Origin of the sequence: Butyrivibrio sp. WCD2001 (assembly GCF_000424485.1) — a bacterium.
Classification (GTDB): Bacteria; Bacillota; Clostridia; order Lachnospirales; family Lachnospiraceae; genus Butyrivibrio.
This window is the reverse complement of record NZ_KE384200.1, coordinates 427,269-484,939: the sequence shown is the minus strand read 5'-3', so window position 1 is coordinate 484,939 and position 57,671 is coordinate 427,269. Positions and strand designations below refer to the sequence as shown.

Below are 57,671 nucleotides of genomic sequence, written 5' to 3'. Positions count from 1 at the left end.
CTTATTCATATAATTTCCCCTCGCCTGCCTTAGTGATAGACTCGACATACTAGGACAACTTGTATGCATACGCTATATGTCTTTCCAATAATAGTATTATATCCCAATTCGCTCTTTTCGTACATATGTTCACTAGTTTTTCTATACGCCGACTTTTTACCTTGATTTCGTTAAAGTAGTAGGAATCAAGGTATCCCACTGCAATGAAGCTGCGGGTGAGAGTCCCTCTTCCGCAGCGGAAGCTTAAATTATTCGAAGTGCGGAAGATGGGGTGAGGTGGATAAAGAAAAAGGTCCGGGGGACCTTTTTCCCACCGAACCGACCGACGAAGCAGCTATGCTGCGAGGAGACCTTGAACCCTGGGTTCAAGGGGCTCCTCGGCACGATACGAAAAAGGGATTAGCATTTCTGCTAATCCCTTTTTGTATCGTGCGGAAGATGGGACTTGAACCCACACGATGTAGCCATCACAAGATCCTTAGTCTTGCTCGTCTGCCAATTCCGACACTTCCGCATTTCAAGTATTAAACTGTGTTCTGTGGTTTGACCCCACTCGAACAATAATATAGTAAAAGCTTCTTGTAGTCAAGCAACTTTTTCTATAAATGCAGGAAAAGGGACTTGAACCCTCATGATATTGCTATCACACGGACCTGAACCGTGCGCGTCTGCCAATTCCGCCATTCCTGCAAGCGACAATAGATATTGTAGCTATTTGACGATGTTTTGTCAACAGCATTTATCACTTAAACAGAATATCCGCTGCCTTGTAAAGATCATTGAAAACCTTATACTTCTGGGTATATTGAATAAGAACTGCAATTAGAATAAGCACACCTGCAAGGCACACGAAAAGCATAGGTGCGGAAGGATACGACAAGAGTCCGACCACCGCTATTGTAATCGAAACAATCACTGCTGCGATGATGATAATCCGCCTCAGCAGTTCCTGCTGCATTGCCTCAATCAGAAGCGTTATCTCCTTTTTCTCAGCGAGTATCTCCTCGTCCGATAAAAGGTCCATATCAAGCTTCTCAATACGTTTAATTCTGTCCCTGATTCTCTTTTCCATACCAATCCCCTTAGTCCACTTGCCGCACCAAAGCGCATTCAAAAAACTCAGCACTTCCTACTCGGCAAAGATTTTGATAATCATGGAATTAACTTTGTTACTTGCCTCGATACCCCGCTCAGAATAAGCATCTGCGGAATCAGACAGGCTCTCCCCACAGACATCTACTGACAATATACCACTTCCGAACCGCTCCTTCAAATAAATAAGCGATTTTTCAAGCTCGGAGATTGTCATATTCCCCTGATCCCAGTTGGTTGCAAGCTCGTCCTCATCAAGTACATCCTTATCTATCGATAGATAAATCATCGATGAGACCGTGTCCGGAAGCTCATTTACACTTTTCAGAAAATGCACTCTTGCCCCGGATGTCAGCCGCGGGTTTGATGCATTTTCACCGTCATCCCCGAATAGCTCCGGATTCTCCTCCATAACCTCAGCGCACAGCGAGGGATCTGCACCTATTATGAAAACCTGCCCCAGTTCCTTTCTATCCTTAAGCGCATTAAGCACCCAGCTTCCGCAGGATAAAACCTCGCCGTAGGAAGTCCACTTCATATCGGGATGGTGGTCAAAAAAGATGAGATCAAATTCAGGCGAAGAGTTACTACCTTCAATGCCGGATTTTTCACACAAGACATCCATCAGAAGCTTAGACATATAATGATAATTCCCATTGTCAAAAAAGCTTATTACAGGTTCGCGCGAAGAAGATGCATCCAAAGCCTTCACCTTTTCCCTGATCTCTTTGTAAGCGTAGTCGTCGCATATGCAGTTGGTGCCGCTTATATCTTTTAATGAGCAAAAAAGAGAACGAGCGCCCTCTTTTTTATAAAAGTCAAAGCCCTCGTTCTCGTAGATTCCCGTAAAATCGTATACCGTCACATTCATGTTATTTTGCCAGCATGTCCTTTAAGTGAAGGAGTGCGTCCTCCTTAATAATGCATTTAGCGGTTTCCTCAACGTGTGTCTGCTCGGGTGAGTTCATCATAAGCTCCTCGGCGTACTCAAGTCCGCACCTGCGAAGATCATATACTGCGTTCTCTCCGTCGGGCTCAAGCACCAGTGTTACGAAGTACTCATCGTTTTCCTTGTAGAGCTTGGATGCTGTGATTGGAAGACTGTAGGATACCTTCGCGAATCTGGCTGCGGAATTGATGTCCTTGAATCTCGCCATATATTTCTCAGTGTTGACAATGGGCTTAGCCATCGCTTCAATCTGAGGATCCTGCTCCTCATCCTGATCATATATCTGTTCAATGAGCTCTGATACATGTCCGATCATCTCATTGAGTGCCTGTCCCTTATCAAAACCGGTCTTAGCCTTGATGGAGTCGACCCTCTCCTGAGTCATCTCTCTCAAAATAGCCTCTGCCGATCCACGGATCCTGTCTGCGGATTTCTGGATGTCCTCGTTGGACATCTTAATTGCAAAAATGCGCACACTTCCGTCCATCATCATGTTCTTGCTCATCATGAGCACTTCTGTTTCGGGATTATACCCAAGCTGCTCGCCAACTTCCCTGTTCAGCTGCGCCATAAACGGAACGGTCTTCTTCTCTCCGTTCATGATTGCTTCCGGGGTGAGGCCGATTTCACGAAGTTCCGACGCAGCGATACTGCATTCTACTGTCGTATTGTTCATTTTAACGATTACCATATAGCCTCATCTCCTTTCCCTTTGAAAAATGAATTGCTATGTTTAGTGATTGTATCACATGATGTTAGCACTGTCTAGTGTCGAGTGCTAATTGTCGCAAAATTCATCTTCTTCTACCTTTATTGTACTACATATTTCGGCTCAAAGCACCTATTTTATTACATAATTTCCAAACGAATATTTAAATAATTGATGTACGAAATTTCCATATTCGTCCCCCAAGGGGAAGGCTTATTAATAAAACAGCCCGCCAGATATCCGGCGGGCGTATTATTACAATCCTTATCTCTTGAGTTGTCTGAGTTCGTCCAGGAGGGTGTCCGATACGGTGATGACACGGCTGTTGGCCTGGAAGCCACGCTGTGTGATGATCATATCGGTGAACTCTGTTGACAGATCGACGTTACTCATCTCCAATGTTCCGGAAGTCATGTAACCACCGTCGTCGTTGACCCACATCAGCTGTGCAGGTCCTGAGTTGCCAGTTACGGAGTAGAGGTTTTCACCCTCTTTGTTAAGACCTGTTACATTTGCAAACTCTGCAACTGCGATTTTTCCTGCAACTCTGTTTTGTCCGTTGCTGTAAAGTCTTGTGATGGTACCGTCTCTTGCGATAGCTACACCGTTCATATCGCCTTCGGGATAGCCCTCGCCGTTTCCTTCTCTGTCGCCTCTGTAGGTTGCAAGTGCGGAACTGGACGCACCGTTAAGCGGTGCATAATTTGTTGTTCCTGAGAAATCAAGAGTGAACCCGCCTGCTGCTGCCGCTTCGCCTTCAAATTGAAGCTGAATTTGTCCGTTTGCATTTCCGTCAGCACCGGTAAATTTTCCGGTTTCAGGATCATAAGTAAGGGCTACCGACAAATTCTCGGGTACGCCGCCCTCTATCATCTGATGATTTTCATCCATAATGCCCGTGATGTTTGCGCGATAGGTTGAGTCGTTGTCATCACCCGCATTATCGAATTTCATTCTTACTGTATAAGTTTTGCCATCTGCTCCGTAGAACTCGAGGTCTACGGTTCTACCCTTATTGGGATCAAGGAGGTCATCGGTTCTGCTGATGTTTCCTGTAACTCTCGCATAGGAAGTAGCTTCGCCGTCCATTTTTATAAGGTTCCCATCCTCGCCGATAGGTAGAATCTGCAGTCTGTCTGTTGCTCCTGCTGCCAGGTCCTCCGCTGTCTTGGCATCATCAGCTGCCTGTATACCTCTTACATAGTAGCCGTCGGCTCTGGTTACGAGATAGCCCTGCGCATCAACTGTGAAGGAGCCGTCTCTTGAGTAGTTCATCTCGCCCTTATGATTTTCAATTACGAAAAATGAATCGCCGGTAATACTAAGGTCAAATACGCTGTCTGTCTGCTGTATTGAGCCCTGCTTTGCGATGTTGGTCATAATGGCCGAGTATTTCGCACCAAGACCTACCTGCTTGGCGTTTGTTCCGCCTCTTACTTGAGTAGGACCGTTTGCTCTTCTCGCATTCTGGTATAAAAGATCTCCAAAGGTGGTTTTCTGAGCCTTGTAGGATGTTGTATTTACGTTAGCTACGTTGTTACCGATAACATCCATCTGAATCTGGTGTGTTTTAAGTCCGGCAACTCCGGACCACAATGATCTCATCATAATCTCACCGCTTTCGTGTAAACATAAAAGTGCAGTCTTATACCTACATCTTTTATTTCGGTAAGCAGCAGCAAATTCTTTAGAACAAAAATAGCACCGTAAAAAACAACTTTCACAGTGCTACTTTATTGATCATATTTAATCAGAAATCCTTCGAGCTTCCGTTCTTTATCTGAAGTTCCTGGTTCTTAATGCTGACCCTGGTTCCGGGTGCTACGGAAGATGTGAGGAATGCATTGGATCCCACTACGGAGTCGTGTCCGATTACCGTCTCACCGCCAAGGATAGATGCTCCGGCGTAGATAGTAACGTTGTCCTCAATCGTGGGATGTCTCTTGGCTCCCTTAAGGGCCTGTCCACCCTTTGTAGAAAGCGCGCCGATGGTGACACCCTGATATACCTTAACATGCTCACCGATGATGGTTGTCTCACCGATAACTATGCCTGTTCCGTGATCTATCATAAAGTACTTGCCGATGGTTGCTCCGGGATGAATATCGATTCCGGTCTTCGAATGAGCGTACTCTGTCATGATTCTCGGAATAAGCGGCACCTTCAGCAAATAGAGCTCATGAGCCATACGATTTATCGCAGTTGCGAGAAGTCCCGGATAGGACAGTATAATCTCCTCCTTGCTAAACGCTGCGGGATCACCGTCAAAAGTCGCCTGCAGATCGGTGTCTATAAGCGCCCTGATGTCCGGAATCTTTTTGAAAAATTCATGCGTAATGCATCTTGCTCCACAGGTTAGAGTTTCATCGGACGCATTTTCATAATCACCGCCGTGCCTGTAAGCTATTGCCACCTGCTTCTGCAGATTGTAAATCGCATCCTCTATGATAACCGCAACCCTGTTGTAGTCGTTATAGCTTCTATAAATCTTATCTCTGAAATATCCGGGATAAATGACACGCAGCAGCTTTTTCACAATATCAATGACCACGTCCCTGTCGGGCTGGCTGAAAATGTCCATCTGATCAACATCTCTGCCCTTGTTGTAGTCATCAAGAATAAGCTCTACAATCCCCTCTATCTCGGTTCTCAGATTCTGACGCTCTCCAATATCCATCTCTCCTACCTGCTCTCCCCGGTCAGCCTAATCCGTCTGCCGGTATTTATAATTTGTAACAGAATAACCCATTTAGGATTATTAGTCCATCATTTTGTCTTTACTTCTTTTGTTTCCGACTTCTTCCCGTAAATTCTTTCGTCATGGGCCACTCTGTAAGGAACTATATAATAGTAATACTTCTTTTTGCGCGAAACCTTTCTGTCAGTGTACTCAAGCTTAAGCTGGCTCGTAATCGTGCCGACTTTCTTAAAGCCGCTCTTTTTCTTATCGGACCTGTAAATCTCATAGCCGGTGGCTCCGATTGCCTTGTTATAGGCCATGACCACTTTTCCCTTAAAACCGGCAATAGCCACAAAGGACGTTTTCTGCGGGGCGTAGTCCGATATCTTCGCGCCCAGGGATTTAAGCGTCTTCTTATAGGAAGAAAGGTCGTCCGTCGAGATATACATATTGACTTTCTTGGTAGTGCTTACCGTCTTGGTGTAGTCGGAATCATCCGTTGTATTTGCGAAAAGCTGTACCCAGTAGTGCACTCCCTTTACCTTAGCATGACCGATGGCACATACATTGTAATTGGGATTTAGCATGTTTCTGCGGTGGCCCTGACCTGCGTACTTTTCATTCACTTCCTGAAAGGCCTCAAAAGCTGCCTTCGCGGTCTTGTAACCATAGGCGATATTTTCACCGGCATAGATATAGTTGTAGTCGCTCTCATCCAGCGCACTGAAACACATCCTGCCGTTTGGCCTCTCGTGATTGAACTTAAGCGCAATCTCCGCTGCTCTTAGCATCGCGATTTTTTCAAGCTTATAATCATAGGCAAGTTTATTAAGGTCATAGGTATAAACCTGCTTGGTGTTGGTCTCATTCCAGAGCCAGGTGTCCTTACCTGTTCTGAAGTCATTTATCATCTTCTGCATGTTTCTTGCAGATTTCTGAGCATACTTTATATTGATTCCGACCTTGGAAACCGGGAACCTTGTCGCAGTCTTAGGCGCGGATTCCTCTGAAAGAATCTCACCGTTGTAGCCCTTAAGCATATAGGTGTAGATGCCGCCTTCTTTCATCGCATCCTTATCAAGATATGAAAGCGTATCCCCCGGCAAATCAGCCTGAAGCTCCCAGGGGGCAGAGGACTTCTGCCTTCTGAAAACATAATAGCCCAGAGCATTATCCGCCTGTTTCCAGCTCACCAAAAGGCCCTTGTATTCGTTGCTGACATCGGTAATAACCGGCTTTGCAACTACGAGCTCTACGGTCTTCTTAACTTCCTCCTTCGCACTTACAGATAGTGCTCCGCCACACGGAGCAGCAGGTGACAGCAAAAGAGCTGCCGCCAGAAGGATGGACAGAATTTTCTTGTGGGTAAAAAGTTTTGAGTTTTTCATACCGGACTCCCTCATGTATATATGATTATTTTCCATTATAAAACGAAGGGGATGGATTTTCTATAAGCCCCCTGATCTCATCCTCGGTTCGCTTAACTTCGTACCAGAAATCGGAAGCACTCATTCGCATAGCACCGGCGCCGTAGATTATGACCTGCTCGATGGCATCGGAGGTGGCGACGGTCACGCGATTTTTCTTGCTGTACTCATGAGCTGTGCGCTCGATATACTGATCGGCGGTCTCGGCTTCCTTGGTGAATACCACATCGAGATTGTGATATTTAAGCACGTGCTCTGTTCCGCCGGGAACTCTATAGGCATCAAATACCAAAATCACCGTCTCTCTCCTGTAGCCCTGGAAATTCGAGAGAATATCCATCAGCTTATCGCGCGCGGACTTCATATCTGATTCCGCCAGGCTTCTAAGCTCATCGTTTGCATAGATGATATTGTAGCCATCGACGAGAAGGTAGGCATCATCCGGTGAAAATTCCTTCTGCGCGCAGTATTTCTTCTCCGGTGCTTTGTTTGCAGCCTTTCGCCTTCTCTCTTCGTCGGCCTTGGCATCGTAGCGCGGCTTAACGGGGCCATAGGTGCGCTCAAAAATATTATCAAGCTCCTGAATTGTGGCATTGTACTGCCTGGTGCGTTCCTCGTAGGTCAGCTCTTTTTCTCTTCTGATCTCCTCTGATTTAAAGCTCTGCAGCTTATCGCCAAGGCTCGTAAGATCTGTCTCTACTGAATTCTTCCCGACATCTGTCGACCAGCCGGTATCGACATGCATATGGTTTCTTACTTCGTTCCAAGGAATAACGGTCCCCGCACCATGTGAGCAAAAAACGCTGCCTGTAGGCTGTGCTATATCGCGCTCGGGATCGTAGTCCTTTTCGGCGATAACTTCTTCAGCGTTGTGACAAGGCTCGAAACCGCGAAGTGAGAGGCTGATTCTACCCGCGCCATGTGTATAGGAGATAATCTCTCTAGCATAATCTGAAAGCTCAGAAGCGGGCACGGAGCCTGTAACACTTGATGTTCCGTCGGGAAGCATCTCCGGAGGGTTTGTCGTTCCGTTCATTTTCTGAATATCACTTAGCAGCCTTCCGATGTTTTCAGAAGGAAGCTCAGCTGTAAAATCATAGACCGGCTCAAGCAAAATGCTCTCTGCCATCATAAGTCCCTGCCTAACGGCGCGCATGGTCGCTTCTCTAAAGTCTCCTCCCTCGGTGTGCTTTAGGTGGGATCTTCCGCCGATCACAGTGATTTTCATGTCTGTGATCTCAGAACCCGTGAGGACTCCGCGAATCCTGAATTCTTCTAAGTGGGACAAAATGAGGTTCTGCCAGTTAATCGCAAGATCATCCACCGGACAATCAGCGTCAAAGGAAAGTCCGCTTCCGGGCTCTCCGGGTGTAAGAAGCAGATGAACCTCTGCGTAGTGCCGCAGCGGCTCAAAGTGTCCAACACCCTCGACAGGTGCCTTGATTGTCTCCTTATAGACGATGCTCTCATCGCCAAAATCTATATCAAGTCCAAAGCGCTCCATGCATCTGTGCTTTAGGATTTCCATCTGAACTTCGCCCATAACCCTGACGGAGAGGTCGCCTGTTTCTTCATCCTTTTTTACTGATAAGAGCGGCTCCTCTTCGGACAACTCGAGAAGCTGTTTGTAGGCAGCAAAAGCATCTGCGCCTTCCGGAAGGATGATTCTGGACGACAGAATCGGCGAGAGCACCTCGGTCACTTCTCCTGTGAGGGCGCCAAGTCCCTGCCCGGCATAGGACGTATCAAGGCCTGTTACGGCCACAATTCGGCCTGCCTCTGCCTCCTGAAGGAGTTCATACATTTCGCCCGAATAGATGCGAATCTGATCGATTTTGGCTGAGATGGTTTCTCCTGCCTTCGCCCCTCCCGCTGCGGGCATGGTAAGGACATCACGCACATGAAAAGCTCCGCCCATGACCTTAAGCCAGGTGAGCCTTGTGCCGTTTGTATCTCTAGAAATCTTGTAGACTCTTCCAGCAAATTCCTGCGGATAATCAGGAGCTTTTGCAAAGTCGTCAAGAAGAGCTATCAGTTCCTTAACGCCCTCCATTTTCAGCGCACTTCCAAAGAGGCAAGGGAAAAGCTTCCTTGAAAAGATTAGGCTGCGAATGTCGTCCTCTGTGACTTCTCGACCTTCTTCCAGATAGGCATTTAGAAGGGCTTCGTCGCAGACAGCGAGGGATTCCTGGAAGGCATCACTACCTAAATCCATCTCCGAAAAATCCACCACGTTGTCCGAAAGCCTCTTTTTAATGTCTTCGAGGATGCGGTCCTTGTCAGACTGAGGCTGGTCCATTTTATTTACAAAAATATAGATTGGAACTTTGTAATGAGAAAGAAGCTTCCACAGTGTATGAACCTGGGAAGTTACGCCATCGGCGCCGCTAATGATAAGAATCGCGGCATCGAGCACCTTCATGGTGCGCTCGGTCTCGGGGGCAAAATCGGCATGCCCGGGAGTATCGAGAAGCGTCACATGCGTATTTTCAGACAGATCAAGCTCCGCCTGCTTAGAAAAAATGGTGATGCCCCTTGATCTCTCCAGAGAGTATGAGTCAAAAAAGGTATCACCATGATCCACGCGGCCGGATTTCCTGACCGCCCCTGTGAGGTACAAAAGTGCCTCCGACAGGGTAGTCTTACCGGCGTCAACGTGGGCATATATTCCAATGTTTAAGTGTTTTTTTCCTGTAGTTTCCATAACCACAATAATAGCACAGTTTTGATATAAGCGGTATTTCCTATTGCTATCAGTTCATCATATAGGAGAACCCGATAACTCCTGCAACGCCGATTACTGTTGCAATAATAGCCGGAAGCGTAAATACAGGCGCGCTATCAGCCTGCTCGGAACCGTTCTTTTTGAAAATCGAATCAAACTCCTCTAAATTTCCTTCATTCCTGGCAATTCCCCTCATAACAATCTTTGCAACAAATGCAAAAGCTATCGCAAGGAAAAAGAATACGATGGTGGGAACCAGCATGCTCTGTCTCTGCGATTCAGCAACTGCCGAAAGATCCTGCCCCATCGTATTAGCAGCAAGCATTGCGGCATAAACCAGGAGCATGTTAAAGGAGTTGATAAGGAAATGCATGATCATGGATGTAATAATGCTTCCGCTTGCAACATTTACTAAAGCAAAGATAACTCCAAGCACAAACGCATAGCAGAACTGGTTAAAATTCAAATGAATGAGTCCGAAGAAAAGCGCGGAAATCAGCGCAGCCTTCACAATAGTAGACACTCTTTTGTAAGTTCCGAAAAGCAGTCCTCTGAAAGCAAACTCTTCAATAAAAGGCGGAAGCAGCGAAACAACCAGAATTGCAAAACCTGCCGAGCCGGATAACATACTATTCGCACTCTGAGCAACCGTGTTGGGTACAAAGAGCTGTGAAAAGAAATTAGCAAATACCCAAATCGGTGTGATAACGATATTTAAAACTATTGTCAGAAGTACGGTCGATATCTTGATCTTATGAAGGCCCATGGCTTCCGTAAAAGACTGACCACTTTTAAATACATAAACAAGGACCGGAATAAGAAGTGCCGCTTCGCAGAGTACGGAGCCCCAAATTCCCACTTTAACACCCTTCATAGCGATGAACGTTCCGCCAACGCTAACTATGATATTAAGAAGAAGTACTACAAGAAAAACAATCCCCATATTTTTAGATTCTTGCTGTTTTGTCATATTCATCCCTCCAAATGCTTTTATCATAGTTCAGATAATAACGTATAAGGAAATGACTTACAAGAATTATTCTGGGAAATAGCATATCCTATTTTATCTTATAGAAACGAATAGGGATTAAAAAATTGTTGATGTGAATAAATATCCGATAATCGTGTAGTACTCTACTTGCGAAAAAAAAGACTTTGGAATCTCTTCCAAAGTCTTAAGTAGTCGGAGTGGCGGGACTCGAACTCGCGGCCTCTACCTCCCTAAGATAGCGCGCTAACCAACTGCGCTACACCCCGGCGACAAATGGTATCTTATCACGTCACGGGGAGAAAAGCAACTACTATTTTTAATTTTTATAATTTTTTTAATCTTACAAAGTGGAATTAACTATTACAAGTCACCTTTTTTTAATCATCACACCATATTTGTGGTTTCCTATTATTTACGGTTCTTTACTATTTTTTATTGTTCTTTACTATTTTTTACTATTCTTTTCTTTTTTTACTATTCTTTTCTCTTTTTTACTATTCTTTTCTATTTTTTTCTATTCTTTTCTATTTTTTACTATTGGTCAATTAATTTTACGCTTTTCTCTAAATGAGTGTCATAGCATGTAAAACACAAAAAAATCCACCCTGTAGAGTCTCCTACAAGGTGGAAATAGCCTTTGATGCATGGAATGTACTTTTTAATCTACCTTAGGCAGCTTTGCAAAACTTGCCTCAAGCTCTGCGTCGGTCGGGATGTAGTCGGACATCTCGCCGTCGTTGAACTTCTGGTATGCCACCATATCGAAATAGCCGGTTCCGGTAAGGCCGAAAAGAATTGTCTTCTCCTCGCCTGTTTCCTTGCACTTAAGAGCCTCATCGATAGCGGCCCTGATAGCATGGCTGCTCTCCGGTGCAGGAAGGATACCTTCAACTCTTGCAAACTGTTCTGCAGCCTCGAATACGGAGGTCTGCTCTACGGATATTGCCTCCATGTAACCGTCATGATAGAGCTGTGACAAAACGGGGCTCATGCCGTGATAGCGAAGTCCACCGGCGTGGTTTGCGGAAGGAATGAAGTTGCTTCCGAGTGTGTACATCTTGGCAAGAGGACATACCATTCCTGTGTCGCAGAAATCGTAAGCAAATTTTCCTCTTGTAAAGCTCGGGCAGCTTGCGGGCTCAACAGCAACTATTCTGTAGTCCTGCTCTCCTCTGAGCTTCTCTCCCATGAAGGGTGAGATGAGACCACCGAGGTTTGATCCGCCTCCTGCACAGCCGATGACAACGTCGGGCTTGATGCCGTATTTATCAAGGGCAGCTTTTGCCTCAAGGCCGATGACAGACTGATGTAAGAGCACCTGGTTCAGGACGCTTCCAAGAACATATCTGTAGCCTTCGGTTTTGGTCGCTACCTCTACAGCCTCTGAAATTGCGCATCCAAGGCTTCCTGTGGTTCCGGGATGCTCCGCATTTATTTTTCTTCCGATCTCGGTATCCATTGAAGGTGAAGGTGTTACGCTTGCGCCGTAGGTGCGCATAACTTCGCGTCTGAAGGGTTTCTGCTCATAGGATACTTTTACCATGTAGACCTTGCAGTCGATGCCAAGGTATGCAGATGCCATGGAAAGAGCTGTTCCCCACTGACCTGCGCCGGTCTCGGTGGTCACGCCCTTAAGGCCCTGCTGTTTTGCATAATATGCCTGAACAATCGCGGAATTGAGCTTGTGGCTTCCGCTGGTATTGTTACCCTCGAATTTGTAGTAGATCTTAGCAGGTGTATCGAGCGCCTTCTCAAGACAGTAAGCCCTAACCAGGGGTGACGGTCTGTACATCTTATAGAAGTCCTGGATCTCCTGCGGAATATCGATATAAGCTGTAGTATCGTCAAGCTCCTGCTTTATAAGCTCATCACAGAATACCGGGCGAAGCTCATCAAAACTCATAGGCTTAAGGGTTCCGGGATTAAGGAGCGGAGCCGGCTTATTTTTCATATCAGCTCTGACGTTATACCACTGCTTCGGTATTTCATCCTCACTAAGATAGATTTTATAAGGGATTTTTGCTTCATTACTCATGACTGTTTCTCCTTTGTCGATTCTTCAACACTTTAAACCATTAAAGCACAGTCGGAGATGTACAGTCAAGAGTGGAATTTCCTATGAAACCAAAAGATTCCGAAGGAATATGTTATTCTCCCGGAATCTTCTTATTTTCTTCTAAATCTATTAGTACAACATATCAAAATGTATATTCGCATTATTTTGAAAAAGATAATGCCTCCTTAAGCAAAGCATCTATCTCCTCTTCAGAATATCCAAAAATCACGGAAATATCATGAGCTATCTCATCATCGGTCATTCCTTTACTATGATCATTTTGGATAACATTAATAGCTGTTTCTTTTTTCACCTTTTCTGTCACTTGCGCTGTAAGCTCTTTATCATGAATCCTCTGTCTATCCCATTCCTTCATATATGCTCTGGTTACCTCTGATTTCTTCTTAACGGAACTAACAATCTCATCGAGCCTTACAAGGTCGTTATCGGGCTCCGAATCGATTTCACCTTCTATAATATATTTTACCAACTCTGAGACAGATTTGCTATGCAGTTTATCTCCGGGAATGTTGTTTCTCCCGCCTCCGTAGAAGAAGTAATTTATCCTTCCGTCATCGACTAAAGATATGTAATAAGTAGTAACTGATGAGAGCGCTAAACACGCAATTAGCGCAAGCAAAAAAAGACTCCGGAGGGGAGTTCCCTCCGGAGCCATATTACATCTAGCATGCATATATGTGATTTGTCACGAAACAACCATATCTTATTTGAAGAATTGCTTGTAAGCCTGCTACGATATAATTATTTGTAATTACTTGCCAACCTTGCGATAGATTGTAAAGTTATATGTTGCATATTGATCATTCAGTTTGTCAAGTACCGTAACCTTTACAATAGTAGGAGCATAAAGGCTGTATCCATTATTTGTGGTTGTTTCTTCTACAGGATTACCGGCTGCATTTGTATCCCAATAATTTGTCTTTCCTGTAGCTGTATTGGCCTTTCCACGTGACTTAGAAGAATTTGAATAAGTTGCGTCATAGCCAATTGTACTGAGCTTTATCTTCTTGTTATTCTTCACGGTTGTGTACTTGAAATTCACATTTGATTCAGTAATACCATTAATTGTATCCACTGTATCACCGTCACCATTTAAGTCAACTTCATGATTCTGTACTCTGCTACCACTTGCGGATCTCTCATAATAGTAATCCTGATACTCATTCTTCTGTACTGTATTTGTCTCAGCAAACAAAGTGCCTACTTCAATCTTCTTAATAACATAGTTCTTAGTTGTCTTAAAGGAAAGCTTTCCACTCTTTGCTGTAGATACATCCCACTCTGTATCGGTTTCAAGTCTGCCATAGTTCAAATTCTTACTATTGCTATAATCAGTAAGAAGGGACTTTCCTGCGTATGTTGCCTTACTGAATACATCAGTTGTAGCTACTGAATAAACAGTAGTCTCAACATGTCCTGTAACTGTTCCTGTTGAATTCGTAATATCGAAGCTGAGCTTTGTCTTACCACTCTTATTGGGAGTAAGCTTAATCCAGCATGTTGCACTTGAATCAGTACGAGATGCGTACTCAGCAACCTTTGTCCTGTCATATCCCTCTGTCTTATTGTTTCCAAGGATAATCTTCTGTCCTGTACTTGTATAGAAATATTCTGTTCCATCAGCATCTACTTCTACTGAAATATTGTCATTTGATACTGTAACGGTATCCTTCTTATTAAATCGCTCAGCTTTTACTATCTTTTTCTTGGAAGATTTAACGTTTGTAATTCCAACATCGCCATTTACCAGCGGTACTGATAAATAAGTAATCTCACCGGTCTTAACCCTTATCCCCTTAGCAAAGGTATGCGTTATGTCCTTATTGACTACATCTTTTTCCCTCGCACCGGTAGCGCCTGTTGTTCTATTCTTGTATGTAGTTACAGTTGCAATTATTCTATATGTTTTGCCGTCATCTGTTGAATAGTTGCCAACATTAGCTCTATTGTATTCAAAGTTCCCTTTAGAATAATAATCTTTCGTTCGAACAACACCATTTTCAATTACAGGTGCCCAAAACTCATACTCGAAATACTGCTGCGAATACTGATCAGAAAGCCATCCTTCAGCTACTCCCTGTGCAGCCATCTTCATTCTTGCTACATCCTCCGCATCAATGTTATTCGTTTCATCTTCTACTCCATCAAAAACATACTCTTTTTTATCAATATCAACGCCTTCGGATCCATCACCCTGCTTATCTAATTCCACAGCAGCGAGAGGCTTTTTCTTACTTGCAGCTATTGCTGTTGTAGGGGTGCAAAGAGTTACAGACAGTGCAACCGCGAGTGCAGCCGCACCAATTCTAGAGAGTTTCATCATATAAATTACCTCCACTCATAAAAAATTTTGTTTACGGTTTTTCGTAACCGAGGTTTCGTGACATTTTCCATTCTAACATCTTGAATTAATTAGTCAATCCGCTCAACCATGCATTTTCATGACATTTTATGAAGTTTATAAAATGTTTATAATTACGTTTATATGAAAAATTCAGTAATGACATAGCTTTTCAACTCGCCAATCATAATCATATAATAAGAGCACATTACAATAATTTATAATTATTATATTTATATGACTATTACATTGTTTACAATAAAAAAAGATGGTCACATTTAAGGCAAACATGACCATCTATAAACGCATATTTTCATTTCTTTACAGTCCCTGCATCATATCAATGATAATGCGGAGTTCGTTTAGAGTTACTGTCTCATCTCCTACAGTAAGTTCATCCTCCTCGTCGTATTTCTCTGAGAGGTAATCAAGGAACTCCCACATGTTCTCATAGCTGTCAGGATCTTCGATTATAAACGTCTCACCGCTTACGGTGATTGTGCCATCGTCCGCAAGGTCCTTTCTGATGACCTCCATTATTTCTTCGGCGCGATCGGGTGAGATGGCATCCGGGATACCTGCCAGAGGTGTGTTCTCATCGCCAATGAATGTGGTTAAATCTCCTTCTGCTAAGGTAGTCTCCGGAACATTCTGATCTTTCCAGGTGTTTCCGACTTTCTTGAAGGAAAATAGCACCTCAGCATCCTCACCGATCTCAGGATCGGGATCCAGCGTTATTCCGACATCCATATTTTTCTTGTTCATCCCCCCGCAGGCTGTAAGAGTAAGCACCGCCGTAAGGACAAGTAATCCACTTAAAATTCTCCTCATACCAGACTCCTTTTTGACTTTCCTTAGTATTAGTCTGTCCTTTAGACCTAAACCTATTGTAAAACACAAAAATAAAGCCACATTTATGCGAATGTTAATGGCTTCTTAAAAGTTTATAAAAAGAGTCTGAAGTTTGAATTTTTATTTAAAAATATTTGTTTTGATAATTAATATTCGAATTTGTGATACAATATAGAGGCAACAATTTTCCAAAGGAAAGGAGAGATTAGTATGAAATTAGTTTCAAAAATCAGAAGGGTTGTCTTTTCACCCCTCGCACTTATAATGGCAGCTGTCATCATATTGTCCGGTGTTCCGGTAAACCATGTAAGTGCAGCATCTTCCGTAACTGTTAAGCTCGGAAGCAACAAATCAGTAAGCCTTAAGAAGGGCACCAAGAAGCAGATCATTGCAAAGAAGGGCAGCAAGACTTTAGGCAAGAAGGCTGTTAAGTATTCTTCAAGCAAGAGTTCAGTAGCAAGCGTAAGTGCAACCGGACTTATCACAGCTAAGAAGGCCGGCACAGCTAAGATCACTGTTAAGAAGGGTTCAAAGAAGTCTGTTATCACAGTTAAGGTTACAAGTAAATCGGATGATGATGATGACGATGACGACGATGATGATGACGACAAGAAGATTACCGGCATCTATCTCACAGAATCCGAGATCAGACTTAAGGTTGGCTTCTCAAAAGAGCTTTCCTGCAAGACAGCTCCCAACAACAAAGTAACCAAGGCTAGCTGGGATGTTGAAGATGAGTCCGTTGCAGTTTATGAGAACGGCAAGGTTGTAGCTAAGAGCGTAGGCGAGACAATTATTTATGCTCGCGCATACGGCAAGGTAACTGCCTGCAAGGTTATCGTATACGAATAAAAATAACTGAATAAGATAAAGGCGCACCTAATCGGTGCACATATGAAAAGCCGCCAAGCAAGGCGGCTTTTCTTTTTATATAGATGGGTTTGTCACTCGATATGATTTATCATAGATGCCAGATACCCGGCACCGAAACCGTTATCAATATTGACTACGCTGACTCCGCTGGCACAGGAATTGAGCATAGAAAGAAGCGCCGAAACTCCGTTAAAGGAAGCTCCGTATCCAACACTGGTTGGCACTCCGATTACCGGGCAGTCAGCAAGTCCGCCGATGACGCTTGCGAGTGCGCCTTCCATTCCGGCTATCGCAATGATGACTCTTGCGCTCATGATTTCATCCATGTGGCCAAGGAGTCTGTGAAGTCCCGCAACACCTACATCGTAGAGTCGTACAACTTCGTTTCCGTAAACCTCTGCTGTCTTAGCGGCTTCCTCTGCCACCGGGATATCGCTTGTGCCGCCGGTCGCAACCACAATCTTTCCCTTTCCGTCTTTTTCAGGAAGCTCTCCCACTATTCCGATATGGCTAAGAGGATCATATTCAAAATCTTCTATATTAATCTTAAGAAGGGTTGCTGCCTCCTCCTTCATTCTTGTTATGAGGACGGTCTTTTGCCCATGCTCTCTCAATTTGTTCGTGATATCAAGCACCTGCTGCGGAGTTTTCCCGGCGCCGTATATTACCTCAGCTGCGCCTTGTCTTAAGCCCCTGTGAAAATCGGGCTTTGCAAATCCCATATCCTCATAGGGTGCTTCTTTCAGTTTTAAAAGTGCTTCGTCAACTTTAGTTTCTCCTGATGCCACCTTCTGCAGAAGTTTTTCCATCTCTTTTTTATCCATTACTGATCTTTCCTCTCAAAATATTCCTAGTGTAGTAAAATGCCGGGAACAAAAATACGTCCGCAAGAATCCATGCCAGGGGGCTGGCAAGACAGATTCCCGTATATCCTATCACCGGTACAAGAAATAGTGATGCCGCTGCTCTTGCAATCATCTCGCACACTCCGGCAAGGATTGCCAGCATGCTGAATCCCATGCCCTGTATAAGGAATCTGACAACATTGACAAATACAAGCGGTATGTAGAACAGGCTGTTCCAGATAAGATATGTATGTGCGTAATCAAGAACGGCACTTTCACCCGCGCTCATAAACAGCATTGCAAAGTATCTTCCAAAGAAATACAAAACTCCGAAGGCGATAACCGAGTAAATGCAGCCAAGAATCCCTGCTGCCCACATACCTTTTGAAAGTCTGTCAATTTTTCCTGCACCCACGTTCTGTCCGCCATAGGTCGACATCGTAGAACCCAGTGCATCAAAGGGGCAACAGAAGAACATTCCCACCTTGCCCGCTGTGGTAACCGCTGCCACAATGTCAGCTCCCTGACTGTTCACCGCAACCTGCAGCAGCACGCTACCGATGGCCGTGATCGAGTACTGAAGTCCCATCGGAATTCCCATGTTGAAAAGCTTGAAAACGTGGTGCCTCTCAAGGGTGAGGTCGCGCTTTGTAATATGAAGAATGTCCACACTTTTCACAATAAAAACAAGACACATAATCCCCGAGATAAGCTGGGATAAGACCGTAGCCAGCGCCGCCCCTGTCACGCCAAGTCCGAATACTATTATAAATAGAAGATCCAGCCCTATGTTGATGAAGGATGCAATCACCAGAAACATAACAGGATGCTTGCTATCCCCGACTGCTCTGAGTACGCCCGAGAGCAGGTTGTACATATATATAACCGGAATTCCGATGAATATCACGACAATATATCCATAGGCATGCTCCATTACTTCATCCGGCGTGTTCATGAGAATGAGTATCTTTTTACAGAAAATGGTTGAAAGGAAAGTCATTATCACAGCCAATATGCTGCATAGGACAATGGCATTTCCCAGATATCTTTTCAGGCCGTTAAAATCCCTTGCTCCGAAGGTCTGAGCAATCGGTATGGAAAATCCCGCAGATACTCCCATGCAGAAACCTATGATCATGAAATTGATGGAACCGGTGCTGCCCACGCCGGCAAGGGCGTATTTTCCCAAGAACTTTCCTACAATCATGGTATCCACCACATTGTAGAACTGCTGAAAAAGCATTCCCATAAGCATGGGCACGGCAAATCCCAGAATAAGTTTCATGGGAGATCCGTTTGTTAAATCTTTTGTAGCTGCTTTTTGCATATTATGACCTCGTTCATAGGTTAAGAATTTCGTTCATGCTTCCGGTTCTGTAGCCCTGAAGATCGAGAGATACATAGGAGAATCCGAGTGCTTTTATTTTTTGGAAGATTGTCTGCCTGGTCTCATCCTCAAGAAGCTTTTTAATCTCATCTTCCGGCACTTCTATCCTCGCCATGTCGCCATGAACTCTGCATCTTGCCTGTGAAAAGCCGCTTCCGAAAAGTATCTCCTCGGCTGCTCCTGCCATCTTTATCTTTTCTTCGGTTATCTCCTCGCCGTAGACAAATCTTGTGGCAAGGCAGGCGAAGGAAGGTTTCGACCAGGTGGGTAGCCCAAGTCTTTTTGAAAGTATCCTGATTTCTTCTTTGGTAAGTCCCGCCTCTTTCAATGGGCTTTTGACCTTCAGCTCTTCTATTGCTCTCATCCCGGGTCTGTAGTCAGTTGTATCATCAGCATTTGAGCCTTCGGCGATAGTGCTTATTCCAAGCTTTTTTGCCTCTTCAATGATTGATGTGAAGATCACCTTCTTACAAAGATAACACCTATCCGGTGGGTTATTTTTGAAGCCCTCTATTTTCATCTGGTCAACACTGACTATCACCTGTTTGATGTCATTTTTCTCGCAGAAATCTTCCGACTCCTTGTGTTCCCTTTCGGGGAAGGAAATGGATTTTGCGGTGATGGCGACTAGCTTGTTTTCAGGCGTCTTGCTTGCTGTTTTAGCTTGAAGGACGTCCGCCGCCACCTTAAGAAGAAATGTGGAATCCACACCTCCTGAAAATGCCACCGCCAGAGTGTTATAACTGCGGATGATGTCTTGTAGTTGTTGGTATTTCTGATCTATGTTTTTCATGTTGGTCTCTTTATGCCCGCGCAAATTAGATTGAGCTCAATAATATGTTATTAAACAATTATCTCATAATATAAGTGCCTACGAAAGTGAGTTAGAGAATTCTTTATAAAGATATTAGTTTTTTTGACGTAATTTCGATAACCGTAAATCTAATCTCTCATTTTTCTATTTTAGACTTACGTTTTGAAGCTTGTTTACAAGATAATGTCAACATTCTATCTTCATGCCGATTATATATTGGGTTCAAAGGCCTTTTTTCACAAATTTCATTCTTAATATTGATAATTGGTAAATCCATTTTAGCAAAATTGAAAAATTGACTTACGCCTTCACAAGACATTTTAAATAACGAGCAAAACAATTCTAAAATACGTTCAAAGCAAGAGACAATATCCTTAATACTAGAAACAACACCCTTAAAGCAAGGATTATTATCTAAAACAAGAATAATCATCTAATACAAGAACAATCCCCTAAAACAAAAATAATGCCCTATGACAAGCCAATAATGTCATAGAGCATTTTTTTATTCAATCTTCTCTCTTATTTCCCCAGAAGAAAAGAGCAATCGTACCGGGGCCGGTGTGGCTTCCGATGGTGGTGCCGATGTCGTAGACCTCAATGCGTCCCTTTACTCCGGGGATGAGGGCCTCGACTTCCTTTATGAGCTGATCGGCGTCGCCTCTGCAAGCGGACTGTGAAATATAGCACTTGCCGTTATACTTGTCGCCATACTGGGCATTCTCAAGCATCTTCTTTGCACAAGCTCTGATAACTGCGGGCTTTCCGCGAAGCTTCTGTCTGGCGATAAGGCGTCCCTGATTATCCACGTTGAGAAGCGGACAAATCTTTAGCGCACCGCCAAACCAGCCTGCTGCCTTTGAAACACGTCCGCCCCTTACAAGATATGTAAGGTCGGTTGTGAAGAACCAGTGGTTAAGCTCAAGCCTGTGCTCAAGTACCCAGTTCTTAAGCTCGTCTATAGTCATTCCGGCGTCGCGCTTATCAGCGATAGTATCCATTAAAAGTCCATAGCCTGATGATGCTGCCAGGGAATCTATGATGTATATCTTCCTCTCAGGATATTTCTCTCTGAGCTCATCAGCTGCAATATTAGCTGAATTAATGGTTCCGGATATTCCGGAGCTGAGTGTCAGATGAATGATATCCTTACCTTCCTCAAGGAATGGCGTAAAGTGACTAATATATTCGTCAACATTTATCTGGGATGTTTTAGTCATCGCTCCCTTTGCCATAGCGTTATAAAAATCCTCTATAGGAAACTCACCATCATCCAGGTATGGTTTGCCGTCAATTTCAAAATGAAATTTGGCAACTTCTAAATCCCTCTTTTTAAAGTGATCAAGAGTAAGATCGGCTGTTGAACAACAGCTGATAACGTAATCAGCCATAATATTCCTCCCTTATAAAACTACTAAAAAGTAACATATAAGAAGAAATTATTCAAGGAAACGATTTAGGGAAGGCTAGTTTATTCTACCCTTGCGAAGACGTAGAGGCGGGCGTCACCGGTTCTGAACATGCGGGTGTCCTCGCCGTAGCCGGTTCCGCCGTAGTCGGGATTGAGGCGGACTCCGCAGGAGTTCAGCATGCTTCCTGTCGCAACGGCTTCGTCCTTCTCGCCGTTCATCTTGTAATGTCTTGCAATTATGCCGTGGATGATTCCGTCCTGTTTTACATGAATGGGAGCCATAGTATTTATGAGGCTTCCGAAAGCCTTGATGTTGACGCTGACCTGTCTGTTTGCAACCTCATAAACCGCATCCTCATCAAGTCCCATGGTCTTAAGTGCCAGATAATCATTGTTGGGTCTTGACTCTTTCTGGAAAATCAAAGCAACCGCTGCCGACTTGTCCTTAGAAACCACCATGAAGCGGTACTTATCAAGTCTGTAGAAGTCTCCGAACTGGAAGACCTTTCTCCACTTTTTATAGAACTCAACCTGATCTGCCACCTGCTTTCTCTGCTGCTCGGAGAGTTCTCCGAGATTCAGCTCATAGCCAAAGCACCCGAAAGCAGCCACCGAGAATCTGGTCTCAAGCGGCACGGTGTGAAGTGTCTGGTGATTGGGAACAGCGGACACATGCGCACCCTGCGTATTTGCGGGATAGCCGTAGCTGTAGCCTCTCTGAATGTCCATGCGACATACTGCATCGGTATCATCACTTGCCCATATCTGAGGGAAAAAGCTGAGGATACCAAGGTCAAACCTGTTGCCGCCTGCTGAGCAGCCTTCAAAAAGGATCTCGGGGAACTTCTTAGTAAGTGTTCCCATGATTCTGTAAAGCCCGATGTAATATCTATGCTGGAACTCCTTCATTCTCTCAGCCGGAAGTTCAAGTGAGAATCTATCCGAGAAGATTCTGTTCATATCCCACTTAATATAGGAAATGTTAGCTGAGGAGAACACCTTTGACAGAGCATCGATGATATAGTCCTGTACATCGGTTCTGGTGAGATCCAGTATCATCTGCGTTCTTCCAACTGAGTGAGATCTTCCGGGAATTCTTACCGCCCACTCGGGATGCGCTCTGAAAAGATCTGAGTCCTCATTCACCATCTCAGGCTCAACCCAGAGTCCGAATTTCATGCCCATCGCATTTATCTTTTCAGCAAGACCGCCGAGCCCGTCCGGGAGCTTCTTGGTGTTAACTATCCAGTCGCCAAGTCCTGCATGATCGTCGTTTCTTTTACCGAACCATCCGTCATCCAGGACGAACAGCTCTATTCCTGCCTTTGAAGCTTCCTTTGCAATTTTAAGAAGACTGTTCTGGTTAAAATTGAAATAGGTAGCTTCCCAGTTATTAATAAGGATTGGTCTCTCCTTATCACGCCAAACTCCGCGAACGATGTGCTTTCTTACAAAGTCGTGCATGCTGCGGCTCATTCCGCCAAAGCCTCTGCCGGAATAGGTCATGACAGCTTCCGGTGCCTCGAACTTCTCGCCTGCTTCCAGTAGCCACTCAAAGCCTGTGGGCTGAATTCCGCTAACAAACCTTGAAAGGAAGGTCCCGTTTGAAGAAAGAGAGCTATAGTGATTGCCGCTGTATACCAGGTTAAATCCGTAGCAGTCACCTGCTGTCTCGGTAGTATCGGGCATGCTTACCATTGTAAAAGGATTGCTTCTGCTTCCGGATTCACCGGCAGCGAGTTCCTCGTTAACAACTTTTCCCGCATTACAGACGGAGACTGTCTGTCCCATCTCATCTGCCCAGCGTCCGTGGAAGCTTGTCAGCTGATATCCGCTTTGCTGAAAATCAATCTGATTGGAAAGAAGGCGGTCCACCTTCACTCTCGCATCGCCGTCATTTATCAGAACTGCGCTTCTTGTGATGGTATCGCACTCGGGATAAACCTTGTAGATCATCTTAAGTCTGATATCGTAGCCGGTGTCCTTAAGAGTAATCGTAAGCTGCTGCGCGTGGTCCTTCTCCCATGGAGCTGCCTTATCCTCTTCGCCCGCACTTTCAGCGCCTTTTCCAAGGTCATCATAAGAACTCGGCAGTGTCTCAAGGCTGCCAAGTTCATCGGATATCTCCGCACTTTCGAATAAAAAGTCGCAGGTTGAGGAACCGTCCGCAAAGGTCAGCTCCACCAAGGGTTCTCTGATGTCACCCTTACCGAAGCCCGACATCTCAAGCGGCATAACCTCGAGGCAGAGAGGATAGCTCTCCTTCGAGTAAACAACCATGTTTCCGCCCTCGTTTTTGTGCTTAATCTCAAGAACTTTTGCCATGTCTGACAAAAGTCCTTCCTCTGCGCTCTCGTTTTTCATAAACTTCTCATACTGCATATCAGAGATGAGCGAGGCGCCATAATGTATGTGTTCTATATGCCCCGAAGGCAGCACCTGCATAAAGTAGCTGCTGCCTTTCGTCTGTAGTAAAAATATGTTGCCATTTCTTAAAATCATCTTACGCAAATTCCTCTCATTATTATGTCTATCATTACTTTAAGGGCATCATCGTAGCTTGTGTTGCCCTCAATAAGCACGTTCGAGCTGAGGAACCTCTCAATTGAGGCCTCGGTCATCGCTTTAATTACGGGAATCGGCAGCGGTCTTATAACGCCTTCGCGGATTCCTTTTTCAATAAGCATGATGGTATCTTCCCAGTCATTCTCAAGTCTGTTCTGAACCTTCACATAAATCTTAGGGTACTTTTCTTTAAGTGTAAATACCATGCGAAAATCGACATCCCTGTACTTGTCAGGCATGCAGATCATTATCTTCTCAATCTGTTCAATGGTGGAAAGAGACTTGTCGGCAAGAACCTCCGCCTCCTTCTCCTTAATATTATCAAAACAGTAGTCTACAAGTGAATCGAATATTTTTTCCTTGTCATCAAATTCCTTGTAGATTGTCTTCTTACTCATGTGGAGATCGCTGGCAACGTCGTCCATTGTGAATTTTGAGCCCTTTTTCTTGAACTCCGAAAGAACAGCCTCAAGTATCTTAATTTTTGTGTCGTTCATAATCCCTCCTGCGCTAATTCAGCTTATTTGTCCCGTCAAAAAATTCCTCTATTGATTTAAGCAGTTCATTCTTTGGCATATTTTTAAGAAGATATCCATTGGGCTTTAGCCCTACCACCTTCATCACGCTCTCCCTGTCTCCCTTGCCGGTAAGGAAAATGATCGGCGTATCGTATAGTCTCTCATCACTTCTTATCATCTCAAGAACCAGCGGTCCGGGTGTCACAGGCATCTCGTAATCCAAAAGAATCAGGTCCGGCATGTTCGTCGCAAGGTAAGTAATTGCCTGGGTTCCGGAACTTACTATCGTAACTCTGTATTTTTCCTCAAGCCAGTTCTTTGCAAGCTTTAGAAACGTCGGATCATCGTCGACCAGAAGGATATTCCGCCTCTTTGCCATCTCATTGTTCAGCTTACAGAGATCGCGCATTCTCTCCGAAACCAGCTTCATGTCAACCGGTCTGTCGAACTTCTCCGCTATGGAGTCTGCAGTCAGGGTAGCGCCTACAACCTCATACTCTGCTTCATCTCCGATCATGCACAGAATCTTGTTTTTCTCAAGACAGATATCTCGAAGATATATGAGAACATCCGGAATCTCATCGACAAATTTCCCCAGATAGAACAGGAAAACATCCGGCCCGTCTCTGTATTTATCGAGTTCATCCACAACCGGCTCACATTTTACAACCACCAGCCCCGCGTCTTTAAGATTCTTCGACAGGGCATCTATCATAAAAGTTGAGCCGCTACTTATAAGAAGAATTCTGTTATCCATATCTTCCTCCATTTTCAAGTAGCCTACGAATCAATTACCTTTTTATACGCATTTAAAGAAGTCTATTTATCTCATCCCAATCCGCATTTGCAACAGCTTTCTGCAATGCTGTGAAAAACTCCCTATGCCCTTTGGGAACTCGATAACCTTTTACAGTTTCCATTATATAATTAATACTGTCATAGTCAAAGGTTCCGGCGATTTCTTTTAAAGTATTTTTTAATTCTGTAACGGCATCTTCTTCCATAAGCGGAAGGTCGTCCGAAGAATTGTCCTCCGCTCCATCATCTCCAGAGAAGAAGGCTTCCCGAAGTTCCCTGTACATCTTAAGAAGCTCCGGTGTGTCCCTTTTTATCCTGTCAATATCCACGGCATCGCCTGCTGCCTCTAGAGCCTCAGCCAGCGCCGAGAGCTTTTCTGCTCCGATAATTCGCGCTGAGCTCTTAAGGGCATGAACCTTGATGGTGTAGTTTTTAATGTCCTCATCTTCAAGGAATTGCTCTATCGCTTCGCAGTTTCTATCAATGGAGTCCTTGAAGGTTTGGGCCGCCTGCACGAAGTTCTCCGCAGAACCGCAGTTTTTAATTCCGGTCTTTACATCGATAGGCGCTTCCTTAAGCCAGCCCGGAAGCTCTTTTTCCTCATCGTCAAAATTATCCTTATCGCTCGAAGACGCTACCATGCAAACCTTATCCTCAGGCAGATACAATACCATCATAGCCTCCAGTTTTTCTGCCATGATGGGCTTTGTCATATAGTCATTAAAACCGGCCTCGATATACATATCCCTCGCACCCGAGATCGCATTGGCTGTAAGACTTATGGCAGGCGTATTCCGGTTAGGATTATCCTCCTCACTCTTTAGCTTTGTAAGAGTCTCTATTCCGTCCATAATGGGCATTCTGTGATCGAGGAAAATGAGATCATATTTCTTCAGCCTTGTCTTCTCAAGGCATTCCTGACCACTCTCTGCCGTATCAATCTGCACCAGGGTTTTCTTAAGGAGTCCCTCAACCACAGTAAGATTCATGGGTGTATCGTCGACCACAAGAACTTTTGCCTCAGGCGCAGTAAATTTCTCGTGATACTTTTCCTTATCGATAACAGCCCTCTTGTAGGCATCCATGTAATCGCCGATGGGCTCATCCTTTATTACCTTCTGAGTGATCGTAAATGAAAACTCCGAGCCCTCACCGTATTTACTTTCAACCTCGAGCCTGCTGCCCATAAGAGCAAGCAGTCTCTTCGTTATGTTAAGACCAAGTCCGGTTCCTTCGATGGTCCTGTTTCTGACCTCGTCAACTCGCTGGAAGGCATGGAAAAGTCTCTCAATATCCGCTTCCTTAATACCTATTCCGGTATCCTTAACCCGGACTGTGAGATCAATCAAATCCTCTGCGATTTTTTCATAGGTCACGATAAGTGATACGCTGCCCCTCTCCGTATATTTGACAGCGTTGGTGAGAATATTCGTTATAGCCTGCTTAATTCTGATCTCATCTCCGAAAAGCACGCTCGGAAGATTCCTGTCCACATCGACCACAAGCTCAATACCCTTAGCCGTGATCCTTGGTATGATCATGTGCACAAGGTCATTAACAAGTGATGAAAAATCGTAGTCCACGGGAACGATGTCCATTTTTCCTGCTTCAATCTTGGAAAAATCGAGGATGTCATTGATAAGTCCAAGAAGTGTATTTCCTGCAGACTTGATATTCTGTGCATACTCCACTATCTCAGGATCTTTGCACTCGCGAAGAATCATCTCATCCATTCCCAGCACAGCATTTATAGGTGTCCTGATCTCATGAGACATATTTGATAAAAACGCAGACTTAGCTTCATTTGCAGCCTCAGCCTCGTGTACAGCCTCAACAAGCTCACCTGTCATAGCCTTCAGGAAATGGGCAAGTCTTGCCGAGAGTGGAATCACCCCCTCCCTCTGCGCAAGATCATTCCGCTTATCGCTTATAGGCTTGTAGGTCGCCTCTCCTCCAAGTCCTTCTCTCATTCCGATAGCAACAAGCGCAGAGTTTAACAGTCCGCCTTTTCCGTTAAAGCGATAAATTTCACCCATACCAAGGCAGAGCACAGGTTTCTCATAGCGTCCCTCTGCATAGTAGTCTATCTCAAGATGATAATCATCCTGAAGGAAGTTAAGTCTGTTGCCGCAGATGATAAGATTAAGGTATTCTGCACCAAAGGCCCTCATTCTCTCTGCCCCGGCCTTTGTTCCTTCAAGGATCCTGTCATATTGTCCAAATGAAAAGCGCACCTTCTCACCCTCAAGGATATCCGCTTCGAGGTAAAGCTCACCATTTTTCCCAAGTGTAGCAGGTGTTCTTCCTATGGTGATTCCGTCGCGCTCCACCACAAGCGGAAATTCACCGATATTCATGACAAAATTCTTATTCTCATTTACTCCAAGATATTTCTTATAAACTTCAGCCGGCTTTACTCCGTCAAGACTTGTTGCAACAATAAGCCCCTTACTGAAATCCGTCGAGACCTCTATATCCATGAATCTTCCTATAGGTTCCCACCCAAAGAGATAATCCACATAGGTATAGAGCTCTTTCCCGTGAAAAATGGCTATTGCCGCACCTCTGCCCATCTCTTCACCTGCTATTACAAAGGTATCCTCCTTGTTAATAGCGGAAAAATAGCCGTCTGTACTTTCTCTTTTATTCACCCCTGCTATCGCACCGTATATCGGAATATCCGGGAGTTCCTTGGAAAGATCTCTTATAAGCACAGGCGATGGCGCACTTCTGCCTGCAAGAAGGATCTGAACCCCCTTGACATATTCTATATTTCGTATAAATTCTGCAACTTTATGGGCATATTCAGATGCAACATCCAATATTTCTTTGTTGTCCTTATACACACCTGCGAAGTAACTGAGTACTGTAACGGCGGCGTTTTTCATCAGTGTAAAGGACAGCACAATTCCCTTCTCGATGTGATAAAGCGCATAAACCGTAGGAATCGAGGACATCCCGACAACTTTAAAATCCGGAAAAGAAACAGCAAGTTCCTTAAGAACCGCCTTTATCTCTTCCTCATCTATATTTCCAACCTGCATTTCAATCAGGCCGGAGTTATACTCATGTGATTCAAACTCCATCTTGATAAACGGAGCTTTCTTCTTGAGGTCATCCAGACTCTCAATGATTATATTCTTTTGAAACATGGGCATTCCTCATTTTGCTACATGGAATCAATCGCCGGGAATCTCTATGTTTATTCAATCATCTCTGCAAGCCTGTCTCTCTCTGCAATAACTTTTGTGATATATTCCGTGTAGTCCATGTCTTTGCCGGCACGAAGGATCTCGGTCATCTCACTTGCTGGCTCATAAATCGGTGTGAGTGCAAGGTTTCCCAGTATCCCCTTAAGGGCATGAGCTGCCTCGAAAGCTGCCGGTATGTCCTTTTTTTCAAGAAGCTCCTGAAGCTCCTCGTAGCGTTCACGCTCCAGTGCTTCAGGGATGAGATCAAGATAAAACTCCTCATCGTCAAGGCATCTTGCAAGGCCTTCCTTTGTGTCGGCTCCAAACTCGTTAAGTATGTCTATTGTTAGCATGTGTACCTCCTTTAAATTCCCCTCATCCGGCGCTGCGCGCCACCTTCCCCCCTAGGGGAAGGCATATAATTGGTCCATCCCCCTAGGGGAAGGCATATAATTGGTCCATCCCCCTAGTGGAAGGCATATAATTTATCCATCCCCCAAGGGGAAGGCTTTTTAGGCCAGTGCTTCTTCAACTTCGCGTGCCAGTTCCTCGTTTTCCTTCTCGATCAGTTTTTCGAATTCAGGTCCTGCGCAGGGCATCGAGAAGTAGAAGCCCTGGATTACATCGCAGCCTGCTTTTTTCAAAAGGTCGTATTGTTCCTTGGTCTCGACGCCCTCGGCGACAACCTTGACCTTGAGGGATCTGGCTACGTCCATCATCAGCTCCACCATCTTCATGTCCTTGTTGCCCTCATGAATGTTTTTAACAAACTGCATGTCGAGCTTCAGAATGTCGATAGGAAGCGAAGTAATCATGTTCAGTGAAGAATAACCTGTTCCGAAGTCGTCCATTTCGATGGCGAAACCTCTTTCGCGAAGTCCCTTCACAACCTTTATGATCTGATCCGAGTTCTCGGTGTAGGCCGACTCTGTTATCTCAAGGTTCAGCATTCCCGGTGATATCCAGTTGTTCTGAACCACGGTGAAAATCTCTTCCTCGAGGTCCGGAGCTCCGATATCAACTCGGGATACATTTACGGATACCGGAATCTTGAGATCGTACTTGACCATCCACTCACCGATCTGTTTTGATACCTCATCCCACACATAGTGGTCCAGCTTATGGATAAGACCGTTGTCCTCGAAAAGCGGAATGAATTTATCGGGTCTAAGAAGTCCCAGTTCAGGATGTTCCCATCGTACCAGCGCTTCTGCACTGTACAGGGAATCCCTGTCGCCCTGTATCGCATACTTTGGCTGGTAGTAAATCTTGAACTGGCCCTCTTTTATTCCGGCCTCCATATCGTTGATGAGACGCTCGTTCAGTGTCTCTTTCTCATTCATATCCTCATCGTAGACCGCAAGCTTCTCGTTGTAGCTGCCACGTATGCTGTTGCAGGCAACTCTCGCTCTGTCAAAGCGGTGTTCAACGGACAGGTCTCTGTTTACTTTTTTATAAACTCCCATCCTGAGGTAAACTCTGGAGTTATTGAGCAGGTCCTGAAGTCCCTCCTCTATTTTGCCTAGGAGTTTGGTCGGATCCGATCCGCTCGGAAGATAGAGCATGAATTCATCAGCTCCGCCTCTTCCTGCTATTCCACCCTTTTCCTCTGAGATGCGCTTTGCACTGTCCGCAATTTTTATAAGGACGTCGTCGCCCGCGCGCCTTCCCTGTAGTTCGTTTATCAGGTGGAATCTGTTGATATTAAGGACTATGGCGTCCATGTCGTGATTGTTATAATGCAAATCTCTGAAATGGGAATATTCCATGAAAAAGTCATGGGTAAGAAGCCCCGTCAGTGAGTCATTCTGGGTCGCATGAATAAGACCTCTGCCCTCTTTGAATTCGATGGCTCTGTCGATTCTGGCCTTTATGACCGCAGGATGATCATAGGGCTTTGTTATGAAATCAGCGGCTCCAAGCTGGAAACATTTGACTTCGGCTTCCTTTTCGGAAGTGCATACTATCACCGGGATGAGCTTTAATACTTTGTCCTCCCGCATAAATTCAAGCACTTCGAAGCCGTCCATATCGGGCATCATAAGGTCGAGCAGCACAAGCGAAAGGGTATCGCTGTTATCCCTTATAAGCTCAATTGCTTCGACGCCATCCCTGGCAAAAATGCCCTCATAATCTTTTTTGATTATGTTTTCAAGAATTTTCCGATTTATCGGTTCATCCTCAACAATGAGTATTTTTCTTTTTACATCAAGTCCACTATCCATAGTGTTTCCCCCGAACTGCACACATATTACCGATAACACTATTCTACCATGATATAGTTTCCAAGTAATTTAACTCCCTGTGAAATAAATATAAATTTTTGGGAAAGAGTACGCCCGTTCAAAAATATATGTGTGATTTTTATCTCGTTGCTTAAGCATAATCGATAAAAATCACACATATATTTTTTTCGGGCTTAGTTTTTCCAAGAATTATCATTTGATGCCGCGTTTTTTTACAAAGAATAGGTAATATACAAGGAACAGTAGAGAGGTGGCGCACCAGGTTACGCGATAGCTCATTTCTATCATTTCCACGGTTCGGTTCATGGGGAAAACTACCAGAATCCAGAGTACGCGGAGTATGCAGATTCCGCACAGGGTGATGATCATCGGAACGAAGGCATCTCCCATTCCCCTAAGGACTCCAGCAAATATCTCAACAAAGATATAGGTTATGTAGAACGGAGCGAGGTAGAGAATCATCTGGACTCCGATATTTATTACGTTTTGATTCACCACAAATATCTTAAGAAGAACATCTCCGAATATACAAAAGAAAGCACTCATCGGAACCGTGATGATTGCTGCTATTGCCAATGCCTGTCTGGTGCTCTTTCTCACTCTGTCGTATTTTCCCGCACCGTAGTTCTGGCCCGCAAAGGTGGTAGCCACTGTTCCGAGCGATCCGATGGTCATCCAGAAAAGTACGTCAATCTTCCCGTAGGCCGCCCACGCTGAGGCCACATCTTTTCCCAGACTGTTGATGGACACCTGGATAAGAGTATTTGACAGTGTGTAGGTTGTAGTCTGAAATCCGGCTGGTATTCCGATTTTTATGATCTTTGATAACATAGGAAAATCGAAGCGGATTTTCCTGATATCAAGCCTGTAACTGTCGCTGCTTTCAGCAAGGAGAATGAGCACAATTGCAGCGCTTATAAACTGGCTGAGTATGGTTGCAACCGCAACACCGGACACTCCGTAGACGTCTCCTCTTCTGCCAAGTCCGAGAACGATCACGAAGAGCACATCGAGAATGATGTTCATAATGCAGCTTATTACCAGGACGATCAGAGGTCGTCTGGAATCCCCGACTGCTCTAAGTATTCCGGCGCCCATGTTGTAGACAAGGTTCGGAATCATTCCGAGGAAGAAGATTCTAAGATACATCGTGGCTGCTTCGGCCTGCTCAACCGGCGTATCCATCGCGCTGATGATCCACGGTGATATAGCCACGCCTATTATGGTGAAGATTGCACCACCTGCAATAGAGAGGGCAATCGCGGTGTGGACCGCTTTTTCTATCTCTTCGCGCTTACCTGCGCCGTAAAACTGGGAGATTACAACAGTCGCTCCGGAGGACAGCCCAAGGAAAAAACCAAGAAAAAGATTGACCACCATCGCTGCGGATCCGCCGACCGCACCAAGCGCATCGCTTCCCACAGTTCTTCCGACAATGATCGCATCCACAGTATTATAAAGTTGTTGAAAAAAGGCTCCAAGAAGAAGTGCAAAAAAGAAAGACAGCATGTTCTTCCATATAGAGCCTGATGTGATATTTTTATTTTTCATAGCCATAGTATACTAACACTTTATGCTGCCGAATGCATCAAAAAATATAAAGAAACAGACTCAAATATATTTACAGTCTTCGAGAAGAAAAGGCTGTATATGCTATTTGAGTCCGTTATACTAATTCATCCTTAGTCCACTATTTTATATAGATATTCTGTATTGTAGGTTAGAACATAGAGGTATTCCTCTTGTACTATAAAGTAATATGGCGCTGATTTTACTTTGATTTTCTTTTGCACTTTGCCATTATTCCTGTTCAGGATATAGATATAATCCGGCTCGTCGGTAAAGCCGTAGCCACAAACTATGCTGTCACCCAGAATCACGAAATTATAGGATCCGCAAACCTGATCGTCACTTCTCCAGAGTGTCTCACCTGAAACAGTATCAATAGCGACGATGTAGGATTTGTGCGGGTTGGCTGACGCATAGGTTCTGTGCCCGAGCGAAACGTAAAGTATGTTGTCTTTTACCAGCGCATATTGAATAGACGGCTCCGTAAAATCAGCAAACATCCCTTCTCCCTGATCGGGAGGGCTGATGAATTCATCAAAGTAATAATTGCCGTTTAGTGTCGAGGTCGACTCGTCAAATACCGTGAGCGACATCTCACCGCCTTCCGCATTGTTTACTACGCTGTACTTGTATGTTCCATCAGAATACGGAAAACTCTCGGGGAGCGGTATTCCGGTATCCTTGGACCACTCATTCTCATTAAGCCAGTCTGTGGTATTTGTTTTTACCTCGCTAAGTTCAATCGAAGGTTCTCCCGCATTGGTGCTGATTCCATCCGCTGTCCACGCGCTCCAGCCGGGGTTCTTTACAACTGCATGATACCACCAGTCCTCGCCGTAGCCTTCCTCTTCACCCTCTGCGCTGCTGTCGTTATCTGCATTTTCGATATAGGGCTCAGCATCGATTGTTTCTATCTCAGCTTCCTTCAGTTCCATAGCAATCCTTGTAATATCAGGGATTTCTCCATCCTTATAATTATCATAGGTGTCTGTGAAAACATCCGGATAATCAGCGAACTTGATATAAACTGCACGCGCGCCTGCCGCATAAGTTCCCATAGCATAGTCTTCAAAATTTATCTGTATGCCATCGAAGCCAAGTGTCCATGCAAGAGTTCTCGCATTGTTCTTTAGTCTGTCGGGAATTCCGTTAACCAGGTTTTCTCTGTCCCCGGGGCAGTCTTTAAAATATTCTTGCAAGTCATCATTTTGTTTTTCAATCTCAGTTGCGATGATTTCCGGAAGATCATCTGTATTCTTAACTACGTCAGAAAAAGCAATCTCTTTTCCTGTGACCGGATCATAGTTGTAGTTCGTATAATCCGCGTATCCGTGGGCGCCCGCAAGAAATGTGTAGTTTTCTACAACAAAAGAAAATACCCTTCCGTCTGCCCTGATGGGATAGAGATTATGAACAAACTCGTACGGCAGTCCCCAGCCGCTTTCAAAAATCCCATCTATTTCCGGAGCGCTTTTTGTGAGATTCTCTTCGATATCTTTCTTGCCGTCTTCGCCGAATTTCTCAAGTATTTTGATAAGCTCCGGGAACTTATCCTCCACGCTTCTTTCGAGTTCGATGGTGTAATAATTTCCGGTGCCATACTCGGTAGTGTCCTTCATGAGCGCGATCGGATGACTCTTGTACATGCAGTCGATCGGGTTATCAAGGTCGGCTTCTGTGAATGTTGCCTTAGGCTCTTCAGTAGCTGCTACATCTCCGGGGTCGACATCGTTGGTGTCTTCGTTATCGCCATTGTTGCCGCTATCCTTGTTGTCACCGCTGCCACTTTCGTCGGTGCCATTGTTATCGCCGCTATCACTATTATTGTCGCTGTTTTTATCGGTCGCGCCATTATTATCTCCGCTGCCCTCCGCTGATCCGTCTCCGTTATCAGCCTGCGTCCCGGCTTTAAGTCCTCCGGCATTCTGTCCGGCATCTCCCGCGCCTGAAGAATTTGCATCACCTTTTCCGCATCCGGCTGTCACCACCAGCGCAGCTGCCATGGTAATTGCCAGCATTTTTCTTAGTTCTAATAAAGCTCTCTTTCGCATATCCCCCTCCGAATGTGAATGATTGCGTTACTTTGAATGATTGCATTACTTTTTCCCGGTTAGTATTCTGTCATTTTAGAATCAATATTCTGCCATCTCAGGATTAAGGGCGTTCATGTAAATCCCGCCAAAATCAGAATCCTGCCAGGTATCCCCGCCTGTATCCCAGGCATCAATAAAGGCTCCGGTATTTTCATCATAGGTTACATTTTTATAAGTAACATCTATTGTGCCGGCCAGTTCTTCTTCCTTGGAATAGTTAACGTTAACTATACCGTTTTTCCTATAGAGGATATTATCAACCTGATATCCTTCCTTCTCTATCTCCAAGGCCAGGTCAAATCCAACTATCTTCTCGAGTTCTTTTGCGGTTATCTCTTTTCCTCCATACTCCATGAAGTCCTTCTTGTCACTGTCATAGAAGAAATAGTAGGGCTTCCAGGTATGTCCAGTCCACTCGCTGGAGTCCTCTTCGCCTTCGGTATAAGTGCAGAATCCATCATAGGTGCTAAAGGACATCTGAATGTTCTGAAGATCTGTTGCAGAATTGATGTCGCCAAACCTTGAAATATTGGACTCCTTCAGTCCTGACTCATCAACATAGTAAACATAAGAAACCTCAGCTGTAACGTAGGCTTCGTTGAAGATGATGAATTTCCTGTTCCCGGCATCAACAACTCTGAAAACATTGCCATTTGTCATGGTAAGGGTTCCATCGTATATCTTTTTGCATTTTTCACCGCTGACATAGTATACCGCGCCTTCACACCACCCGAATTCATCATCAGGTCCTGCGCCAACATAAACCACGCCCTCGTATTTTCCATCTTCGTTGAAATCATCAATGGCGCAGCATCGCACATCCGCAGCATCAGCGTCGGTTTCTGTAATCACAGTATCCAGGAGTGCTTCCATCTCTTCCTCGGAGATAGGTGTGCTCTTCATTTCCGGCTCAGATGTCTTCGGAACCTTTTCATCAGATATATCAGCGGTACCATTTTTACCTGCATTTTTACCTGCATTTTTACCTGCATTTTTACCTGCATTTTTGCCGTCTGTACCCGTAGTTTTGTCATCTATACCCGCAGCTGTACTGACAATCTCAGCCTGCGCATTCAAAGTCTGTGTCGGCTCAGTATCACTTTTAGCCTTAAGTCCGCATCCTGAAAATAAGCCTGCCGTCAGCAATGTCATTGGAATAATCAAACATATAGTCATTTTTCCGGAGTCATATCTGCCAGTCATCATCTACCCCCTCTCTTTGCTGTTTTCCTATGCTTTTTACCTATTTTTTTTGATTTTTCTTCATTATCAAGGTAATATTCTTCAAGCCTTTACCTTGATTTTCCTTTTTCTCTCAACATCATGGTAATCTCACCCAAACATTGATGCCAGAATCTGTGATTTAAGCTTATCTTTCCATTTCACAGCCATCCTTACAACTGTTCATCTGTGGTTTTCACCTATCCTTTTATTTCACAGATACCCTAGCAACTGTTCATCTGTGGTTTTCATCTTTTTCTTCATTCCACAGATTCTACCTCAACCAACATCTGTGTTTCTCACTAATCCTTCAATCCCACAGATATCCTGCCAACTGTTCATCTATGGTTTTCATTTTTTCCTTTATTCCACAGATATGGCCGCTACAGGCTTCTGTGTTTTCGACTTTTCTTCCTATTTCACAGATACCTCAGCAACTATTCATCTGTGTTTTTCATCTTTTCCCCTATTCCACAGATTCTACCTCAACCGGCGTCTGTGTTTTCAGCTTATCTCTCTATTTCACAGATATCTTGACAACTTAATCCTACATCTACATCAAGAAAAGCACAAAATCTCATCTATCTTGGTATTAAAAGCCTACCCCTCATGCCCAGATATCTGCCATATCTCAACTATCTTGGTACCATAAGCCCAATCTCATACCCATATATCTGCCATATCTCTTCAATCTTGGTCTAACAAGCCAAAATCCATACCCAGATATCTTCCATTTATCAACTATCTTGGCATCACAAGCACAATCTCATACCCAGATACTCACAATATCTACTCTATCTTGGTCCAACAAACCAAAATCCATACCCATATATCTTCCATTTATCAACTATCTTGGTATCACAAACCAATCTTCATGCCCAGATATCCGCCATATCTCAACTATCTTGGTACCATAAGCCCAATCTCATGCCCATATATCTGCCATATCTCTTCAATCTTGGTCTAACAAGCCAAAATCCATACCCAGATATCTTCCATTTATCAACTATCTTGGCATCACAAGCACAATCTCATACCCAGATATTCACTATATCCACTCTATCTTGGTACAACAAACAAAAATTCATACCCAAATATCAACCAAAGTACAAATATCTTGGTCCACGAACCTCCACATACGTGAAAAGCCTCCACATACGTGAAAAACCTCCACATACGTGAAAAACCTCCACATACGTGAAAAACCTCCACATACGTGAAAAACCTTCATATACGTAAAAGCCTCCACATACACAAATAGCCTCCCCACGAGCCACATTGTTCCTAGATTCAGAGCCGGAGGTAATAACCCAGCCACCGCGTAGCGGCTTTGCCCTTGATGGCACGAAAAATAACTGCTACACTGCTGCGATCGACGGGAAAACCTATTGTTCCTGAGTTCTTCGCCGTCGGTGATACACCCACAGCAGTTATTTTTTGCGCTGTCAAGGGTGGCGTCCGCACACCTAAACACTAATCATTAATCACAAGCCCCAGTGTTCTTGCTTTAACCGCAAGTTCAAGCCTTGTGTGATAGCCTGTCTTCTGCAGCATATTTGAAATATGCATCTTTACAGTGGATGCTTCAACACACAGCTTCTCGGCAATTTCCTTATTAGAAGCACCGGTCACAAGTTCTCTTAGAATCTCGGTTTCTCTCTCAGTAAAATCAGTGCTCTGCGCGTTTCCGACCGTGACCTCCATATGTTTGCTTGGATAGACGGATTCGCCTTTCATCGTGCGCTCCATTATCTCGCGTATCGGCTGTTCCTGAACCTCCTTTTGCCAGAAGCTCTCGACGCCGATCTCCTTAGCTCTCTTTTCGTAAGAAAGTTCCGGCATGGACGTCACAATGATAATCTTAATGCCCGGCTTTTTTTTCTTTATCTTCTCTGCGGCCTCAAGCCCACTCATACTCCCGGGGAACAGTACATCAAGTATTACAAGGTCTGCGTCATGCGCTTCAAGAAAATCAAGTGCTTCTGTGGCTGTGGCAAAAGAAGCTCGCATCTCATAGCCTTCCATGCCATCCACAGCGCTCTCGAATATCTCTCTGATCATCCTGAAATCTTCAGCAATCACAACCCCGTACGACACTGACTAATCCTCCTTGGGCAAAATAATCTCCATGCAAAATTCGGGTGATGTGTATATCTTCATACTTCCGCCCACGCTCTCAATATCATGTCTGAGATTCCTTAGGCCACCCTTTTCCTCAATCTCTTTCTCCGGTTTCTTTCCATCATTTAGAAATGTAAGGATATAACTTCCACCGGTTTCCTTAACCTTTATTGTAGCAAGTTTTCCGTCCGCGTGCTTTAACGTATTTCCAATATGTGCTGATATTGCTGAATCAACCACCGGAATGAGCTTAGTTTCCTTTGGCAGTTCTCCTACTATCTGCAGTTTAATGCCGAGTTTGTCAGCCTCCTTGGAAATCACATAATAAGGAAGCTCCCATTCTTCCTGTTCTTCGTTCAAAAGATGCCTGATATTATCCTTCCAAAGGTAAAGAAGTTCATCCCTGTCAACGCTCTGCGGCTCAGCAAGGTACCTTCTTGCTATGAGAATGCTCTGACCTATATTGTCATGAAGCGCAACCTTAAGCTGCAAAAGCTCACGGCTCATGGTCAGGTATTCTATTGTTCCAAGCAGAGCCTTAAGTCTGGTGTTTAGCTGCGCTGCCTTTGTTCGCCTCTCCTCAAGCTCCTGAGTAAGAGCATATTCTCTGCTGACATCGACCGCGATTATCTCCGGTATTTCCTTATTTTTTATGAAAAGATTCTGCTTCCTTATGCTATAGGTTCTGCCATCCGAGCATCTTACAAGTGGAGCTTTCCCCTCAGAAACAGCCATTGCAGTTTCTGTTTCATTTAGCCTGTTGCAGAACTCGTTTCCATTGGTAACCCCTTTTCCGAACAGATCCACACTTATGTCCTGCATGGTTTGATTTACCATAAGCGGCATACCATCATTATCGTTGTAATAACAAAGGCCTGTCGGAAGCATGTCAAAAGCTTCCTTCACCGACATTGCAGAAATATGTGTCTCCTGCCATTTCCCTATTATATACTGCTGTGCTACCGCAATGAAAAGAAGAAGTATCTGAATAGCCAAAAGAACCGGAAGCGGAAGCTCAAACTTTATCACATATAAACCTATATGGTGCATATCAAGAATCTGTAACAACAGATTAGTAATAAGTGTCGCCACAATTGAAGCTACAATGTTTAGCCTGCTTCTCTTTAAAAACAGAGACCTTATCGTGTTATATATAAAAGTCATCAGAATAATATACGTTACAGTGAGTATCATTCCTCTTGAGGCTAACGAAAGATTTCCAAAGGTCATGCTTCCACCTCCTTTGAAACAGTCACATAGAAAGTATCATCTTCGTTTCGGATAGAAAGCCTGCTTCCAAACTCCGTAAGCTCGCTCTTCTTCCAGTCCTGAGTAATAGTGCATACAGGCGAGTCAAAGATTATGGTAATCTCAAAGCGTTCGTTTTTCTCTAGTCTGACCATGCATGAATGAATGCTGTCCCATGCATCTTCCATCAGTTTCTCAAAAAGATCGTATGTAAATATTATAAACGAAGATGGCATATCTTCCACCATGTATTCCATAAGTTCGCAGCTAATACCTTTAAGCCCCATATAGTCCATGGATTCCCTGATAGCCAGGCATAGCTCCGCGGTTGAAACAGTGGGGTTCTCATCGGATATAAGCATAAGATTTCCCATACGCTTTATGAATGCACTTAAGAAAGTTGCATAAATCAAATTCGCCCTTGAAACAGTTCCGCTTTCGTCCTTTTCCAAAAGCTCATAGACACGTGCAGCCTGCGGCCTTACAGCATTAGCTATACTGTTGTAAAGTCTGTTCTTGGTCTCAAATCTCACACGCTGGGCGCGAACTTCATTCTCCTGACGAATGAGGTCATTCTCTTCCTCAAGCTCCTCGGTTACCTCCGAGATTTCTTCGTTCAGCCTGTTTATAGATGACATGTCTACAACCCAGTTTATGTATCCTCCCGAAATAAATTCCTTTTTTATTCTATGATCCTTGTCCTTTTCATTGGGATTCCAGTTTTTAGAAGTCAAAATTGCCCTGCCGTCAGCATCGCAGATAGCCGCATTTATTCCGGAGTAATCAAACAAAAGCTCATACCCAGTGTTTGCGGGAATAAAGCCTATCTGAATTCCACTTTCAAAAATCGTGATAAACGGGAAGCAGAATGCTTCCTGAAGATGATATATTTTTTGTCCAAAAAGAACCGGCGAACCGCCTACAACAATATAAATAACAAGCAGGGACATTCCTATCACAAGCCATATTGCAGGAATATACCAGGATTTTCTGGCTGATGAAATGCTGCATCTTTTCATGAAAACAACAAGTGAGCCTATACCCAGTACTGCCATCCATGCAAAGACAAGAACATATCCCCATTTTCTGCTGTATTCAATAGGTTCCTCACCGTAGAAACTGAATACCTGCTTATGAAAAGAATTCGTCATGACAAATATCACCAGCATGACCTCTGCCACTATTAATATCCGCTCAGCTATTCGGACACGCTTTATGCTTCTGACAGGCTCAGTGTACAGTGCCGCCATCATGCCAAGGAGCGGAATTGCCGTCATAGGTATATAGTAGGCATACCAAATATATGTGCTTATAATAGGGCAATCATCAAAGAAATTAAATCTGGATACGCGCAGAACAAAAAGAACGACCATAAAGCCGCAGACATAGAGAAGTCTTTTTTTGATTGCACCATTAAGGATTCTGCGCCTGACCATCAGTCCCCAGGCGATGAACAGCATGCTGTACAAAATGGATGAAATATGATCAACATATGGATACAGTGGTTTATAGATATCGAAAACAAAAGCCGCTACAGCTATCCCGCAAAGGATAGCCAGCACTTTTTTATTTGTTAACCCAAATCTGTCCAATCACACCCTCCCCCGGCAATAATAGCCTTCCACAATATTGTATCACTAATACTTCGTCGATAAAATTGCGATATTTAGTATAGAATGATATATAACCATTGTAAAAGAATCTATTATTTCTTACTACCGCCAAATGGTGGTAATTGGGTGATTAAACTGTTTTTCATGCTATATCAAAATGCTCTTCAACCGAAGGAAGCTCATTCGCAGAGATTTCAAGCGTTTCCTGGCCCTTTTCATATCCGGCGCGGATAATAGCCATCGCCCGGCCACGGAATGTTACGGTTCTTCCATCGGTGTAATTATCCTCGGTTACCGGATTTGCTGAGCCAAACCCTGAAAGGACTGCAATATCATGCCTCTCCTCATTTCGCTCGGTCTCAGCATCATCCGTCAGTTTAGCTTCTATTGCAATTTCTGCATCGGGAATTATATTTCCTTCGCCATCAACAATTTCTATTCCGACATAAATAAGATCGTGACCGTCAGCCTTCATCTCTTTCTTTTCGGGAACAAGACGTATACGGTCAGGCTCTCCTGTAGTTGTTAAAATATCCCTGCTTACTTCCTTTCCGTCTAAGAAGCTTATTGCCTCCACTTTTCCGGGTTCATATGTTGTATCGAAGAATGCGCAATTCGGCATAGGACGTTCAACAGATACAGGCTTTCTTCCGAGTGTTTTGCCGTTCACGAATACTTCAACCTCATCCGCATTTGAGAATACGGCAAGTCTTACCGGCTCATCTTCATATCCTGCATAATTCCAGCATGAAGCCAGTGCCGGGAATCCCCACAGTGTCATCATCTCAGTCTTTCCATAAGTATCAGGATGCATTGAAAACAGATGTGTTTTCCCGCTTCCCCAGACGATGCTTCTGTACGCACCTTGTGGCAGCATGTGTCCCGTAATATCAAAATCGGCATCATTGGCAAGACGCCAGGGATATGGTGATCCGCTCGGAGGCATAAGATACCAGCCACCTGTCTTTACACGCTCGTCATCGGCTTCAATATAATCAGCCTTTCCTATTCCGGCTTCTCCGATATAATCCCATGCAGTCCACGTGAACTCTCCTATTACGTAGGGCAGTTTTTCCACAAGAGGCCATCTAAAGCCTACTTCTTTAGGAAAATTCTCTGATCCCAGTATTACTCTTTCAGGAAACATCTTATGATCGCGCTCATAGATATCCTCCATGTAGTTGTATCCCACTATATCAAGCCCGTTGGTGAAGGGTTCCGTCATCGTCTCCCAGCTTCCGTCATTAAGACCATTTGCGGAATTCTGCTCCTGACTCTGATTTTTCATAAGTTTGTCATCCAGGCCACTCCAGAAGGAACAAATTCCGTTGCTTACAGGTCTTGATCCGTCCAGCACTCTGATAGTCTCCGCAAGCTGCGTTGCAAGTGTATAGCCGTTATCAAGTCCCCCTCTCTCCGGTATCTCATTTCCCGTTGACCATAGGATAACAGCAGGATGATTTCTATCTCTTCGGACAAAATCAGTCAGATCCCTTTTCCAGTCTGTATCAAAGAACTGACTATAATCTCCACCTCTCTTTGCCATTCCCCACGCATCAAAGGCCTCATCGAATACATACATTCCGAGTCTGTCACAGGCCTCTATCAGAGCTGCAGATGGCGGATTATGCGCAGTTCGTACAGCATTGAAACCTAATTCCTTGAGCTTTTTTATCTTTCTTGCTTCAGTCTCATATAAAGAAACAGCACCAAGAAGTCCATTGTCATGATGAAGGCAGCCGCCTTTGAGTTTTACTGACTTCCCGTTAATCCTTAGTCCTCTTATTGCATCCGCAGTGATTGTTCGAACTCCAAAAAGTGTCTCAGCCTCATCAATCTCATCGTTTTTCTTTGGAATGAAATGTGTACGGTATACTCCAAGGCTCTTAACACTTGTCTTTACTCTGTATAGATTCGGATTATCCGCATCCCAAAGTTTTGGATTATTTAAAATCATTGCCATTCTGGCGTTCTCTGTTTTTCCGGGGTTTATCTGTATAACGCGTTTCGTAGTAGTCTTTACAGCACCGGTATCCTCTTCACAAATTGACACAGTAACTTCAACCAGACTGTTTTCTGTCGTGGAATTTTGAACTTCCACATTGGCCTCCAGAAAAGCGTTTCCCTCACTCACTTCCTTCGTGTATACAAAAACTCCGTTCTGAACAACATGCACTCTGGGCCCGCAGCAGATCATAACTCCTCTGTAAAGTCCTGATCCTGTATACCAGCGTGAGTTAACATGCATACTGGTATTGCAGTTTATCGTTATCCGGTTTTCCTCTCCAAAGGTTACGTAATCCGTAAGATCTACATAAAACGGAGCATAGCCATAGTGCCGGCTGCCAACCTTACACCCGTTTACATCAACTGTCACATTCATCATTGCACCGTCAAAAGAAAGACCTACGCAGCCTTTTTCCCATTCCTTGGGAATAAAAATGTTTTTAGTATAATTTGTGAGACCGCCTTTGAAATACCCGCTGTCAGACTTAGCAGGCGCATCCGGTGAAACCGGTGTTCCTATCATTCCATCATGAGGAAGATTAACTATTTCACCCGGGTCCTCCTCCAGCATTCCAAGTGAATCAATAAAGCTTCTTCTGAAAATCCAACTGTCATCGATGCATATGCTCTTCATTTTATCCCCCAACCTCCGCTTAATATGCGATGTCTGGTTTCTTGCTTTATATAATTATCCTAAATTATCAGTCAAAGCAGTCCTCGCCAAATCTGACTCTTGCGTAGGCCTTGATAGCTTCAACGCACTTTTCAAAACCAAGCTTACCACTGTCGAGACAGAGGTCATAATTCAAAGCATCGGTCCAGACATGGCCTGTATGATATTCATAGTAGTCTGCTCTTGCCTTATCAATCTGAGCAATATATTTTTCAAGGTCCTTTCCCGTGAGGGGCTGAACCTTGCCTGCTTCCTGCATGAGGAAATCCTGATCAGCATGAACAAATACGCTCATGACATTGTCGTAATCCTTCAACACAAAATCTGCACAGCGTCCGATGATTACGCAGGGCTCTTTCATTACGGCAAGCATCTTAAGTGCATTTGCCTGATAGCTGAAAATGTCCTCATCTGAGGCAACATTATAATCGCCCGGCTTTTTTACTTTTCCGTCATAAACCTTGGGCCCCAGCGCTATCTTGTTCTTCCAGTTGTTTCTCACTTTCTCGTCGGCATCGACAAAATAGCTTTCGTTTATTCCGCTGATGTCTGATGCAACCTTGGAAAGTTCCTTATCATAATAGTGAATGCCAAGCTCCTCAGCGAGCATTTTTCCTACGGTGCGTCCGCCGCTGCCGTACTGTCTTGCGATAGTGATGACGATGTTTTTCATGTTTACTCTCCCAGATATGCCTTCTTAATTGCTTCGTCGTTGAGAAGATCGCTTGCCGGACCTTCCTTGACGATGCTTCCTGTCTCGAGGACATAAGCTCTGTCGGCGATAGTTAATGCTTTTCTCGCGTTCTGCTCAACAAGGAGCACGGTAACGCCATCCTTGTTCACGTCCTCGATGATACTGAAAATCTCATTTACAAATATCGGTGAAAGTCCCATTGAAGGTTCATCCATTAATATTATATCAGGATGTGACATGAGTGCGCGACCCATTGCAAGCATCTGCTGCTCACCGCCTGAGAGTGTTCCCGATATCTGGTTCTGCCTCTCCTCAAGTCTCGGGAATCTCTTGAATACCATTTCAAGGGTTGATTGGAATTCCGCGGCGTCGTTTCTGGTATAAGCTCCCATTTTCAGATTCTGTAAAACGGTCATATCCGCGAAAACGCGTCTGCCTTCGGGTACCTGCGCCATTCCAAGAGATACGATTTTGTGCCCCGGTGTTGTCACAAGATTTTTATCCTTATAGATTATCTCACCCTCCGAGGGCTTAAGAAGTCCCGAGAGTGTATGAAGTGTTGTTGTTTTTCCGGCGCCGTTTGCACCGATAAGAGCTACGATTTCTCCCTTATCTACATGAAAAGAGATGCCCTTGAGGGCCTTTATAACGCCGTAGTTTACGCTTAGATTTTTTACATCAAGTAAAGACATTTGTTCTCCTAACCCCTCATCCGGCACTTCGTGCCACCTTCCCCCAGTGGGGGAAGGCAGAGAGTGTATTCTATCTGTTATTCACCAAGGTACGCCTTAATTACTTCCGGATCCTGCAAAACTTCCTTGGTCTCGCCCTGTTTTAATACCCGGCCGAAGTTGAGTACTGTGAGCTTCTCACAGATTCCGGACACGAGCTTCATGTCATGCTCGATCAGTAGGATCGTCATGTCGAATTCCTTGCGGACTAGAGCGATGGTCTCCATGAGCTCTGCTGTCTCGTTGGGGTTCATGCCTGCCGCGGGTTCATCGAGAAGAAGGAGCTTTGGTGATGTTGCCATAGCTCTTGCGATTTCGAGCTTTCTCTGCTTACCGTAGGGGAGGTTGCTTGCAAGGACGTCCCTCTCCTTATCAAGATCGAACACCTTGAGGAGCTTTAAAGCCTCCTCGTCCATTTCTTTTTCAAGCTTTCTGTATTTTCCGAGATGCAAGACACTCTCAAGTGTGCTGTACTTGAAGCGCTCGGTCAGTCCGACCTTAACGTTGTCGATCACCGACATCTGGTGAAACAGTCTGATATTCTGAAAAGTTCTTGCGATTCCGGCGTGATTTATCTCGATGGTATTTTTCCTTGTGATGTCCTCACCGTCGAGGCGGATAATGCCTTCGTTCGGCTTGTAAACACCTGTAAGAAGGTTGAATACCGTGGTCTTTCCTGCACCGTTAGGTCCGATGAGTCCGTAGAGCTCGCCCTTTTGTATCTCAAGGGAAAAGTCATCAACGGCACGAAGTCCTCCAAACGCAATACTTAAATTGTTAACCTGAAGTAATGTCATAATTACGCATTCCTTTTAATAAATTTGTGAGCTACTTTTTCTCTCCACTCTATCGCTGCGGGTGCCCAGTTAAAGAGCATCATTGCAATAAGCACGATTGAGTAGATCAGCATCCTGTAGGTGTTAAGACCTCTGAGCATCTCGGGAAGAAGGTACAGGATCGCAGCCGCAATGACTGAGCCCCTGATATTTCCGATTCCGCCAAGCACCACATACACAAGGATCATGATGGAAGCATTATATCCAAAGTACTGTGAGGTCGCCGTAAGTGATGTGATATTGTGTGAAAAGAGCACGCCTGCAGCACCTGCAATTGCAGCCGAAATTGTGAAGGCAAGCATTTTATACTTGGTGACATTGATGCCTGCGGATTCAGCCGCGATACTGTTGTCACGAACTGCCATGATAGCACGTCCGTCCCTCGAGTTCATGAGGTTAAGTACCACGAAAAGTGCAAGCAAAAGTACAACAATTGCGATGGTAAAGTTCGCATCTCTGGGGGTACCTGTGATTCCCATGGCTCCGTTTATTATTACCTGTCCGTCGGGCTCCATTCCGAGATCCATTACATTATTCAGTGAAATGTGAGGTCCCTTTGAATCAACACCGAAGTAGATTGCATTTATAACGTTTTTGATAATCTCACCAAAAGCCAGAGTGACGATGGCGAGGTAGTCTCCCTTAAGTCTTAGTACCGGAATTCCTATCAAAAATCCGAACAGCGCAGCAAATGCGATTCCCACAACAAATGCCAGGAAGAATCTCGGCGCTGCCGGCAGAGTATTCTGAGTCAGTTTTGAGAAAACAGCACTCGCAAATGCACCTATACACATAAATCCGCAGTGGCCTATACTTAGCTCTCCGAGGATTCCGACGCAGAGATTAAGCGCAACGGCAATAACCGCATAATAGGTCATGGGTACGAGTAGTCCCTTCAAATGGCTTGAAAGGTTGCCGGTTTTCATAAGTATCTCCATGATCAGATATAACGCGATCACGATTCCGTAAGTTATAAGTTGGTCTTTGAATTTTTTCTTTGTCATGGCGGTTACACCTTTTCCTGAATCTTTTTACCTAATAATCCCGTAGGTTTAACGAGCAGCACTACAATGAGGATTCCGAAAACAATCGCATCCGAAAGCTGTGAGGAGATGTAGGTTCTGCTGAGAATCTCAACTATACCGAGCACCAGTCCTCCGATCATTGCGCCTGGAATTGATCCGATTCCGCCGAATACCGCTGCCACGAAGGCTTTGATTCCGGGCATCGCACCAAGGTAAGGTGAAAGCGACGGATATGCTGAGCAAAGAAGTGCTCCCGCGATAGCAGCAAGAGCTGAACCTATTGCAAAGGTAAGGGAAATGGTTTTATTTACATTTATTCCCATGAGCATAGCTGCGCCTTTGTCCTCGGCAACAGCAAGCATAGCCTGACCTTCTCTTGTCTTGTGGATGAAAAGCTGAAGCACAATAAGGATTACCACACTTGAAAGGATGGTAATAATTGTTACTCCCTGGATTTTCAGATCACCACCTGCAAAGGAAAGTCCCTGCCATGAAACAACCGATGAAAACGATTTGATATCTGCTCCGAAAATAAGAAGAGCAAGATTTTCAAGAAAATAACTGACACCAATTGCAGTTATAAGAACAGCCAGAGGAGAAGCTGCGCCTCTCAGGGGCTTGTATGCCACCTTCTCCGTTGTGATTCCGAGCAGTGTACACAAAATCACTGCGGCGATAAGTCCCACGACGGTATTGCCACTTAATGTGGAACAGATTGTAAAAATGACATAACATCCCACCATGATGAAATCACCGTGTGCAAAATTCAGCATTTTGGCAATTCCGTATACCATAGTGTAGCCAAGGGCGATAATAGCATAGATACTCCCCAGACTAAGTCCGTTAATCAGATAGATCAAGAAGCTCATATTTCCTCCAACAAAGATTTGTAAATATGGAACGAGGAATGCCTTTGACAGCATTCCTCGCCACCTCGCGATATGAAAATTATATCAAAAAATAATCTTTTATAACACTATTATTCTGCTGTAACGTAAGCGCCGTCCTTAATAACAACAGCCTTAGGCTCCTTGTTAGGCTCGCCGCTTGCATCCCATGTCATAGTGTCTGATGTAAGACCTGAAGCTGTGATTGTAACGATTTTACCCTTAACTGCTTCGCAGAGATCGCTCACGCTCATATCAGGTGTAGCACCTGCCTCTTCAAGGCACTGCTTAATGATGTAAACTGCATCATAAGCATCTGCGCCGAACTGGTTAGGTGTCTCACCGTATTTTTCCTTGTAGTTCTTAACATAGTTAACTGTAAGATCATCTGTTGCATCAGCTGCGAAAGGTGTAAGAAGCATAAGCCCCTCTGCAAGTGATGTGTCGAAGTTCTCAACAGTAAGGATACCGTCCATACCATCTACACCGAAGAATGTGGGAGCATATCCCATTGTGTTAGCCTGTGTAAGGATGAGAGATGCCTCTGTGTAGTAGATAGGAAGGAACAGGAGCTCTGCGCCTGCGTCCTTGGCCTTCTGAAGCTGAACTGAGAAGTCTGTCTTGGAATCAGCTGTGAAAGCCTCAGCAGAAACTACGTCAAATCCCTGATTAACAGCTTCCTGTGCAAATGTCTGATAGATACCTGATGAATATACATCTGAGCTGTCGTAGATGATAGCTACCTTAGATGCAAGCTTGTGGCTTCCGATGTACTGTGCTGAAGCAAGTCCCTGGTTAGGATCTGAGAAGCATACACGGAAAACATTGTCATAAGCTACGCAGTCAGCAGCTGAAGCTGAAGGTGTAAGCTGGAACATATTGTCCTCATGTGTGTTCTCACTAACTGCGAGCGAACATGCACTTGTTGTTGAACCAACAAGGAACTGCATACCCCAGTCTTTAAGTGTGTTATAAGCGTTTACGGACTTCTCTGCGTTAAGCTCGTCGTCCTCACCCTTCATCTCAACCTGATATCCGTTGATACCACCGTTAGCATTGATCTCATTTACTGCAAGTTCTACCGAATTAACAACAGCAAGACCATATGCAGCAGCACCACCTGTAAGAGGTCCGATTGAACCGATTTTAAAAGTAGCTCCGCTTGCTGAACTCTCAGTAGCTGTGCCCTCTCCTGTAGATGCTGTGTTACCGCCTGCATTGCCGCCGCAACCTGCAATTGTTCCTGCAAGAAGTGCTGATGCTGCAAGTAAACTGATCACACTCTTCATCTTCTTCATAATTTGTCCTCCTCGTTTTTACGAATGTTACATATACTATGTTACGCAAATTAATAGTTGCTTATACATGTATACAATGTAATTAGTTAAAACTTTACAGTATTAAAGTAATTATGTCAACTACCATTTGGGCCGGCAGCGATTTACGAATCACCTTATCATGCCAACCGCTTCCTGAATTGAAGAAACTCCGATGATCTTAATATCCTTGAAAGCACTCTTAAGTTTTGCCTCTGCGGACTTTGGAACCAGGCAGGTCTTAAAGCCCAGTCTTGCTGCCTCTGACACTCTGATGTCAGGCATATTAACAGAGCGCACCTCTCCAGAGAGTCCGACTTCACCGAAGGCAATCACGTCATCCGGAATAGGTCTGTTGCGGAAACTCGATACAATTGCCATACACATCGAAAGGTCGAGTGCCGGCTCTATGAGCTTCATTCCACCTGCGAGGTTTATATAGCAATCGTATGATGAGAGTTCAAGTCCCACTCGTTTTTCGAGAACTGCCATAAGCAGGTTCACGCGGTTGTAATCGGTTCCGTTCGCCTGGCGCCTTGGGAAATTAAAATTGGTGTGACTTACCAGCGCCTGAATCTCTATAAGAATCGGTCTTGTTCCCTCGATGGAGCAGGTAACCACTGAACCGCTGGCATTTTCCGGCTTTCCTTCAAGCATGAACTCCGAAGGATTCTCGACTTCCGCAAGTCCTTCCTGCCTCATCTCGAATACACCTATCTCGTTTGTGGAGCCAAAGCGGTTTTTAACAGCTCTTAATATTCTGTATGAGGCATGTCTGTCACCCTCGAAGTAGAGCACGGTATCCACCATGTGCTCGAGGACTCTGGGACCTGCCACGGTTCCTTCCTTTGTCACATGTCCAACAATGAAAATCGAGACCCCAAGCTGCTTGGCAATACGCATAAGAACAGCCGTTGACTCCCTTACCTGGGATACGCTGCCGGGAGCAGAGCTTACGTTTTCATTGAACATCGTCTGAATTGAGTCGATAATGACGACATCCGGATTCTGCCTTCTGATGGTCTCCTCGATCGTTCCGAGATCTGTTTCGCACAGCAATGTCATATCGTCTGTGAACTCGCCAATTCTGTTGGCACGAAGTTTAATCTGCTGGAGCGATTCCTCTCCCGAAATGTAAAGAACTTTTCTCTTGTCAGCCGCAAGGAGCCTTGCTGTCTGAAGAAGCAGGGTTGATTTACCGATTCCGGGATCGCCGCCCACAAGTGTAAGGGAGCCCTTGACCAGGCCTCCTCCGAGAACTCTGTTAAGTTCACCTATGTGTGTATCAAATCTGTCCTCTTCATTAAGAGTGATCTCCGAAAGTTTCATAGGCTTATTCTGCGCCTCGCCGCTTCCTGCAATACCGCTAATGTTTCTCTTGGATGTTTTTCCTGTCACCGAGGGTTTTATCGTCTCCTCCACGAAGCTGTTCCACTCCTTACAGCCGGGACACTGCCCCATCCATTTTGCGGACTCATAACCGCAGCTCTGACAGAAGAATACTGTTTTTATCTTTGTTGCCATAATTTATTTCATTACCTTTTCTTTTATATTTGTATTTTTTATTGAAAAAAAGATGTTACTGCACTATCGTACTTAGGACTGATAAAAGCCAAAAAATTCTGGTGAGTATAAACCATCGGCTCTGTACTGGGGAATGAATGCGTCAGCCGCCATACATATACACCTATCGTTATGCATCCAACTATTATCAGCGGATATTTCAAAGAATTAAACCTCTTCCCCTGAACATATCGCTGATAAGCTCCTATTATCAGCACCACGATCCAAAACGGATACGAAGGATTGTACTGCATCGCCCTTATCGGATGGAGCGTGATGAAACTGATAAGTGCTCTCGTCATCCCGCACCCGGGGCATGGGAAGCCTGTCACAATCACCATGGGGCAGAAACGATGAAAAATCAATGTGACCGCAAACCATGCAAACACAATTACCAGTATCGGAAGGCCATTATGCCGGATATCATCTTTTATGCGATTTTTAATGAGTGCCAATTTTTCTCCCGGCATATAATATCCTTGCTTTCCATAGTTTTTGAAGTGCATCATAGTCTTCATTCTACACCAATCTTGTATCATATATAAAGAGGGCTGCATCGCAGCCCTCTTTCATATTTTATTTATGAATTTCTACTTTTGATGGAGCGTTTCCAAGCGGAACACTGAAGCTCAGCTTGCCTCCTACTCCTGTTTGCATCGGTCCGATATTTTTACCGTCCACAAGAATGTGGTAATCAGTATTCTCCTCCAGTCCGACTGTTATCTGTGCATCTCCCGGTCCTTCAACCTCAAAAGAAACACCGTCCTCCTTTTCCTTGAAGTGTGTAACCGTTGTTCCCGGAACTGATTCATATAGGAACATCTCATTCTGCTCAAGCTTGGTAATGTCCTTGAAGGTCTTAACCTTTAAAATATTGCCCTCATACTCGAAGTTATCGAGCTTTTTCTTCTCCGGCAACTCATAATTACCAAAGCTGAAGGTTCCATCAGCTTCCGTCCTCAGCAACTGCTCTACGACAGCCATTTTCTACCTCCTGTTTTGATTACTCCGGGCATCAGCGGCATTTGAGGAACTGCTGACGTCCTTTGTAATAGTACAAAATGTTTTTACTGATATAATTATAAAGCATCCGAATCAATAATTATATTAAATATTTATGAATCATTTGCTTTTCTTGGAGACAGTTTTCTTAGCCGGAGTTTTCCGGGCTGCAGTCTTCTTTGCGGGAGCCTTTTTTGCAGGAGTCTTTTTTGCAGCAGCCTTCTTAGCCGCGGGCTTCTCCGCATCCTTCTGCGTAAATACTACCTTTTCATCCTTAAGGCCGATCGTAACCTTGCTGTCGCGCTTAATCTTGCCCTTCAAAAGCTCCTCTGCCATCGCGTCCTCAATTACGGACTGAATGGCTCTCTTAAGAGGTCTCGCACCCATCTTGGCATCTGAGTACTTCTTTACAAGGAACTGCTTTACAGACTGTGACATCACAAGGTCGATGCCCAGCTGATCCTTGCATCTCTTGGAGAGATTCTTGCTAAGCAGGGTAACGATCTCCATCATTTCTTTCTCATTGAGAGGATGGAATACCATGATCTCATCGATACGGTTTATGAACTCGGGTTTGAAAAGTCGTTTAACCTCCTCCATAACCCCGCTCTTCATGTTTTCATAATCCTTCTTCTCATCGGAAGCGGTGTCGAAACCAAGTCTCTTGGGCTCAACGATTCTCTGGGCTCCGACGTTTGAAGTCATGATAAGGATCGTATTCTTGAAGCTCACCTTGCGTCCCTTGGCGTCAGTTATATGTCCGTCGTCAAGCACCTGCAGCAGCACATTGAAGATGTCAGGGTGTGCCTTTTCTATCTCATCAAAGAGGATTACGGAATAGGGATGGCGTCTGACCTTCTCTGAAAGCTGGCCGCCCTCGTCATAACCCACATATCCCGGAGGTGAACCGATCATCTTGGATACGGAATGACCTTCCATGTACTCCGACATATCAACTCTTATAAGAGCGTTCTCGTCGCCGAACATCGCCTCAGCAAGAGCCTTTGACAGCTCTGTCTTACCTACACCGGTGGGTCCCAGGAAAAGGAAGGAACCTATAGGTCTGTTGGGATCCTGAAGGCCTACCCTGCCTCTTCTGATTGCCTTGGAAACCGCAACAACTGCGTCCTCCTGGCCGATGACTCTCTCGTGAAGGATTTTCTCAAGCTTGAGGAGTCTCTCGGATTCCTTCTCCGCAATCTTCTTAACCGGAATCTTGGTCCACATAGCAACAACTTCCGCGATGTCATTCTCGGTAACGATGTAGTCGGAATCCTTCTCTCTCTTGTTCTCAGCGTTCTTCTTGCGGTTGTACTTCTTGATAAGGGCTTCCTGTTTGCGATGCACTTCTCCCGCACCTGCAAAATCCTCTTTTGCCAGAAGATTCTCAACCTCAGAATCCATCTCCCTAATCTGCTGCTCCATCTCACGGATGCCCGAAGGAGCTCCGGTTAAGCGAAGCCTTACTGCGGAAGAAGCCTCATCTATAAGGTCGATGGCCTTATCCGGAAGGTTTCTGTCATTTATGTAACGGCTGCTGAGATCAACCGCTGCCTGAATTGCTTCAGGTGTAATTTTCACATGATGATGCTCTTCGTACTTGCCCACAATTCCGTTGAGGATTGCAAGAGATTCGTCTCTGTCGGGTTCCTCGACGTTTACGGGCTGGAAACGTCTCTCAAGAGCGGCATCCTTCTCCACATACTTGCGGTACTCAGTGATGGTGGTCGCACCGATCATCTGGATCTCGCCTCTCGCAAGTGAAGGCTTTAAGATATTGGATGCGTCGATAGCACCCTCAGCACCACCCGCACCGATAAGTGTATGCATCTCGTCAACAAAAAGGATGATGTTGCCGTCATCGATAACTTCGCGAATAACTCTCTTGATTCTCTCCTCGAATTCTCCTCTGTACTTTGAACCTGCGATCATTCCTGAAAGATCCAGTGTCAGAAGACGCTTATTCTGTACTGTAAAGGGAACATCTCCTGCCACAATTCTCTGGGCAAGTCCCTCAACCACTGCCGTTTTTCCTACACCGGGCTCACCGATAAGGCAGGGATTATTCTTGGTTCTGCGGCTGAGTATCTGGATCACGCGCTGAATCTCATTATTTCTTCCGATGATGGGATCAAGCTTGTTATCTGCTGCGAGTGCTGTAAGATCGCGGCTGTACTGCTCAAGGGTTGATGCCTTTTTCTTGGAATTGTTTTTCCTTCCGAGGTCTTCTTTTACCAGATTGGCGTCCTCACCCATTGCTGCCAGCGTCTCCGCATATATCTTCTGGATAGACACATTCATGGTACCGATAAGGCGCACTGCAACGTTCTCGCCTTCCTTAATAAGTGCGAGAAGGATGTGCTCTGTACCGATTCTGTCTGCATGGAATCTGTCCGCCTGTCTCTCGGCCTCCTCCAGAACGTTCTCGGCTCTGGGTGAAAAGCCCTCCTTATCAAGAAGCGTCAGATTGCCGCCCTCAACGATCAGGTCCCTTATGATGTCCATCATCTTATCTTCATTGATGCCGTTATCGATAAGGATTCTGGAAGCCACACAGCCTCCGGTTTTTATAAGTCCTATGAGAAGATGTTCGGTACCCACATAGTTGAGCTTTAAGGTTCTCGCTGTCTTCCTTGCGAGCTTGAGCGCTTCCTGGGCCTTCTCTGTATATTCTTTATTCAAGTAAACTCCTTCCTGTTACCTGTATCAGGGTTCTCTTATGAAAAAATGCCCCGTGGGTAACCTGTTCAAGTATTATTTCTTAGAATTGTTTGATGAGATATTCATCACTCATACTGCTCGTAGATGCTGTCAACGAGCTCGTGAATCTCATTCCTGGTGACGCCCTTGCACATGGCCCTCGCCAGAACGACGCTTAGCATGTCATGCGCCTCATCCAGTGCCTCAAGCTTGTTCAAGTCGATTGCAATGATGGCACCTCTTCTTCTGTCAATCTTGACGAATCCCTCCTGCTGCAATATGGAATACGCCTTATTGACGGTATGCATATTAATACCAATCATCTCAGCAAGCTGTCTCACACTGGGGAGCTGCTCACCCTCCCTGAACTGAGACGTGGCAATTCCCATAATAATCTGATTGCACAGCTGTACATATATCGCTTCATCACTGTTAAAATCAATCTGGATTACCATTTTCGCCTCCTTTTCTGTGATACATCTAGTATAACAAAGAGGAATTTAAAGTCAATAGAAGTAATTTCCTAAATACAACAAAAAAACCGCACGGCGCGCCGTGCGGTAAAAGAATACTTCGTGTAATTAGTACCTCGTTAAGTATTTAGGGTTTGTCATCATCATCCAGATCAAGGAATTCAAACTCGAAATCCTCATCATCAAGAAGGAAGTTACGAGAGCCTCTACCCTTATTATTGGGAGTGATGGTCTGTCCCGGTTTAGGTTGCTCTGCACGCTCACGTGAAGGTGCGGGACGCTCCGGCTTTACTTCAGAAGCCGTTCTTCCTGACGGTCTGTCGGGTGTAAGAAGAGAAGCTGCGGAACCCATAGGTGCGCTCTTTCTGGGAGCTGAAGGGCTTACTGTTCTCTTGCTGTCAGCTACTGTTCTGCCGTTGCTGCCGCGATCTGTTTCACCTCTGTCAAAGAACTTCTTAGCGGGTTTCTGGGACGGAATATCGTCATACTTGTGCTTCTTCTGAGCTGTTCCCTCATCCTCTTCATCTTCGTAGTACATGTAATCACGAAGCTTGTAGATGAGAAGAAGAACTCCGAGAACCAGAATAGCAATTACAATTGCCATACCGATAAGGGCACCCTTGAGCTTCTTAACCTGTGCCTCAAGTGCCTTGGACTGCTGTCCTGCCTTAGCATAATCAAGAAGGTCGCTAAGCTTAACCTGTGTTCCTTCAACATTATCATAGAGGTACCAAACTTCGGTGCCTGTTCCGTCATCCTTATATGCAAGTGAAAACTCGCCGTTTCCTACAACTGCAGGCTCTGCTGCGGGCTGCTCTACAGGCTGTTCTCCCTCTACGGGAGCTGCTTCTGCACCTTCAGGTGCTGCTTCGCCCTCTGCAGGCTGCTCACCATCTGCTGGAGCTGCCTCGCCTCCGTCAGCTGCTGCCGGAGCACCTATCTGAAGAAGGTCTGAACGAACAAAACCTGTTCTTCCGCTGGTTCCAAACTGTATCTGGTACCATTTATTATTGTCAGTTCCTGTAGCCTCACCGGTTACGGTAACTGCATCGCCGTTCTTAACTGTTCCTACTGAGCTGTATCCTGTACCTGCTCCGCTTCTGACATTTGCACTAGCAACAGTAATTGTAGCTGTCTGTGCATCTACAGCTGTAACCTGAGTCTCAGGCTGAGCTGCTGTTGAAGTTGCAGCATCAGTACTCGGTGTTGCTCCTTCCTTGGAAACCAGGTCACTTCTTACATATCCGAATTCAGTATCGTTAATGTATATTCTGTACCATACATATCCCTGAGAATCAGTAGTCTCATCAACGATATCAACCTTGTCCCCAGAATCAAGACTTGATACCTGTGAAGATGACGTACTCGCCTCGGATCTGACCTTAACATTGGATGAGGTTATGGTTCCTGTGGCAGCGAGTGCTGATATCGGCATGCTAAGCGCCAACGCCCCTGCCGTCAGAACGGAAGCTGCACTAATCATCACATTTCCAATTCTATTCCTAAACATACTTTTCTACCTCCGGTAACAAGTGCAGATCTCCTGCACATAATTATTCAATTCAAATATCGAAAAACTCAATATTTGGTGTCATTATAACACATAACCACTACATTTACAGCCTATTTGTAATATTTTTGAAATATTTTGCTGGTTTCATTTAAATCCCCTCATCCGGCACTTCGTGCCACCTTCCCCCGTAGGGGGAAGGCATTTGTTATATTTGTAAAACAAAAAAAGAATTTATACCGATTTCTTTGAACAACGTGAAATGGGGTATAAATTCTTTTTGAGTTTTTACAAATCACTCCGCAGACGAAAACGCAAATTTACGTCACCTATACCGCGGGCGGCCCACTAATCAAGCCTCGTCTATGGCTTTTCCGATGTCGTGGCGCATGTACTTGTTATCGAAGTTAACCCACTCGGTTGCTTCGTAGGCTTTCTTTCTGGCCTCGGCAAGAGTATCTCCCTTAGCAGTTATGCCGAGAACTCGTCCGCCGTTTGTCACAATTTTGCTGTTCTCATCGAACTTCGTTCCGGCATGGAAGCAGTAGTAACCATCCTTGCCCTTGAAGTTCTCAAGGCCTGTGATCTCCTTACCCTTCTCATAGCTTACAGGGTAGCCGTCGGATGCAAGAACCACGCAAACTGCTGCCTTGTCCTCAAACTTAAGATCAAGCTGATCGAGAGTTCCATCGATAACTGCCTCGCAAACCTCAATCATATCAGTCTCTAATCTCGGCAGCACAACCTGAGCCTCGGGATCACCGAATCTTGCGTTGTACTCGAGAACCTTGGGGCCGTCCTCGGTGAGCATAAGTCCGAAGAAAATAACTCCCTTGAACTCTCTGCCCTCTTCTCTCATGGCATCAACAGTTTTCTGGTAGATGTGTTCCTTGCAGAACTTATCAACCTCCTCCGTATAGAAGGGGCTGGGTGAAAAGTTGCCCATTCCGCCTGTGTTAAGACCTGTGTCGCCATCTCCTGCCCTCTTGTGATCCTGAGCAGAACTCATAAGTTTGATTGTCTTACCGTCAACAAATGAAAGGACTGAAACCTCACGTCCTGTCATGAATTCCTCAATAACCATACGGTTTCCGGCATCACCGAACTTCTTGGTCTCCATGATCTCGCGAACACCGGCCTCTGCATCCTCTTTTGTCTCACAGATGAGAACGCCCTTTCCGAGTGCAAGACCGTCAGCCTTAAGTACGATGGGGAACTTTGCGCTCTGTAAATACTCAAGCGCTTTTTCCGGATCATCAAAAGTCTCGTAAGCAGCTGTGGGGATGTCATATTTCTTCATAAGGTCCTTGGAAAAAGCTTTGCTTCCTTCAAGAATTGCTGCATTTTTCCTGGGTCCGAATACTCTGAGGCCCTCTGCCTCGAAAGCATCAACGATTCCGCCAACAAGCGGATCGTCCATTCCTACTATAGTAAGGTCGATCTGCATGTTCTTGGCAAATCTTACAAGTTTGTCGAACTCCATGGGTGAAATGGAAACACACTCAGCAAGTTCTGCGATTCCGGCATTACCGGGTGCACAGTAGAGTTTATCAAGGTGTTTACTTCTTGAAACTGCTTCAGCTATAGCGTGCTCACGGCCGCCTCCGCCAACTATTAATACATTCATATTCTCCTCCTATAACCCTCATCCGGCACTTCGTGCCACCTTCCCCCAAAGGGGGAAGGCTACTATATTGTATCCGGGTCGTAACCTTCTATAACAACCTTACCGTCAACCACCTTCACCTTACCGTTCGCAATAAGGTCGATAGCTTTGGGTAGAATCTTCCATTCTGCCTGCTCCATTATGCGCTGCTGCAAAGTTTTCGCTGTATCGTCAGGTCTTATCATGACAGGTTTCTGCAGGATGATCGGGCCTGTGTCGGTACCTTCGTCAA

General features: G+C 44.8%; 45 protein-coding genes and 3 tRNA genes (2 of these 48 cut by a window edge). 1 reads left to right on the top strand and 47 read right to left on the bottom strand.

All coding sequences use genetic code 11. The annotated features are described in order from the left end of the window. The 16 genes from G630_RS0120015 to G630_RS0119940 all read right to left on the bottom strand — a co-directional run. Window positions 1-9 carry the start of a hypothetical protein gene (locus G630_RS0120015; RefSeq protein ID WP_026499589.1) on the bottom strand. 651 nt of this gene lie to the left of the window's left edge, so the window shows 9 of its 660 coding nt (coding positions 1-9); the start codon lies at window positions 7-9; the stop codon falls past the left edge of the window. A 421-nt stretch (window positions 10-430) separates the two neighbouring features. Next, window positions 431-514, bottom strand: a tRNA-Leu gene (locus G630_RS0120010). A gap of 92 nt (window positions 515-606) precedes the next feature. After that, window positions 607-690, bottom strand: a tRNA-Leu gene (locus tag G630_RS0120005). Between the two features lie 52 nt (window positions 691-742). Further along, the gene (locus G630_RS0120000) at window positions 743-1,072 is read right to left on the bottom strand and encodes a hypothetical protein (protein ID WP_022762918.1); all 330 of its coding nucleotides are present in this window, start codon (window positions 1,070-1,072) and stop codon (window positions 743-745) included. A 57-nt stretch (window positions 1,073-1,129) separates the two neighbouring features. Further along, the gene (locus G630_RS0119995) at window positions 1,130-1,963 is read right to left on the bottom strand and encodes a hypothetical protein (RefSeq protein WP_026499588.1); all 834 of its coding nucleotides are present in this window, start codon (window positions 1,961-1,963) and stop codon (window positions 1,130-1,132) included. 1 nt (window position 1,964) lies between these two features. Continuing rightward, window positions 1,965-2,732 (bottom strand): adaptor protein MecA, encoded by a 768-nt coding sequence (locus tag G630_RS0119990; RefSeq protein ID WP_026499587.1) that lies wholly within the window; start codon window positions 2,730-2,732, stop codon window positions 1,965-1,967. Between the two features lie 282 nt (window positions 2,733-3,014). Continuing rightward, window positions 3,015-4,358 carry a flagellar hook protein FlgE gene (locus G630_RS24070; protein ID WP_081668083.1) on the bottom strand — a complete coding sequence of 448 codons (1,344 nt, stop codon included), beginning with the start codon at window positions 4,356-4,358 and terminating at the stop codon, window positions 3,015-3,017. Between the two features lie 142 nt (window positions 4,359-4,500). Further along, the gene (locus tag G630_RS0119980) at window positions 4,501-5,427 is read right to left on the bottom strand and encodes a serine O-acetyltransferase (RefSeq protein WP_026499586.1); all 927 of its coding nucleotides are present in this window, start codon (window positions 5,425-5,427) and stop codon (window positions 4,501-4,503) included. A gap of 89 nt (window positions 5,428-5,516) precedes the next feature. Then, the gene (locus tag G630_RS24065; protein WP_196805839.1) at window positions 5,517-6,818 is read right to left on the bottom strand and encodes a CAP domain-containing protein; all 1,302 of its coding nucleotides are present in this window, start codon (window positions 6,816-6,818) and stop codon (window positions 5,517-5,519) included. A 25-nt stretch (window positions 6,819-6,843) separates the two neighbouring features. After that, the gene (locus G630_RS23115; RefSeq protein ID WP_044960065.1) at window positions 6,844-9,561 is read right to left on the bottom strand and encodes a translation factor GTPase family protein; all 2,718 of its coding nucleotides are present in this window, start codon (window positions 9,559-9,561) and stop codon (window positions 6,844-6,846) included. 49 nt (window positions 9,562-9,610) lie between these two features. Further along, a complete protein-coding gene (locus tag G630_RS0119965) occupies window positions 9,611-10,552 on the bottom strand; it encodes a CPBP family intramembrane glutamic endopeptidase (RefSeq protein WP_026499585.1) in 942 nt (313 codons plus the stop codon). Window positions 10,553-10,765: 213 nt separating this feature from the next. Further along, window positions 10,766-10,839, bottom strand: a tRNA-Pro gene (locus G630_RS0119960). Window positions 10,840-11,231: 392 nt separating this feature from the next. Further along, on the bottom strand, window positions 11,232-12,608 hold the full coding sequence (locus G630_RS0119955) for a TrpB-like pyridoxal phosphate-dependent enzyme (protein ID WP_026499584.1): 1,377 nt from the start codon (window positions 12,606-12,608) through the stop codon (window positions 11,232-11,234). Between the two features lie 181 nt (window positions 12,609-12,789). Further along, window positions 12,790-13,269, bottom strand: a complete 480-nt coding sequence (locus tag G630_RS0119950; RefSeq protein WP_026499583.1) for a hypothetical protein — start codon at window positions 13,267-13,269, stop codon at window positions 12,790-12,792. A 132-nt stretch (window positions 13,270-13,401) separates the two neighbouring features. Further along, window positions 13,402-14,973 carry a hypothetical protein gene (locus G630_RS0119945; protein ID WP_026499582.1) on the bottom strand — a complete coding sequence of 524 codons (1,572 nt, stop codon included), beginning with the start codon at window positions 14,971-14,973 and terminating at the stop codon, window positions 13,402-13,404. Window positions 14,974-15,312: 339 nt separating this feature from the next. Next, window positions 15,313-15,822: a hypothetical protein gene (locus G630_RS0119940; RefSeq protein WP_026499581.1), complete on the bottom strand. Its 510-nt coding sequence runs from the start codon at window positions 15,820-15,822 to the stop codon at window positions 15,313-15,315. A gap of 231 nt (window positions 15,823-16,053) precedes the next feature. Here G630_RS0119940 and G630_RS24060 point away from each other — a divergent pair, with 231 nt between their 5' ends. Further along, window positions 16,054-16,695, top strand: a complete 642-nt coding sequence (locus tag G630_RS24060) for an Ig-like domain-containing protein (RefSeq protein WP_022762903.1) — start codon at window positions 16,054-16,056, stop codon at window positions 16,693-16,695. Window positions 16,696-16,787: 92 nt separating this feature from the next. Here G630_RS24060 and larB read toward each other — a convergent pair whose 3' ends face one another. From larB to purN, 31 genes are all read right to left on the bottom strand, one after another. Beyond that, complete coding sequence (larB, locus tag G630_RS0119930; RefSeq protein ID WP_026499580.1) at window positions 16,788-17,540, bottom strand: nickel pincer cofactor biosynthesis protein LarB; 753 nt, start codon at window positions 17,538-17,540, stop codon at window positions 16,788-16,790. Then, the gene (locus G630_RS0119925; RefSeq protein WP_026499579.1) at window positions 17,533-18,888 is read right to left on the bottom strand and encodes an MATE family efflux transporter; all 1,356 of its coding nucleotides are present in this window, start codon (window positions 18,886-18,888) and stop codon (window positions 17,533-17,535) included. The genes larB and G630_RS0119925 overlap by 8 nt, the downstream gene beginning before the upstream one ends. A gap of 13 nt (window positions 18,889-18,901) precedes the next feature. Next, window positions 18,902-19,741: an ATP-dependent sacrificial sulfur transferase LarE gene (gene larE, locus G630_RS0119920; protein ID WP_026499578.1), complete on the bottom strand. Its 840-nt coding sequence runs from the start codon at window positions 19,739-19,741 to the stop codon at window positions 18,902-18,904. Between the two features lie 530 nt (window positions 19,742-20,271). Then, complete coding sequence (locus G630_RS0119910; protein WP_022762898.1) at window positions 20,272-21,153, bottom strand: DegV family protein; 882 nt, start codon at window positions 21,151-21,153, stop codon at window positions 20,272-20,274. A gap of 80 nt (window positions 21,154-21,233) precedes the next feature. Then, complete coding sequence (locus G630_RS0119905; RefSeq protein ID WP_044959945.1) at window positions 21,234-23,675, bottom strand: alpha-galactosidase; 2,442 nt, start codon at window positions 23,673-23,675, stop codon at window positions 21,234-21,236. Further along, the gene (locus G630_RS0119900) at window positions 23,672-24,235 is read right to left on the bottom strand and encodes a TetR/AcrR family transcriptional regulator (protein WP_022762896.1); all 564 of its coding nucleotides are present in this window, start codon (window positions 24,233-24,235) and stop codon (window positions 23,672-23,674) included. Before G630_RS0119900 ends, G630_RS0119905 begins: the two co-directional genes overlap by 4 nt. Window positions 24,236-24,248: 13 nt before the next feature. Next, entirely contained in the window at window positions 24,249-25,013 is a 765-nt protein-coding gene (locus tag G630_RS0119895; protein ID WP_022762895.1) for a response regulator, read from the bottom strand. Between the two features lie 52 nt (window positions 25,014-25,065). Further along, entirely contained in the window at window positions 25,066-28,206 is a 3,141-nt protein-coding gene (locus G630_RS24055; RefSeq protein WP_049946329.1) for an ATP-binding protein, read from the bottom strand. Window positions 28,207-28,256: 50 nt separating this feature from the next. Further along, complete coding sequence (locus G630_RS0119885; RefSeq protein WP_026499575.1) at window positions 28,257-28,598, bottom strand: Hpt domain-containing protein; 342 nt, start codon at window positions 28,596-28,598, stop codon at window positions 28,257-28,259. 159 nt (window positions 28,599-28,757) lie between these two features. Beyond that, window positions 28,758-30,470 carry a two-component system response regulator gene (locus G630_RS23100; protein WP_044959943.1) on the bottom strand — a complete coding sequence of 571 codons (1,713 nt, stop codon included), beginning with the start codon at window positions 30,468-30,470 and terminating at the stop codon, window positions 28,758-28,760. A gap of 213 nt (window positions 30,471-30,683) precedes the next feature. Beyond that, a complete protein-coding gene (locus G630_RS0119875) occupies window positions 30,684-32,042 on the bottom strand; it encodes an MATE family efflux transporter (RefSeq protein WP_049946335.1) in 1,359 nt (452 codons plus the stop codon). Window positions 32,043-32,173: 131 nt separating this feature from the next. Further along, complete coding sequence (locus G630_RS0119870) at window positions 32,174-34,111, bottom strand: hypothetical protein (RefSeq protein ID WP_026499573.1); 1,938 nt, start codon at window positions 34,109-34,111, stop codon at window positions 32,174-32,176. 81 nt (window positions 34,112-34,192) lie between these two features. Continuing rightward, window positions 34,193-35,359 carry a hypothetical protein gene (locus tag G630_RS0119865; RefSeq protein ID WP_155832044.1) on the bottom strand — a complete coding sequence of 389 codons (1,167 nt, stop codon included), beginning with the start codon at window positions 35,357-35,359 and terminating at the stop codon, window positions 34,193-34,195. Window positions 35,360-36,847: 1,488 nt separating this feature from the next. Beyond that, entirely contained in the window at window positions 36,848-37,471 is a 624-nt protein-coding gene (locus G630_RS0119860; RefSeq protein ID WP_026499571.1) for a response regulator transcription factor, read from the bottom strand. Between the two features lie 3 nt (window positions 37,472-37,474). Continuing rightward, complete coding sequence (locus G630_RS0119855; protein ID WP_026499570.1) at window positions 37,475-38,725, bottom strand: hypothetical protein; 1,251 nt, start codon at window positions 38,723-38,725, stop codon at window positions 37,475-37,477. Next, on the bottom strand, window positions 38,722-40,335 hold the full coding sequence (locus G630_RS0119850; RefSeq protein ID WP_026499569.1) for a hypothetical protein: 1,614 nt from the start codon (window positions 40,333-40,335) through the stop codon (window positions 38,722-38,724). The genes G630_RS0119855 and G630_RS0119850 overlap by 4 nt, the downstream gene beginning before the upstream one ends. A 163-nt stretch (window positions 40,336-40,498) precedes the next feature. Further along, window positions 40,499-42,997, bottom strand: coding sequence for a glycoside hydrolase family 2 TIM barrel-domain containing protein (locus tag G630_RS0119845; protein WP_026499568.1), 2,499 nt, complete (start codon window positions 42,995-42,997; stop codon window positions 40,499-40,501). 67 nt (window positions 42,998-43,064) lie between these two features. Next, window positions 43,065-43,709, bottom strand: coding sequence for a cytidylate kinase-like family protein (locus G630_RS0119840; protein ID WP_022763033.1), 645 nt, complete (start codon window positions 43,707-43,709; stop codon window positions 43,065-43,067). Window positions 43,710-43,711: 2 nt separating this feature from the next. Then, on the bottom strand, window positions 43,712-44,422 hold the full coding sequence (locus G630_RS0119835) for an ABC transporter ATP-binding protein (protein ID WP_022763034.1): 711 nt from the start codon (window positions 44,420-44,422) through the stop codon (window positions 43,712-43,714). Between the two features lie 77 nt (window positions 44,423-44,499). Beyond that, window positions 44,500-45,258, bottom strand: a complete 759-nt coding sequence (locus G630_RS0119830) for an ABC transporter ATP-binding protein (RefSeq protein WP_022763035.1) — start codon at window positions 45,256-45,258, stop codon at window positions 44,500-44,502. A 2-nt stretch (window positions 45,259-45,260) separates the two neighbouring features. Continuing rightward, entirely contained in the window at window positions 45,261-46,301 is a 1,041-nt protein-coding gene (locus G630_RS0119825; RefSeq protein WP_022763036.1) for a branched-chain amino acid ABC transporter permease, read from the bottom strand. A gap of 5 nt (window positions 46,302-46,306) precedes the next feature. Next, on the bottom strand, window positions 46,307-47,191 hold the full coding sequence (locus G630_RS0119820) for a branched-chain amino acid ABC transporter permease (protein WP_022763037.1): 885 nt from the start codon (window positions 47,189-47,191) through the stop codon (window positions 46,307-46,309). A gap of 110 nt (window positions 47,192-47,301) precedes the next feature. After that, window positions 47,302-48,498 (bottom strand): ABC transporter substrate-binding protein, encoded by a 1,197-nt coding sequence (locus G630_RS0119815; RefSeq protein WP_026499567.1) that lies wholly within the window; start codon window positions 48,496-48,498, stop codon window positions 47,302-47,304. 159 nt (window positions 48,499-48,657) lie between these two features. Further along, window positions 48,658-50,049: a DNA repair protein RadA gene (radA, locus tag G630_RS0119810; protein ID WP_026499566.1), complete on the bottom strand. Its 1,392-nt coding sequence runs from the start codon at window positions 50,047-50,049 to the stop codon at window positions 48,658-48,660. Window positions 50,050-50,087: 38 nt separating this feature from the next. Continuing rightward, the gene (locus G630_RS0119805; RefSeq protein ID WP_196805838.1) at window positions 50,088-50,627 is read right to left on the bottom strand and encodes a DUF2752 domain-containing protein; all 540 of its coding nucleotides are present in this window, start codon (window positions 50,625-50,627) and stop codon (window positions 50,088-50,090) included. 37 nt (window positions 50,628-50,664) lie between these two features. Beyond that, window positions 50,665-51,072 carry a hypothetical protein gene (locus tag G630_RS0119800; RefSeq protein ID WP_026499564.1) on the bottom strand — a complete coding sequence of 136 codons (408 nt, stop codon included), beginning with the start codon at window positions 51,070-51,072 and terminating at the stop codon, window positions 50,665-50,667. 138 nt (window positions 51,073-51,210) lie between these two features. Then, on the bottom strand, window positions 51,211-53,772 hold the full coding sequence (locus G630_RS0119795; RefSeq protein ID WP_026499563.1) for an ATP-dependent Clp protease ATP-binding subunit: 2,562 nt from the start codon (window positions 53,770-53,772) through the stop codon (window positions 51,211-51,213). A gap of 104 nt (window positions 53,773-53,876) precedes the next feature. Further along, a complete protein-coding gene (locus tag G630_RS0119790; protein WP_022763044.1) occupies window positions 53,877-54,245 on the bottom strand; it encodes a GntR family transcriptional regulator in 369 nt (122 codons plus the stop codon). A gap of 145 nt (window positions 54,246-54,390) precedes the next feature. Continuing rightward, a complete protein-coding gene (locus G630_RS0119785; RefSeq protein WP_026499562.1) occupies window positions 54,391-55,773 on the bottom strand; it encodes an SH3 domain-containing protein in 1,383 nt (460 codons plus the stop codon). 352 nt (window positions 55,774-56,125) lie between these two features. Next, the gene (gene purD, locus G630_RS0119780) at window positions 56,126-57,400 is read right to left on the bottom strand and encodes a phosphoribosylamine--glycine ligase (RefSeq protein WP_022763046.1); all 1,275 of its coding nucleotides are present in this window, start codon (window positions 57,398-57,400) and stop codon (window positions 56,126-56,128) included. A gap of 62 nt (window positions 57,401-57,462) precedes the next feature. Then, window positions 57,463-57,671, bottom strand: the final stretch of a protein-coding gene (gene purN / locus G630_RS0119775; RefSeq protein WP_022763047.1) for a phosphoribosylglycinamide formyltransferase. Its footprint extends 436 nt past the window's final position; 209 of the gene's 645 nt are visible here — the last part of the coding sequence; the start codon falls outside the window, past its right edge; the stop codon is at window positions 57,463-57,465.

Bases quoted from the DNA above. Each gene is read 5' to 3' on its own strand.
- G630_RS0119785 (WP_026499562.1), bottom strand. From the start codon at position 55,773: ATGTTTAGGAATAGAATTGGAAATGTGATGATTAGTGCAGCTTCCGTT.
- larB (WP_026499580.1), bottom strand. From the start codon at position 17,540: ATGGATAAAAAAGAGATGGAAAAACTTCTGCAGAAGGTGGCATCAGGA.
- G630_RS0119900 (WP_022762896.1), bottom strand. From the start codon at position 24,235: ATGAACGACACAAAAATTAAGATACTTGAGGCTGTTCTTTCGGAGTTC.
- G630_RS0119815 (WP_026499567.1), bottom strand. From the start codon at position 48,498: ATGAAGAGTGTGATCAGTTTACTTGCAGCATCAGCACTTCTTGCAGGA.
- G630_RS0119865 (WP_155832044.1), bottom strand. From the start codon at position 35,359: ATGATGACTGGCAGATATGACTCCGGAAAAATGACTATATGTTTGATT.
- G630_RS24070 (WP_081668083.1), bottom strand. From the start codon at position 4,358: ATGATGAGATCATTGTGGTCCGGAGTTGCCGGACTTAAAACACACCAG.
- G630_RS0119910 (WP_022762898.1), bottom strand. From the start codon at position 21,153: ATGGCTGATTACGTTATCAGCTGTTGTTCAACAGCCGATCTTACTCTT.
- G630_RS0119925 (WP_026499579.1), bottom strand. From the start codon at position 18,888: ATGCAAAAAGCAGCTACAAAAGATTTAACAAACGGATCTCCCATGAAA.
- larE (WP_026499578.1), bottom strand. From the start codon at position 19,741: ATGAAAAACATAGATCAGAAATACCAACAACTACAAGACATCATCCGC.
- G630_RS0120000 (WP_022762918.1), bottom strand. From the start codon at position 1,072: ATGGAAAAGAGAATCAGGGACAGAATTAAACGTATTGAGAAGCTTGAT.
- radA (WP_026499566.1), bottom strand. From the start codon at position 50,049: ATGGCAACAAAGATAAAAACAGTATTCTTCTGTCAGAGCTGCGGTTAT.
- G630_RS24060 (WP_022762903.1), top strand. From the start codon at position 16,054: ATGAAATTAGTTTCAAAAATCAGAAGGGTTGTCTTTTCACCCCTCGCA.
- G630_RS0119945 (WP_026499582.1), bottom strand. From the start codon at position 14,973: ATGATGAAACTCTCTAGAATTGGTGCGGCTGCACTCGCGGTTGCACTG.
- G630_RS0119895 (WP_022762895.1), bottom strand. From the start codon at position 25,013: ATGGATAACAGAATTCTTCTTATAAGTAGCGGCTCAACTTTTATGATA.
- G630_RS0119825 (WP_022763036.1), bottom strand. From the start codon at position 46,301: ATGACAAAGAAAAAATTCAAAGACCAACTTATAACTTACGGAATCGTG.
- G630_RS0119940 (WP_026499581.1), bottom strand. From the start codon at position 15,822: ATGAGGAGAATTTTAAGTGGATTACTTGTCCTTACGGCGGTGCTTACT.
- G630_RS24065 (WP_196805839.1), bottom strand. From the start codon at position 6,818: ATGAAAAACTCAAAACTTTTTACCCACAAGAAAATTCTGTCCATCCTT.
- G630_RS0119800 (WP_026499564.1), bottom strand. From the start codon at position 51,072: ATGGCTGTCGTAGAGCAGTTGCTGAGGACGGAAGCTGATGGAACCTTC.
- G630_RS0119875 (WP_049946335.1), bottom strand. From the start codon at position 32,042: ATGAAAAATAAAAATATCACATCAGGCTCTATATGGAAGAACATGCTG.
- G630_RS0119855 (WP_026499570.1), bottom strand. From the start codon at position 38,725: ATGACCTTTGGAAATCTTTCGTTAGCCTCAAGAGGAATGATACTCACT.
- G630_RS0119885 (WP_026499575.1), bottom strand. From the start codon at position 28,598: ATGCTAACAATAGACATACTTAACGAGTTTGGAGCCGACACAAAGGAA.
- G630_RS0119830 (WP_022763035.1), bottom strand. From the start codon at position 45,258: ATGACATTACTTCAGGTTAACAATTTAAGTATTGCGTTTGGAGGACTT.
- G630_RS0119840 (WP_022763033.1), bottom strand. From the start codon at position 43,709: ATGAAAAACATCGTCATCACTATCGCAAGACAGTACGGCAGCGGCGGA.
- G630_RS0119790 (WP_022763044.1), bottom strand. From the start codon at position 54,245: ATGGTAATCCAGATTGATTTTAACAGTGATGAAGCGATATATGTACAG.
- purD (WP_022763046.1), bottom strand. From the start codon at position 57,400: ATGAATGTATTAATAGTTGGCGGAGGCGGCCGTGAGCACGCTATAGCT.
- G630_RS23115 (WP_044960065.1), bottom strand. From the start codon at position 9,561: ATGGAAACTACAGGAAAAAAACACTTAAACATTGGAATATATGCCCAC.
- G630_RS0119805 (WP_196805838.1), bottom strand. From the start codon at position 50,627: ATGATACAAGATTGGTGTAGAATGAAGACTATGATGCACTTCAAAAAC.
- G630_RS0119955 (WP_026499584.1), bottom strand. From the start codon at position 12,608: ATGAGTAATGAAGCAAAAATCCCTTATAAAATCTATCTTAGTGAGGAT.
- G630_RS0119820 (WP_022763037.1), bottom strand. From the start codon at position 47,191: ATGAGCTTCTTGATCTATCTGATTAACGGACTTAGTCTGGGGAGTATC.
- G630_RS0119980 (WP_026499586.1), bottom strand. From the start codon at position 5,427: ATGGATATTGGAGAGCGTCAGAATCTGAGAACCGAGATAGAGGGGATT.
- G630_RS0119990 (WP_026499587.1), bottom strand. From the start codon at position 2,732: ATGGTAATCGTTAAAATGAACAATACGACAGTAGAATGCAGTATCGCT.
- G630_RS0119965 (WP_026499585.1), bottom strand. From the start codon at position 10,552: ATGACAAAACAGCAAGAATCTAAAAATATGGGGATTGTTTTTCTTGTA.
- G630_RS0119845 (WP_026499568.1), bottom strand. From the start codon at position 42,997: ATGAAGAGCATATGCATCGATGACAGTTGGATTTTCAGAAGAAGCTTT.
- G630_RS0119835 (WP_022763034.1), bottom strand. From the start codon at position 44,422: ATGTCTTTACTTGATGTAAAAAATCTAAGCGTAAACTACGGCGTTATA.
- G630_RS0119905 (WP_044959945.1), bottom strand. From the start codon at position 23,675: ATGATTTTAAGAAATGGCAACATATTTTTACTACAGACGAAAGGCAGC.
- G630_RS24055 (WP_049946329.1), bottom strand. From the start codon at position 28,206: ATGTTTCAAAAGAATATAATCATTGAGAGTCTGGATGACCTCAAGAAG.
- G630_RS0119995 (WP_026499588.1), bottom strand. From the start codon at position 1,963: ATGAATGTGACGGTATACGATTTTACGGGAATCTACGAGAACGAGGGC.
- G630_RS23100 (WP_044959943.1), bottom strand. From the start codon at position 30,470: ATGGATAGTGGACTTGATGTAAAAAGAAAAATACTCATTGTTGAGGAT.
- G630_RS0119870 (WP_026499573.1), bottom strand. From the start codon at position 34,111: ATGCGAAAGAGAGCTTTATTAGAACTAAGAAAAATGCTGGCAATTACC.